Genomic DNA, 56,889 nt, shown 5'->3' with positions numbered 1-56,889 from the left:
CGATCATGTGGTGAACAAGAAGGCAGAGGTCATCCGGGTGTACCTGCCGCCGGACACCAACAGCCTGCTGGCGGTGGCCGATCAGTGCCTGCGCAGCCACGACCTCATCAACGTGATCGTGGCGGGGAAGAACTCCTCACCGAACTGGTTGAGCATCGACGATGCCGTACAGCACTGCGCGCGGGGGGCTGGAATCTGGGAGTGGGCGAGCAACGACTACGACGGCGCTGCCGACGTGGTCCTGGCATGTGCGGGTGACGCCCCAACGCACGAAGTGCTCGCCGCCGCGTCGCTGCTGCGCAAGCACCTACCGTCGCTGAATGTACGGGTCGTGAACGTCGTCGACCTGATGCGGTTGCAACCCCACACCGAGCACCCCCACGGCATGACCGACGCCGAGTTCGACGCGCTGTTCACCACCGACCGACCGGTGATCTTCGCCTACCACGGCTACCCGTGGCTGATTCACCGCCTCACCTATCGCCGGACCAACCATGTCAACCTTCACGTTCGCGGATACAAGGAGGAGGGAACCACCACGACACCGTTCGACATGCTGGTTCTCAACGACATGGACAGATTTAAGCTGGTCATCGACGTACTGGAACGGGTACCGCTGCTCGGCGCACGAGCAGCCAGGCTGCACCAACACATGGCGGACCAACGAATCAAGCACCGGCGGTGGATCCGCCAGTACGGCGAAGACCTCCCCGAGGTGCGGGAATGGACGTGGCGATGAACGTACTCGTGGTCAACTCGGGCTCATCCAGCCTCAAACTCAGCCTGCTCGACCGAGAGTACAGGCGCATAGCCACGCGCACGGTCCAGCCATGGACAACGGGTGAGGCAACCCCCGTGATCGAGTTTCTCCGTCCGCTACCACCGGTGGCGACAGTAGGTCATCGATTCGTCCATGGTGGACCATCCCTCGCCGAACCGGTGGTCATCGACGACACTATCCGCGCCGAACTCGGCTCGCTCACCGAGCTCGCGCCGTTACACCACCGCCGCGCGATCGACGCACTCGACGCTGCCCGGGCAGCGTTGCCCGGGGTGCCGCACATCGCGTGCTTCGACACCGCCTTCCATGCCGACCTCCCGCAGGCGGCCGCCACCTACGCGGTGCCGAGAGCGTGGCGCGACCGGTGGAACCTCCGTAAGTACGGTTTCCACGGCCTTTCCCACGCCTCGGTGGCCCGCCAGGTTCCTGAACTACTGCAACGGCCCCGCGATACAGTGCGGATCGTCAGCGCGCACCTCGGTGCGGGTGCCTCGCTGTGCGCCATCGACGGCGGCCGTTCGGTGGACACCACCATGGGATTCACGCCGCTGGACGGCCTGGTGATGGCAACCCGTTGCGGATCGGTCGATCCGGGCATGCTGCTGTGGCTACTGCGCGAAGACAGGCTCGACCTGGAATCGCTGTCCGATGGGCTGGAACGCCGCTCCGGACTCGCCGGGCTGTCCGAACTTCCCCATCGTGCCTCGGATATGCGCGCCGTGCGGCAGGCCGCGGAACGCGGTGACCAGCGGGCGCGGCTCGCCGTCGACGTGTACGTCCACCGACTCCGCGCCGGGATCGCGGCGATGGCGGCGGCGATGAACGGTATGGATGTGCTCGCCTTCACCGGTGGTATCGGCGAACACGACGCGGTGCTCCGTAACGACGTGACCAACGGTTTGCGATTCCTGGGAGTCGCCATCGACAAGGTCAGCAACGCCCATTGCCTGCCGGGAACGGATATCAGCGCGCCAGGCGGCTCCACGCGAGTGGTGGTCGTCGCCGCCGAGGAGGATATCGAGGTGGCGCGTCACGCGCGAGCAGCGGCGATCGAAACGTTGGTCGCCTGCCGAGACCGGCCCAGCACGATGCCCGATCGTCCCGTAACCGTGGGACCTCGTCCCCTGCCAGGGACGCCGCCACCGCTGACAGGGTCGAGCGTATGACTACACTCAGCATCATCAAGGCCGATACCGGTGGGTTCGTCGGTCACTCGGCCGTCCACCCCGATATGGAACACGCCGCTCGCGAGTGGCTCGCGGACGCCGTCAACACCGGGCTGCTCTCGGACGGTCAGGTCGCGTCCTGCGGCGACGACCTGGCGCTGATCATGGTTCACGGGCACGGGGCCGACGCCGAGGCCGTTCACTCGTTCGCCTGGGAGCTGTTCCAGCACACCACATCGATCGCGCAGCGGCTCGGCCTCTACGGCGCGGGACAGGACCTGCTTTCCGACGCCTTCAGCGGCAACCTCCGCGGTATGGGACCCGGGTACGCCGAGTTGGAGTTCACCGAGCGGCCCAGCGAGCCGATGATCTGCTTCCTCGCGGACAAGACCGAACCTGGGGCATGGAACCTACCCCTGTACCGGATGTTCGCCGATCCGTTCAACACCGCCGGACTGGTGATCGACAAGAACATGCATCCCGGCTTCCTGTTCGAGGTCTACGACCTGCACGAGGAGAAGCGGATCGTGTTCGACTGCCCGAGCGAGCTCTACGACATGCTGATGTACATCGGCGCGCCCGCTCGCTACGTCGTTCACCGCATCCACTCCAAGACCCTGGCCGCCACGGCCGCGGCGACGTCAACGCAGCGGCTGTCGCTCATCGCAGGAAAGTACGTCGGCAAGGACGACCCGGTGATGATCGTCCGCTGCCAGTCCGGCCTGCCCGCCGTGGGCGAGGTGCTCGAACCGTTCGCCTTCCCCTACACCGTCGCGGGATGCATGCGCGGCTCCCATCACGCCCCGCTGATGCCCGTGGGCCTCGATCAGGCGCACCCCACCCGCTTCGATGGCCCGCCGCGTGTCGTCGCACTCGGATTCCAGGTCACCGATGGCAAGCTGGTCGGGCCGCGCGACCTGTTCGCCGACCCCTCGTTCGACAGAGCCCGCCAGCAGGCGAACGTCACGATGGACTATCTCCGGCGGCACGGACCGTTCGAACCGCACCGGCTGCCTCTCGAGGACCTGGAGTACACCACCATGCGTCAGCTCGAGGACGATCTCACGGATCGGTGGCAGCCCATCCACGAAGCACCTGCTCCAGCCGAGCGCTGAGCGCCCGGCCTCCGCTCCCGGTCCTGGGGCGACCGCCGGGCCGGGAGCGAAGCGCGCTCGGACGACTGCCGGACGCCCCGGCTTGCCGTACGCGGATGAGATGACGGGCTCGCAGGCGAGGTCCCGATGAGATCTCAGCGCACCGACCGCTCGTCCCGTCCGGAGGCACGCAACGCCGCGATCTCGAGGCCGCTTCGCACGTCCTCGGCGCTGACGGTGCCGACGAGCTCACCACCGTCGGTGACGATCAGCAGATCACGCCCCGGAAGCAGTGCCGAGCGAGCGATCACGCCCGCCATGTCGTCGTCAGGCGCGACGATCGACCCCTCTCGAAGCGGCCTGCCGACGTCGGCCATCATCGTACTCGCCCGAGCCTCGGGCGGAACGCGAGCGAGGTCGGTCAGACTCACCACACCGACCGGCATACCGTGGGAGTCCACCACGGGCAGCACCCGCTGCCCCTGCCTCATCGCGATGGCATCGACCACCGACCGCACCGTGACATCGGCGCGCACCACCACCGGATGGCGTCGCATCACCTCGTCGACACGCACCCCGGCCAGCAGTAGTCGCTCCACGGAACTACCCAACTCGATGGTGGCCGCGCTGACGAGAAACCACCCGATCAGCATCAGCCACAACCCCAGAATCGCGCCGACGAGCACCTGGATCGCACCGAAGGCGATCAACCCGATCCCCAGACCACGTCCCACACGAGCGGCGTGCTGCGACGACCGTTCCCTGTCGCCCGTGCGGCGCCACAACACCGCGCGGAGTACCCGCCCGCCGTCCAACGGCGCCCCGGGAAGCATGTTGAACACCGCGATGACGAGGTTCGTCGCTGCCACCCAGATCACGACACCGAGCAGCAGCGGATCGGCGATGGTGGCCACGAGTGCGGCGAGCGCGAACCCGCCGATGCTGATGACGAGGCTGGCGAGCGGCCCGACCACCGCGATCCGCAGCTCCGCTCGCGCGTGCGGCGATTCCTCCGCGAACTCCGCCACCCCGCCGAGCATCCACAAGGTGATGCGGTCGACCCGCACACCGTAGCGCAGCGCCATCACGGAATGGGCGAGTTCGTGGACGAGCAGCGAGGCCAGCAGCAGCATCGCGCCGATCGCGCCTGCCGTCCAGTACGCGACAACGCCCCGTTCCGGAGCGAGCGCGGGCAACACGTGTGCCGCGAGGAGGTAGGCCACCAGCAACACGATCGCGAGCACCGACCAGTGCGCCGCGATCGGTATGCCCCGAACGCTGCCGAGGGCGAGCCTGCCTCGCAGGATCCGGCGGCCGTCGCCGGTGGCCCGGTGGGTGTGCGCGATGACGTTCACGACGGCCGCCTCATCGCAGTGTCCCCTTGGCTTCGGTGCGCCGCAGGTAGCCACGGAGATCTTTCGGGGCATCGGTCACCTCGTCGGCCGGGTACCCGATACGCACCATCACCTGCGGGAACCCCGCGATGCCGAGCCGCTCGCCCAGCCGGGTACGCACGTCGGTCAGGTGGAGCGGCTGCGTGATGACGTTGCCGACCAGGCCCGCATCGACTGCCGAGAGCCAGATCCGCTGCAACGCGGCGCCTGCACGGACATGGTCCGGCGCCGTGTCGGTACCGGTGTGTACCACAAGCAGCAGCTCCTCGGCCAACCTGCTCGCCAGTACGTGGCTGTCCGGGATCCGGGTACTGGAACGGACCAGCCCCATCCACGGCAAGGTGTTATCCGCTGGTGGCGCGAAAGGCGGCGCTTTCCCCTCGGTCGAGCTGCTCGCGTGCGTGCCCATCCACATGGCCAGCTCTCGCTGCAACCCCCGGTCGCCGCGCAGCGCCGTTGCCGCGTAGGTCAGCACCTCGGCGAGCGGAGTCAGGTCCGTGGCCATGACCCGATGGACGCCCACGTCCTCACTGTGGCCCGCTGCCGCGAGGTCGGCGGCGAGCTCGCCTGCTACGACCTGCCCGGAGAACGGGTGCCGGTAGGTGCGGCGCCGGTGCACGGCGCGGTGGAGCGCGGACTCGCGAGCGGTCGCGGACTTCTCGCCCGACGGGGTCACCCGCGCGACGAGGGCAGGCCGGTCCGCTTCCGGGAAGAGCTCGACCTCGGTGATACGTCCGAGGGAGCGCGCCGCCACCCGGAGGTTGGTCAACGCCGCGCCGCACGAGATCAACCGATCCCGTCCCGTGGGGTCGTGGTGCGCCAGCGGTCGGTCCGTCCACTCGAACAGATCAACCCGATCCGGGTGGGACTCCACCACCCATGGCATCGTGTCCTGTACCGAGGGCGCAGCGCCGAGTGCGAGCTCGAGCGCCCGAAGTTCGGAAGGCGTCCAGGCCGTCATATCGTGGCTCCTTCGTCCGGTCTCACCCCAGCCTCGCCGGTACGCGGCTGCTGTGGTTAGGGCATTCCGGTGGTCCGGTCCGGGACGTTCGTCTCCCGGTGTCAGCCCTGGCCGCCGAGACGCCGCCGTAGGTAGTCGATACAGCCCGTGAAGGTGCCCAGTTCGCCGTAATCGTCCTCCTCGATGCGCAGGCCGCTGCGCTTGCTCAGCTGGGCCACGAAGGCGAGGAAGTCGAGGGAGTCGAGTTCGGCTTCCTCCTGTAGCGGGGCATCGCCGTCGATAACGGCAGGATCGATGTCGGGGACGATCGTCCGAAGCGACACCGCTACCAACTCACCTACCTGGTCTGTAGCCTGCGGATTGTTCATGACTCACTCCTTTGCTCGGTGAAGGTGGTGCTGGAGGGCGGTGAGGAATCGTGCGCCGGTTGCCCCGTCGGTCGCGCGGTGATCAGCGGCCAGGCTCGCCTGCACCGTGGAGCGCGCGCCGAGCAGGCCATCGACGGCGTACGGCCGGTCGCGCACCGCCCCGAATCCCACGAGCGCGACCTGCGGGGGATGGATGACGCCGTACACCACATCGACGCCGAGGTCGCCGAGATTGGTCACGGTGATGGAGGCGGCCCCCAGATCACTGGAGCGCATACGACCGGCACGTGCCCGCTGAACGGCGCCACGCAACCACGACATGACCTCGGCAACCGATCGCGAGGCCGCGTCCGGAAGGACCGGAACCACCAACCCGCCACCGCGCAGCGAGACCGCCACGCCCAAGTCCACCGACCGCGCGGGCACGAATTCGCCATCCAGCCAGTGACCGTTGAGCTCGGACACCGTACTCGCCGCCGCGGCGGCGGCGGCGAGCAGCACCGCAGCCGGGACGATCCGGTCGTCAACCGGACGATCCCGATTGCACCGGCGGAGCCACTCCAGCGTCTCCGTCACGTCGACGGTCGTGGCGAGGTAGTAATGCGGGATCTCCCGCTTCGAGCGAGCCATGGCGTCCGCGATCGCCGCGCGCATGCCCGTACGAGCCGCACCGGTGCGTGGCTCACGCGGCACAGCCACCTCCGGCCGAACGTCATCCGGGACCTCCGCGGGACGTTCCTCGCCGCCCGTATCCGCTGCGACCGCGCGGACGTCGGCCGCCCGCACCACACGATCGCGCGGCAGCGCGTCGTGGTCGACGCCGAGCTCGGCGGCCAGCCGGCGCGCGTACGGGGTGATCCGGCGCCCCGACGACGTCGCGGTGGTGGACGGCCGCTCGGGCTCCCGCTGCTCGACGTGAGCGGTCCGCTCCGCCGTGCGCCCCGCTGCCTGCTCCACATCCTTCCTGGTAGGAAAACCGCGCCTGCCGGTACCGCGCACAGTGCGGAGATCCACACCGAGCTGTGCAGCGAGCTTGCGCACGTTCGGGGAAGCCTGCGGGAGTGCCCTAGCCGCCGCAGCGGACGGTTCCGGCGCCGGGGACGGTTCCGGCGCAGGGCGCTCGGCGGGCTCAAGCGATGGCGCCACCGGCTCCGCCTGCGAATCCGCCCGCGGGTGAGCCGGTTCGCGAGGTGCCGTCGCGGCGGCATCGATCACCGCGAGTGGCTCGCCCACGGCGACCGTCGTGCCTTCCTCTATCAGCAACCGGTCGATCGTGCCACTGTCGAAGCATTCGATCTCCACCGCCGACTTGCTGGTATCCACGACGGCGACGGCATCCCCCTTACGAACCGCATCACCCGGCCCGACCAGCCACTCAAGCAGCGTTCCCTCCGTCATGTCCGCTCCCAGCGAGGGCATGGTGAGCTGCGCCATCTCACGTCACCGTCTTCAGCGCCGCATCGACGACCCGCTCCGGGCTGGGCAGCGCCGCGTCCTCGAGGTGCTTCGCGTACGGCAGCGGTACCTCGGCGGTACAGACACGTTGGACCGGGGCGTCGAGCTCGTACAGCGCCCGCTCGCCGATTCGAGCGGCGATCTCGGCGGCCAGGCTGCCGCTGCGCCATCCCTCGTCCACGATCACCGCTCGATGGGTGCGGCCGACCGAGTCGAGGAATGCCCGTTCATCCAAGGGGCGCAACGTGCGCAGGTCGATGACCTCGGCAGCGATGCCCTGACCTGCGAGCACGTCGGCTGCCTGGAGCGCCGTTCGCACGGTCCCGCCGTAGGCGATCAACGTCAGGTCGGAACCGTCCCGGCGGATCGCCGCGCGGTCGATGTCCACCGCCCCCGCGTCCTCTGCCAGGTCGTCCTCGGTGCCGTACAGGCCACCGTGCTCGAACAGCAGTACCGGATCGGGATCCTCGAGTGCCGTGGGGAGCATTCCCCTGGCGTCGGCCACCGTCGCGGGCGCGACGACGCGAAGTCCCGGAATGTGCGCGTACCAGCCTTCCAGGCTGTGGGAGTGCTGTGCCGCAAGCTGCCTCCCGCCGCCCGTTGTCATCCGGATCACCAGCGGAACGCCTATCTGCCCGCCGGACATGTGGCGCAGCGTCGCGGCGTTGTTCATGATCTGGTCCAGTGCCAGCAAGCTGAAGTTCACCGTCATGATCTCCACGATGGGCCGCATTCCCGCCATAGCGGCGCCGATTCCAGCGCCGACGAAGGCCGATTCGGACAGCGGGGTGTCCCGCACGCGTTGCTCGCCGAACTCCTCGAGCAGCCCGAGGCTCACCGCGAAGCAACCGCCGTACCGGCCTACGTCCTCACCCATGAGAAACGTACGGTCGTCCGCCAGCAGCGCTTCGCGGATCGCGGCGCGCAGCGCCTCCCGGTAGCTGGTACGCATGTGATCACTTCCCGTCGGCGTACACGAATCGTTCCAGGTCGTCCACAGGCTCCTCCTCGTCCGAGTCCGCTTCGGCGACGGCACGATCGATCTCCGATTCCACGCCGAATTCCAGCTTCTCCAGATCCTCATCGGACAACTCGCCGGAGTCGCGCATGCGCCGTGTCAGCGACTCGATCGGATCGCGTTCCTTCCATCGATCGACCTCTGCCCGGTCGCGGTAGCGTTCGGGGTCGTACAGCGAGTGCGCCCGGAACCGGTACGTACGGAACTCCAGGAAGCACGGACCGGAACCGGTCCGTGCCATATCCGCCGCGCGGGCCGTGGCGCGCGCGACCGCTTGAACGTCCATCCCGTCCACCGCCCACGAACGCACCCCGTACGAGCTCGCTCGCAGCGCCAGATCCGTTTCCGCGTGACTGCGCTCGAGAGCTGTTCCCATGGCGTAGTAGTTGTTCTCGCAGCAGAACAGCACCGGCAGCTGCCACAGCGCCGCCAGGTTCATCGTTTCATGGAACTCGCCTTCCGCGGCCGCGCCGTCACCGAACAGGCACATGGTGACAGCCTGGCGACCACGCATGCTGTCCGCCAGCGCGAGGCCGACCGCGAGGGGCAATCCCCCGCCGACGATGGCATTGCCGCCGTAGAACTTCCTGCTCGCATCGAACAGATGCATCGACCCGCCTCGGCCGCGACTGCAACCGGTCACCTTGCCGAACATCTCGGCCATGAGCGCCGCCATGGGCATACCCCTAGCCAGGGCGTGGCCGTGCTCGCGGTAGGTCGACACCACCGCGTCCTCCGGCGTCAACGGCGTCAGTGCCCCGGTGGCCACTGCTTCCTCTCCGATGTAGAGGTGCATGAACCCACGGATCTTCGTCGCGCTGTACAGCTCGACACACCGCTGTTCGAACCGGCGAATGCGGACCATCTCGGTCAGCATACGCATACGTGCGCTGGAATCTGTTCCGTTCATGAGTGCCAGTCCATAGTGGAGGTATCGCCTTCGTCGAGGCCGAGCTCTCGCGCCTTGAGCAACCGACGCATGATCTTGCCGCTACGGGTGTGGGGTACCGCGTCGACGATGGCGACCTCCTTGGGAGCCACCGCACCGAGCAGGCGGCGGCCGAAACTGAGGAGCTCGTCCCGGAGCTGCTCGCTGCCGTGGTAGCCGCTTCGCAACACCACGAACGCCTTGACCAGTTCCCCCGCCACCGGGTCGGGCTTGCCGATCACACCGACCTCGGCCACCGCGGGGTGGGCCATCAACGCGCTTTCCACCTCGAACGGGCCGACCAGGTGTCCCGCTGACTTGATGACATCGTCAGCACGGCTGACGAACCAGTAGTAGCCTTCGTCGTCCCGTCTGGCCACGTCCCCCGTCAGGTACCAACCGTCGGCGAACGAGGATGCGTACCGATCGGGATCGTTCAGGTATTGCCGGAACATGGATGGCCATCCGGTACGGATCGCGAGCTCCCCTGCCACCTCTGGTTCGGAGACCTCGGACACGCGCCCGTCGTGCACCCGCGCACGACCGTCGCTGCCACGTTCCAGCAGCCCGACTTGGATTCCCGGTACCGGCCTGCCCATCGATCCTGGCTTGATGTCCTCGGCCTGGAAATTGCTCAACATGATGGCCCCGGTCTCGGTCTGCCACCAGTTGTCGTGCACCGGGATGCCGAACGCCTCCTGACTCCACATCACGATTTCCGGATTGAGCGGCTCGCCGACACTCGCCGCGAACCGCAGCGCGGATAGATCGTGGCGTGCGAGTAGTTCGGTACCGTGACGCATCAACATGCGCAGCGCGGTCGGGGCCGTGTACCACACCGTGACCCGCTGTCCCGCCAGGATCCGGTACCACCGGGGAGCGTCGAACTCACCCTGATCGGTGACCACTGTGACGCCATGGGTCAACGGAGCGATGATTCCGTAGGACATGCCGGTCACCCAGCCGGGATCAGCCGTACACCAGTAGATGTCCCCCTCACGGAGGTCGAGCGCGTACGCGGCGGTGGCATGGTGAGCGACCACCGCGTCGTGCACGTGCACAACGCCTTTCGGCCGTCCGGTCGTGCCGCTTGTGAAGTGCAGCAAGGCCGGATCCTCCGGCTTCGTCGGCACGGCGCCGAAGGCGGTGGCACTCGCCTGGAGCATCGGATCCAACGCGGTGGTATCTACCGGGGCCGAATCTCCCACGATCAACACGTGCCGCAGGCCTGGCAGGTACCGGCGAACGGGTTCGACCTTACGGCGGTAGAGCGTGGCCGTGGTCACCAGTACCCGTGCATCACCGAGCCGCATCCGTTCCAGCACCGGCTCGGGGCCGAACGCGGCGAACAGCGGCGCTACGATACAGCCTGCCTTCCAGGCCCCCAGCACCGCGTCGTAGAGCTCGGGAATGCGGTTCAGCAGCGTGAACACCGTCTCGCCTTGGCTGACGCCGAGACCTCGCAGCAGGTTGGCGAACCTGTTGCTCCGGTACCGCAGCTCGGCGTAGGTGATATCGGTGACGCCCTCGTGGCGATCGATGCACCGCAACGCGGTCGTGCGCGCACGGGGACCGTCGGCATGCCGGTCGACGGCCTCGTAAGCGATGTTCAATCCCGCCCCGCCCGGCAGACCAGCCAGCCGCTGCCGCTCGGCTTCCCACGAGAACTCGGCGCACCGCCGATCGTAGTGATCGAGGTTGGCACCGAGCTTGGTGCTGGACGGTTTGCTGATCCGGGGCCAGGTGTATTGATCGGTTTCAGTCACGAGCTCATCCATCCCCTCGTACGAGGTCACGATCCACAGCGCCGGGTGCAGGCCGCGGGCATACGCCTCACCGACCGGCAGCCCAGGTCACCGCATCCGAATCAGCCCTCGTGGAACAGGCCGACCGGATTGCCGTCCGGATCGGTGAACACCGCGAAGGTGCCCACATCGGGTATCGGAGTCGGCCCGAGCACCCGCTTTCCGCCGAGCGCGACGGCCTTACCAAGAGCGGCTTCGAGGTCATCGACGGCAACATAGACCGCGACATACGGCGTCATGTCGTTGTCGACCTGCATCAGTCCGCCGCCGATGCCGGAATCTTCGCTCGATATCAACGCGTACTTGGGATCGGCGGTGTCGAAGGTCCACCCAAACAGGTCTCGGTAGAAGCTACGCTGGCGGTCCAGGTCACGCCCGCCAATCTCGAAATGCACCACAGGATTCGGCATGCTGGTCACCATCCTCACTGTCGCGGAATCTGGAGAGTCGATTACCGGCGCAGGTGAACTGGCTCGTGGGTGATGGCTTCGATGTCGCCAGCGGTAATATCGAGCAGGCGGTTCGCCAGCTCGGCGAGCGCCCGCGCCACCGCGAGCTCGTCACCGATCTCCGGCACGTTCAGGTCGCTCGGGTTCAGCAACGCGATACCTTCACCGGATACCCCGGTCTCGTCGCGGTTCCGCAAAGTAGCGCGCGCCCTGGTGCGGTCTTCGTACTCGTCGATGTGGATGTCGACGGTCCACCTTTTCGTTTCCATGTCGTCCCTCTCCTTCGGGCTATCGATGACCGGAAGTCGACCGGGCGCTCCGGACACATTGGGGCCAGGCGACTTACTGTCCGATGTGCTCGGCGAACTCGACGAGCCTGCAGGCGTATCCCCATTCGTTGTCGTACCAACCGAACACCTTCACGAAGTTCCCGTTGACCTGCGTGAGCAACGAGTCGAAAACGCAGGAAGCCGGGTCTCCGATGATGTCCCTCGAGACGATCGGATGATCCGTGTAGCGCACGATCCCGCTCAGCTCGCCCGCTGCCGCGTTGGCGAAGGCCTCGTTCACCTCGTCCGCGGTGACCTCGCGGGTCAGCAGCACGGTCAGGTCGGTCAGCGACCCGTCGTCGACCGGGACCCGCATGGCCGCCCCGTCGATCCGACCCTCCAAGTCGGGAAGAACATGCCCGGTCGCGCGTGCCGCGCCGGTGCTGGTGGGGATGATGTTGACGCCCGCCGAGCGGGCGCGGCGCAGGTCCTTGTGGGGGGCGTCGAGCACGACTTGATCGTTGGTGTAACCGTGCACCGTGGTCATGAAGGCCTTGCTCACGCCGAACGCGTCGTCGAGCACCTTCACCATGGGCGCGACGCAGTTCGTCGTGCAAGACGCGTTCGAGATCACCTCGTGGACGTCAGCGTCGTACTGGTCACCGTTGACGCCCATCACCACGGTGAAGTCCACGTCCTTGCCCGGGGCCGAAATCAGCACCCGGCTGGCCCCGCCTTTGAGATGCCCGCCCGCTTGCTCGCGGGTGCGAAACAACCCGCTGGATTCGATGACCACGTCGGCGCCGACAGCCCGCCAGCCGATGCGTTCCGGTTCCCGGCATGCCGACACGGGGATGGTTGTCCCGTCCACCACGATCGCATCCGGGACCGAGTACACATGCCGGTCCAGTGGACCGTAGGTCGAGTCGTAGGCCAGCAGGTGCGCGAGCTCGGCCACCGGTGCCACATCGTTGATCCCCACCACTTCGACATCGGTGTCGCTGGTCAGCACCCGACGCAGCACCATCCGGCCAATCCGACCGAGCCCGTTGATACCGACACGTACCGTCATGGTCGCTCCCCGCTGTCTCGTCACCTGTCCGGACCGGTTCAGGCTCGCGCAGCCGAGCTGCGGATCTCAGCGGGCGAACGGCCCCGACAGCAGGGCCCTTAGGCCTTCACCTCGCCCGGCTGCCACTCATGCAGCCGTCTGACCGCGGTAAGCGGGGCGCAAGTAGGTGACGTAGTAGGCCAACGCCACCATCAAGCTGCCACCAACGATGTTGCCCGCGATGACGACGAGCAACGTCAGCGCACCGCCACCAACTGAGATGGCGGGAACGTCCGCGGCGATATCCGGGAACAGCCATTCGATGAGCAGCCCGCGCGGCAGGAAGTAGAGGCCGGCGGCGACATGCTCCAGGTTCGCCGCACCGAGCGCCGACAGCGGCAGAACGATCCCCACGACCCGGTCCGTCACGCTGCGGCCCGCGAGCGATACCCACACCGCGAGGCAGACGAACAGGTTGCCCAACACTCCGAGCGCGAACGCGTGCGACACCGGCAAGGTAGAGCTATGCTGCGCGACCTCGATCGCACGGCGGCCGACCTCACCCCCGCCGCTTTCCGGTAGTCCGGACATGACGAACAGCACGGCGAGCCCTATCGCGCCGACGGCATTCGCCAGGAGGATCAGGCCCCAGTTGCGGAGCAGCAGCCAGGTGGTGACCTTCCGCGACGCCCACGCCATCGCCAGCAGGTTGTTGCTGGTGAACACCTCGGCACCGGCGATAATCGCCAGGATGTACCCGGTAGCGAACACGAATCCGCCCGCGAGCTGCGCCCAGGACTGCCCACCCGCGGTGACCACTGTGTAGTAGAGGCCGCCCATGCCGATGAACCCGCCAGCCAACACTCCGAGCATGGCGGACTGCCACCAGGGGGAGCGGGCCTTGACGATGCCGAACTCCTCGACGCGGCGCGCGACCTCCGGAGGCGAATATGCGTCGAGGCTTGGTACCGGATGTGTCATGGGCCCCAGTCAACCCTTCCGACGGCGCTGGATCCAGGACTTCCGGTCCCCCGATTGTGGACGATAGTCGCTGTGCGCGGTGGCGCAGAGTCGGCAGGCTGACACCGACACTGCCAGCAGCCTGGGCAAGGAGGGCGATCATGCACGTACCCGGCAGCCCGGCCGTTGAGTTCGACTCGGTGACCAAGCGATTCGGGGCCGTAACCGCGCTCGATCAGCTGACGCTGGCGGTGCGCGAAGGCGAGATCATCGGACTGCTCGGCCCGAACGGCGCCGGTAAGACCACCGCGCTGCGTACGATGCTCGGGCTCCTCAAGCCGACCAGCGGACGCACGCGGGTTTTCGGCATCGACGCCTGGGCGCACCCGGTCGAAGGACACCGGCAGCTTGCCTACATCCCCGGGGAGTTCCCGGTGTGGCCACAATTGACCGGTGCCCAGATGCTCGATCTGCTCGGTACCACCTCCGGGGCATACGACCGGCACGACCGCGACGAGCTGGTGGAACGATTCGCCTTCGACCCTCGCAAGCGCGGGCGCAGCTACTCCAAGGGAAACCGCCAGAAGATCGGCGTGATCGCCGCGTTGATGACACGCGCTCCGCTGCTGGTGATGGACGAGCCGTCCAGCGGGTTGGACCCGTTGATGACCGCGACGTTCCAGGACTGCCTGCGCGAGGCCAAGCAGCGTGGCCAGACCATCGTGCTGTCCAGCCACATCCTCTCGGAGGTAGAGGCGGTTTGCGACCGGGTTGCGGTGCTCCGGGAGGGCAGGCTCGTCGAGCACGGCACGCTTGCCGAGCTGCGGCACCTGCACGCCACGACGGTCCAGGCAAGCTACGCGGGACCGGCACCTGTGCTGGACGGGGTGCCAGGGGTGGCGAACGCGGTCGCACGGGACGGCGTCCTCCGGTTGCAGGTCACCGGGCCGGTCGACCCGCTGCTCAAGGCCCTCGCCACGGCCACGGTGACCTCGATGCAGATGCGCGAACCCTCGTTGGAAGAGCTGTTCCAGGTCTTCTACGACACTCCCTCGCCGGTGTCGGAAACGGCAGGGGAGGGCTCATGGTGACCGGGCTCGACCACCCGTCGAACGTGCGGTCGAACACCGGCACCGTATCTGGGCGGCCGGTGGCTGCGGTGTGGTGGCGGCTCTACCAGCATCAGCTGCGTATCCTCCGTAACACGGCGATCGCCTGGATCGCGGCACTGGCCGGGTTGGGCGCCGCCGTTGTCGCGACGTTCGAGGACCGCTTCGCTACCGACGCCGAGCGCCAGGCACTCGCCGATGCAGCAGGCGTACCCGCTTTCGAGGCGCTGACCGGCAGGCTCGTGGAAACCGCCACACTGGAGGGCCTGGTGCTGTCGCGGTGGGGGATGTTCGGCATCCTCGTGGCCATCTGGGGGTTGTTGGCCGCAACACGGCTGCTGCGGGCAGCCGAGGAGTCGGGGCAGGTCGAACTGCTCCGCGCGGGTGCGATCTCACCACGCGGCATGCTGACCTCGGCGTTGGCAGCGCTCGTCACCGTGTACGCGGTGTTCGCGGTGGCAGTCGGAGCAGGCCACGCGGCGGCCGGTATGGACTCCGCCACCGCCTGGGCGACTGGTGCGGCTGTCGGGTTGCTCGGTGCGTCGTTCGGTGCGGTCGGTGCCGTGGCGAGCCAGCTGGCCCGGACGCGTCGCCGGACGCTGGAAATCGGCGGAGCCGTGCTCGCGGCCGCACTGCTCCTGCGCCTGATCGCCGCGGCAGGCGGCACCCCCGATTGGCTGTGGTGGACCACCCCGTTCGGCTGGGTCGGTTTCCTACACGAGGTCGATCAGGCGCGCGCCACGGTCCTCACCGCCTTCGCCGCGCTACTGATCGGGTTGATCGCGCTCGGCCTCCTGCTCGGCCGACGCGACCTTCACGGCGGCACGTTCGGCCGTGGCGAAGCAGCGACCCGCTGGACACGTCCCGTGAACTCGCACCTGGCGCTGGTCGTTCGCCTCACGCGGGGCGCCATGGTGACCTGGGGCACGATCATCGGCATCCTCGCGTTGGTCTTCGGGCTCCTGGCCAGTGACTTCGTGGACGCCGCCGCGCGGATGCCCACGACGGTGGCGCTGGCGGAGCAAGCCGGTTGGGGCGCGATCAACACCGCCGAAGGGCTGGTCGCCTGGATCTTCGCGGCGCTCGTCGCCGTGCTCGTGGCGTTGTTCGCCGTGGGCCAGGTCGCCGCAATCCGCGAGGAGGAAGCGAGCTGGCGTATCGAGCACCTGCTGGCCCGCCCGATCGGGCGCGGCCGGTGGCTCGGCACGCGAGTGGTCGTCACCACGATCGCCACGGTACTGCTGGCGCTCGGCGCCGGGGTGGTCGCGTGGCTGGCCACGGGCCTGTCTGGGACGCCAATCACGTTGCCCGACGCGCTGGCTGCGGGTCTGAACGTGGTTCCGGTGGCCGTGCTGTTTCTCGGCATCGGCATCTTCCTGATCGGAGTGGTGCCGCGCATCGCGGTACCACTGACCTACGGGCTGCTGGTGGCCACGTTCCTGCTGGATTTCGTCGGAGGGTTCCTCGACCTTCCCGACTTCGTAATGGACGTGAGCCCGTTCCGGCACCTCGCCGCCGTGCCTGCCGTAGAGATGGCCATCACCGCCGCGGCGGTGATGGCGTTCGAAGGGCTGGTCGCCGCGGCCGTGGGCGTTGTCATATTCCGCGTAAGGGACCTGCGTGGCGAGTGAATCTCGCGGCCATGCGCATGGCCCGGTCCCGCACGGACTGCCGTCAGTCACGCCGGGTGTGTCTGGCGCGTTCGGCCCGTTTCCCTGGTCACACCCGCGAGGTGATCACCGATGCCTCAGCACCCGTTCGTTTCCTCTGGGGACTGTCTGACGCGCCGGGTGCGGCGTCGAGCTGTGCCGTACACCAGGCGGGCGAGTGTCCGGCCCGTCAGCGCGCCCACGGTAACCCCCATCAACACGGCCGAGACGATGGCCACCGCGACGTGCCCGGCCAGCGGCCAACCGTCGGGAAGGATGGACAGCGCACCGACCGGGATCATCACACCGACCAGCCAGGCCCCGGCGGTCACCCAGACCCACCTACCGGCACCGGCGACAGCGCGGCGCAACACGAGCCACTGACCGGCACCCATCGCCAACAGGGCCGAGACACCCGCCAGAACCGCCAGCACCACGAAAATCGCGGGTGGCAGGGGGCTGTCGGGACCGTAGGTCCCGATCACCATGCCGACCAGCCAGGCATATCCCGCCGCTGCCGTGGTGACAACAATCCACCGTCGGCGGTTCACCGCCGGGGCGTGTGCCCGCAGCACCCACGCCTGGGCTATACCGAGGACGGTCCCTTCTACTGCGCCGGCGACGGTAAGCCCCGCGACCAGGCCGATTGGTGCGGCGGCGATTGCGACCAGCGCGGCACCTGCGACGGCGGGCGGAACGAAACCGATCAGCTCACCGACGAGGAACGCCAGGATCCAGTGGCGCCGCAGCAGGCGACCACGCCGGGGCAACACCGTGCGAGGCATGCTGCTATTACGGCGCTGCCGCGGTTGAGGGCGGGCGCGGCAACGGCCGGACGGTCAGCCCGAGCTCCCTGGCCCCGGTCACGCGCGCACCGCCCGGCTCGTCCTCGATATCGAGTTGGCCGCCCGCGGGCCGTTCCCGGCAGCACAGTGAGCAACTCCTCCCGTACGCCGGTGCGCAGCTGCGTGGTCGCCAACACCTTGAGCGTCCACACTGGCTCGGGAAGCTCGTCCGGCCGCCGCACGGCGGGGCGCCAATTCCACCGCTTCCATGGGGCGAGCACCTTTCCGTGAGGGAGCGGTGGTACAGGTGAAGCACGCGCCGCGTGCTTCACCTGTACCACCGCACGTTACGAGCGCCCTTCACCGTCACGAAGGAGCCAAAGTCCCTATCGTTGCACGCGTTGGACTTCGAGCTGCTGATCCACCTCACGCCGAGACACGCGCGACGATCGGCACCCGAACCTCGACGATCCCCGCCGCATAGCGCGCGGTGACACCGCTGGTATCAGCGCTCGGCGGCAACGGGATGGCGCGGTCGAGTACACCCCGAACCGCATGTCGGTCCCGCACCGCTACGTACAGTCGACCCGAGACGATCGAGAGGTTCACGTCGCGCGGATCACCGCTGTCCGGGACCGCCACATGGATCAGGTAGACGCCGTCGGCGAGGTACTCCTCGACGCGTAACGAATGATCTACCACCACCGAGGACTGGGGCGCCCAGCACGCGGTCGTACTCGCAACGTCAGGCACCCTTTCGCCTGCCACCGTCATGAGCTCACTCCCGTTCGACCCACCCCTCTGACTGCCGGTTCCAGGCAACCCGATACGCGGCGGTAGCGGGCAGGGGAAGCATTCCCCTGCCCGAGGGACTTAAGTCCCTCGCTTGCTGTGCGTAACGGGCGACCACCTTTTCAGGTGTGCCGGATGTCCCGGGGCCTGTTCCGGTGCGATCCGTGACGTAAGCCCCTAGGCTCGCCGAGCTCCGGCCGCGCACGGTGATGGCAACGACGCGGAAACAGGTGAAGGAGCTGGCGTGGACGCGCTGAACCGAGATGATCTGATTGCACTGCTGCGGCGACGGGCGTCATGCTGCGTTTCGCTGCACCTGCCGACTCATCGATCCGGAGCGGCGACCTCCCAGGGGCCGATCCGTCTCACCAACCTGCTCCGGCGAGTCGAACGGGACCTGCGCGATCGGGGTGACCGACCGTCCGATGTCAGGGCACTTCTCGGCCCGGGCACCGAGCTCGTCGCTGATCAGGCATTCTGGCAGCACCAGGGCGATGGCCTCGCCGTGTACCTCGCGCCGGGCTGGTCGACGACCATCCGCCTACCGATGGTCGTCGAGGAACTCGTCGTGGTCTCCGACCGCCCCGTGGTCTCCCCACTGCTGCGGATGCTGGACGGTGATCACCCGTACTACGTGCTGGCGCTGAGCGAGCAGCACGCCCGCCTGCTGGAAGCGACACGCTGGCGGATCAGCGAGGTGCCGGTACCCGGCATGCCGAGCGGGGTGGCCGACGCGCTGCGCTACGACCTCCCGCAGCGGGAGAAGCAGTATCACGTCGCGGATCGAGGCGGTACCGCAGCGCGAACCATCCGACACGCCCATGGCGTCGGCGCCGAGGTGCAGAAAGAGCGCCTGGTGCGCTACCTACGCAGCGTGGCTGACGCGCTGTGGCCCACGCTGCGCGACGAGCACGCCCCGCTCGTACTAGCCGGAGTCGATCACATCAGGGCGGCGTTCCGCACCGTGTGCCCCTACGATCACATCGTCGATTCCGGTGTCGCCGGGAATCCCGACCGGTCCAGTGCCGCGGAGCTACACCGTCTCAGCTGGGAACTCGTCGCACCGCTGCTCCAGCGGGAGCGGGACGCGGCTCTGGAAGCCTACGGGGACGCGCTCGGCAGCGGGTTGGCCGATACCGATCCGGATAGCGTCACCGAGGCAGCCGGAACGGGTCGGGTCGCTTCCCTGTTCGTGCGGGACGACACTGCCCGTTTCGAGCCAGCCGTGGCTGGCACGCTGTGCCACGACGGGTCGGTCTTCGCGATGCCGCCCGCCGAGGTGCCGGGGCACGCGGATATCGCAGCGCTGTACCGGTACTAGTGCCGCCACCGGCAGCGACCGGGAGACGCCGGGCACTGCCGGGAACTCCGGGCACTGGTGTGCCGCGGGCACGATCGCACACGCGACACGGGGCGCCGACCCACGCAAGTGGGTCGGCGCCCCGGCGCAGATGATCACACCAGCCAGCGCCAACGCCGGACGAGTGTGGTCGCCGACCACCAGCGGCCCAGGCCCCAGGTGTGACCCGCATAGACGACGGCGAGCACGATGATCACCAGCGCGTACACCAGGTTGGACTGGATCAGCGGGTTGGTCGACATCGTGGGATCGCCCGCCTCGGTGAAGCGCGCCAGCGGCCAGTCCGCGGCCCACATCAGCAGCATCATGACCGCACCCGCTCCCGCGGCTAACCGCATGCCGACGCCGAGCAGCAGCGCGACCCCGATACCGGCCAGACCGATCATGAACAGCCAGTCGGCCCACGCGGCGCCTGCCATCGCGTTGAACGCACCGGCGAACGGGCCGGTGTCAGCACCGCTCAAGTAGCCGGTCGTCGGTGATCCACCGTTGATCCAGGCGTTCTCCCCTGCGGTGTTGTACCCGAATCCGAACGCCTTGTCGGCGAAGGCCCACAGGAACACGAATCCCATCACGATGCGCAATGCTGCCAGCAGCCGCCCGGCGACTCCGGACAGCACGGCCCCCTGCTGCTGACCGGTAGCGGTGCTCGTCTGCTCGCGACCACGCGCCGCGTGACCGGATGGCGTCGACTTGATTGCCATGACACACCTCCTCACTCGTTGGTGCGTCCATAATCGGCAACACAGTGGGAGTTCACTGGAGGCGATAGTCCCCGGTCGCACGGCAGAATGTCCCACGTCCGGATGACCGCGCCTCGCCCGAAGGTGCGGGCGTTCAGGGACGTGGTCCGGCAGCCACAGCGTGCGCTGCCAGGAACACGATCACGCTCCCGCCAGCCACCGTGAGCCAGAACATCAGACCAGTCCCGGTCGCGCGGGCACGCGCCTGTTCCACGGTCAGCGGCGGATCCGCCTGCTGCCCCGCAGGATCCACCCAGATCCGTACCTCGTCGCCCGCGATCGAGCCGGCCCGCACCGTGATGGCGCCCTCTCGCGAACCCGGACCGCGCGGGTACGGCCAGATCGCGTGTGCCTCCGCGAACCCACCGGAACCGCGGGGCGGCGACGTGCCACTTGTCCCCGGGCGGGCGTCCTCCAGGAGTACCGCCGCCACCTGCGAACGATCCTCGTGTTGAGCTCGGGACTCCGCCAACTGACGATCGTGCGCCGCTGAGGCCACCATCATGGCGACGGGAATCGCGAGGAGAACAGCCGCGAGCAGGACGGGAAGTACCCGTTCCGGGAGCCGATCAGTTCCCCAGCGATACTGGATGTAACCGGCAAATGCTCGCCACAACCGGCTACATTGCTCAGCGATATCGCGCATAACCCACCTCGCCTCCCTGACGGCGACCGCGCATGATTCGGTGCGGGGTGCCTCGCTCGCACCGCCTCGCACCGGCCGGTCCCGGATGCCACCGGGTTATTCGAGGAGACAGCGGCCTGCCGGATGCCTGCTAGGGTCGAGCGACTTCCGTTGGGAGGGCCATTCGTCCCGCGACGCCCCGTCACCGTGGGCGAGCCGTCATCACTAGCGGGCCAACGGTCCAACACAGCCGGGACCTTTGCCCCTGCCCCACGGCAAGCGACATGGCAGAGACTCAAAGGTGCCGGCCAAGCGCCGGCGCCCGCCCGGGGATGCGGTTGGTTGCGACAGGCCGCTCGTGTACGGCCTGGATTGACCCAACGTCACACGACGGGGATGCCGGCCTCGGGCGGGTACTTCATGACCCGTCCGAGGCAGGGCTCGGCCGACCGGCAGGAGGCGAGTATGCGGGCCGGCTACCGGGCAGAGCTCGACGCGTACTTCGACAACGTCGTCACACTAGCCTGCCGTGCGACCTCGACGATGTCGGAGGCGACCCGGGCGCTGCTGGACGTCGATCCCGCACTGGCCAGCAGCGTGCTCGCCGAGGAACCCCGGGTCAGGCAGGCACACGACAACATCGATTACCGCGCACTGGTGATACTCGCACGCCAGCAGCCGGTGGCGACGGACCTGCGGACCATCATCGCCGGGATCCGCATGAGCGCGCACCTGCAACGCATGGCCGCGCTCGCGCGACATATCGCCGAGATCGTACGGGAGCGCGACGGTACCCGCGTGGTGCCGGAGCGTTTCCGGGAGACCGTAGTCGCGATGGGTGTGGCGGCCGAGCACATCGGCGAGCAGGTATGCGTCGCCCTGCCCGACAGGGACAGCGAGCTGGCCGTGCGGATCATCCGGCACGACGACCGCATGGACGAGTTGCTCGCCAGGCTGCACCGCCTGCTGCTCGACAAGGGCAAGCATGAGGACACCGTCGACACGGTCAACCTCACTCTGATCGGCCGGTACTACGAGCGATTCGCCGATCACGCGGCGGCCATCGCCCGGCGCGTCATCTTCCTGGCGGGCGGTCCGGCGACGCTACCGCGAGGAACCGGCGTCACGGCCGCGTTCCCGGACCACTGACCGGAGCGAGCGCGGAGCCGTGTGCTGGAGGGCAGACGTGACGCGGCAGGCTACGCGACCACACCGCCGTTCGGGGCGTTACCGCCCGGCTCGCGCGGGCCGCGTTCCAGCGCCTCCCAGCCCGCCATCGACAGCCGCGCGGGCACCCGCTGTCCCGACGTGGCCTCGCCTTCCGGACGGATGAATCCTTCCAGCGCCAGCGCGTGCGCGGTGAACTGGTCGCAGCACGCCAGCCCGTCGATGAACAGGTCGGGAACCATGCTCGACGTCAACTCGCCGTGCCCGCAAGCCACCGCACGGAGTATCGCGCGCGCCCTGGGACTGTCGAGGTCGACGCCTGCCGGAGCTGACGAGACATTATGCATGGTGACCTCCCAGGCCGCGGAGCAAACACCCGGAAGGGCGATAGCTCTGTCCGATGTATATCGACTGTAAGCGTTCGAACCCAGCACGGAGCAGTGACCAACGTCGACGATAGTCAGGACGAACGTCGCCGGTAGCATGACCAACCGGCATGCGCCGCTGTCTAGAGCTTCCGCGCCCGACCCGCCAAGTCGACCCGCAGCCGGTGGAGCCGCTGGTTACGTCGCTCGTTCTGCTCCTCGAGCTCGGCCTCGGTCATCACGTGCGCGTCCGGGCCGGGAAAGACCAGTGATGTCCGCCCGTCGTCGATCCAATGCACTAGGTAGGGCGGGGAACCATCCGGGGACCGGACTCCTGTGATCAAGCCCTTGAGCGACTCGTGTTCGAGGTTCGCACGCTCGACGACGAGCCAGTCTCCGACCTGCGCGTACATCGCGCTCCCTCCACTCTCACCCGACGTGACAGACGGTACGGTTCCGACCCGACGGCCGGAGGGGCAGAAAGTCCCCGGAATGGGCACCCTGCGACCTCCACTCCGCAAGCTCGGGACCTGCGGCCGGGCCTCGAGGGACTTTCGACCGCGTCGCTGGAGGGGCGGACACCCGCACCATGAGACGCATGTTCACCGAGCAGAACCCGCACGCCGTCACGCTGCCCGACGCGCCGAGCGACGACCAACGTTCGAAGGCGGTACGCGTCACGGCATCGCACGCCCGAGACACCGCCGAGTTCGAAACCATGCTCGACATGCTGGGGCTGTCCGCCTGTGAAGGCCGCGAGCCGGGCAGCGCCCCCGACAGCTCGTCGACCGGCGGGATCGCAGCCCAGCATGGCCAGCGAGGCAACCGCAGACTGCTCGTCTCCGAGCTGAGGGCCTTGCTGGCAGAGGCGCCCGACCGCGCGAGCTAGCACGGTGCAGGGCACTCCACAGCGTCGTCCCTCGACAGCCGGCCTCGCCGCCGAGGTGAGTACCGGTAGGAGCGAGACGGTCAGCGCGCTGGCCACAGACCTGTACGAGATCCGGATGGCCGCCAGTTACCTGCGGCGAGGGATGACCCAGCCCGCCACGTTCAGCCTGTTCGCCAGGAACCTGCCCGAGCAGCGTGGCTTCCTGGTGGCAGCCGGGCTCGCACGCTGTCTGGACCTGGTGAGCGGGTTCGGCTTCCAGCCGGATGATCTGCGGTACCTCCGCGAACACACCGACTTATCGAGGGGCGATCTCGATGCGCTGGCCCGGCTGCGGTTCGACGGGGACGTCTGGGCTGTCCCGGAGGGCCGGATCGTTTTCGCGGGTGAGCCGATCCTGGAGGTAACCGCGTCGCTGCCGGTGGCGCAGCTACTGGAGACCGCGCTGCTGAACCAGGCCACGTTCGCCACCACGATCGCGAGCAAGGCGGCGCGATGCGTACTCGCCGCGCGGGAGGCCACCGTGGTGGATTTCGGGGCTCGGCGCACGCACGGGCTGGAAGCTGCCCTCACCGTCGCCCGCTGCTGCGCGATGGTGGGCTTCGCGGGCACGAGCTACGTGGCCGCCGCCCGCCGGTTCGGATTGCCTGCGATCGGCACCGTGGCGCATTCCTACATTCAGGCCTTCCCTACCGAGTTCGACGCGTTCGCGGCATTCGGCAAGGACTTCCCGCGAGCCGCCACGTTCCTCGTGGACACCTACGAGACGAGGACCGGCGTCGCCCGCGCCATCCAGGTCGCCGCCGAACTCGGAATCCCCGAGTCGCGCGTCGGTATCCGGCTCGATTCCGGTGATCTCGAGTCGCTGGCCAGGCAGGCGCGCGCCATGCTCGACGCGGCTGCCATGCCGCACGCCACGATCGTCGCCAGCGGCGGCCTGGACGAGTGGCGTGTCGACACGCTCGTCAGGCGGGGCGCACCGATCGATGCCTACGGTGTCGGCACCAGGATCGGCGTATCGTGGGACGCTCCGTCGCTGGACAGCGCCTACAAGCTGGTGGAGTACGCTGGGCGGCCCGTCATGAAGGTCTCCGCAGGCAAGTGGACCGACCCTGGCTGCAAACAGGTGTACCGGGGCGGCACCGCGGAACCCGACGTGCTCGCGCTGCGTACCGAACCCGCCCCCGCAGGCACGCGTGCCTTGTTGAGTCCCGCCATGATCGGTGGTGCCCAGGTGGCTCCGCCGGAATCGCTCGCGGACATCCGCGAACGGGTCGCGCGCGATCTGGCGTGGTTACCGGATCCCGCACGCCGGATCGTCGATCCGGAGCCGATCCCGGTGCGGCGGAGCGCCGCGCTGCGCGCGCTGACCGGCAACATCGTCACCGAGCTCACCGGCGTCGCCGGACCGATGGGAGGAACGTGACCATCGTGAGCACAGCATCCGAGGCCACCTCGTGGGCGTCAGTGCGCGAGACACACGCAGGCATCGTCTTCCTGGTCGGCGACCGCGCGTACAAGGTCAAGAAGCCGGTGGACCTCGGTTTCCTCGATTTCACCGACCCCGCTGAACGCGACCGCGCCTGCCGCAGCGAGGTCGAGCTCAACCGGCGGCTGGCACCGGATGTCTACCTGGGGACCGCTGAGGTGGTCGGACCCGGCACGGAACGCGAGACGATCGTCGTCATGCGACGCATGCCGGACGACCGGAGACTGGCCACCCTGATCGAACAGGGTGCTGACGTCACCGCGACGGTGCGGCAGCTGGCGGAGCTGATGGCGACGTTCCACGCGCGGGCCGAGCGGGGACCACTGATCGACGCGGAGGGCACCGGCGACGCCCTGCGGCGGCGTTGGTACAGCAGCATCGACCAGGTACGACCGTTCCAGGGGGCGGTGCTGGATCACCGGATTTTCGCCGCCATCGAGGGACACGTCACCACCTTTCTCGCGGGGCGTACCGCGCTGTTCGACCACCGGGTGGCCGAGGGCAAGATCGTGGACGGTCACGGCGACTTACTGGCTGCCGACATCTTCGCTCTCGACGACGGACCCCGCGTGCTGGACTGCCTTGACTTCGATGATCGCCTTCGGTGGCTGGACGTGCTCGACGACTTGGCGTTCCTGGCCATGGATCTGGAGCGGCTCGGCGCGCCACAGCTTGCGGCGGAGCTGCTGCGCGGCTACCGGCGAGCGACAGACGATGAGTCATGCGCGGCGCTGCGCCACCACTACATCGCATACCGCGCCTTCGTGCGCTGCAAGGTCGCCTGCCTGCGCCACGCGCAGGGAGACGCGACCGCGGCCGATCGCGCACGGGCGGACGCCGAACTCACGCTCCGGAACCTGGAACGGGCCGAAGTACGGTTGATCCTCGTCGGCGGGCTACCCGGGACGGGCAAGTCCACCTTGGCAGGCGCACTCGCCGAGAGTCTCGGCGCCAGGGTCATCAGCAGCGATCACACCCGCAAGGAACTCGCGGGGATCACCGGCGAGCACGGCGCGCCAGCAGCGTTCGAGGAGGGCATCTACACGCCGTCGCGGACCGACGCGACCTACCGGGAGATGCTCCGCCGCGCGGGCACGCTGCTCAGCGTCGGCGAGTCGGTGATCCTGGATGCGTCGTGGCACGCGCACGCGCATCGTGAGCTGGCGCGCGAACTCGCATCCCGTGCGCACGCCCGGCTGATCCAGCTACGGTGCGAGGCCCCAGCCGAGGTGATGGCCGAGCGGCTACGAATCCGGAGGTCATCGATCTCCGATGCCACGCCCGCCATCGCCGCGCGCATGACAGAACACACCGATCCCTGGCCCGACGCGTACATCATCGACACGGTCGCGGACCCGCTTCGCGCGGCCGCGGCAGCCCTCGACCGCTGCGGCCCCGGTCCGCGGGCGCTGTGATCCGCTGCGTCGCGGGCTCACCCTGATCCGCCAGTGCCACGGCGGGGTGTGCGAGGAGTCTCGCGATCGAAGGCGGACGCCGAGAGCGAGAAGTAGGCTTCTTCTTCCTGCGCGAAATGCAGGGTGAGGATCGCGTCCAAGCCGTAGAGGGTCGCACGCAGGTCGCCAATCTGATCCTCGGCGATCCCGCCCTCGGCCTCCTCGACGTGGCGGCGCAACCGGCGGGCCAGCCGCTCGATCTCGGCGTGGGCACGGCTCATCGTCACCGTTCCCGCCGCTCCACCCAGCACCTCGGCAAGCGCGGGGTACAGCACGGTCTCCTCGGCGTGCTCGTGCGGCAGCAGCTCGGTCGCCACGAGCTCATCGGCGCGCCGCACCGCGGCATCCACCCGCGGACCCGTGCCGTGCGCCAGCGCGTCTGCGGCCTGGCGTACCGCGGCGCGCGCCGTGTGCAACCCGTCATGTTCCGAGGCGAATCGACGGAGCAGGGCATCGACGTGCGCGGGGGTGCGCCGTGACCGGCCGCGCACCGCGCGCAGCGCATTGAGGATGACGGCCACGTCGATGCCTTCCTGCACCAAGGCACCGGCCACCGGAGCCAGCCACCCCACCGCTGCCGCGGCCATCGCCAGCAGTGATAGGGCCGTCCCGCTCAACGCGCTCTGTAACGCGATCCGCCGCGTACGGCGCGCGACGTCCACCGCGTCCGCGATCCGGTCGATCCGGTCGTCGGTGATCACCGCATCGGCCGCCTGCACCGCGGCGGTCGATCCCCGTGACCCCAGTGCGACGCCGATGTCGGCCGCGGCCAGAGCGGGCGCGTCGTTCACACCGTCGCCGATCATCACCGTCGTACCGGCCGACTGCGCGGCGCGGACCCGCGTGATCTTGTCGGCCGGGCTCGCATCGGCATGTACCTCGTCGAGGCCGAGCATGCTGGCGACCTCGGTCGCATTGGCGACCCGGTCACCGGTTAACAGCGCCACCTGCTCGATCCCTGCCTCGCGCAACCTGCGCATGGTCCGCGCGGCGTCCGGCCGGATGCTGTCGCGGACGAGGAGCGCGGCGACCGGAGTCCCGTCAACCGTCACCCACAGCACCGACGCGAGGTCGAGGTTGCTGCGGCGGGCGGCCGCGCGCGCCCATTCCGGCAGGATGGTGGAATCGGGGATCCTGCCCACGCTCACCCGACGCCCGGCGACGGTGCCGGTCACCGCCCACCCGGGTTCCTCGGTCACCGCGCTCGCGGCCGCCGGTGTCACTCCTGCGCGCTGCGCCGCGCGCACTACGGTGGCCGCCAGCACGTGCGCCGAGTACCTCTCCACTCCTGCCGCTGCCGCGAGTAACTCGGTCATGGATGTGCCAGGAGCGCACACCACGTCGACAATCTCGGGATTGCCGGTGGTCACGGTGCCGGTCTTGTCCATCAGGATGGTCCGCGCGTGTCCCAGCTGCTCCAGTGATGCGCCGCCCTTGACGACGACCCCGGCGCGGGACATGCGGGACAGCCCGCCGGACACCGCGATCGGTACCGCCAGCAGCAATGGGCACGGGGTCGCGGTGACGAGCACGGCCACCGCCCGCACCGGATCTCCGGACAGCAGCCAGGCCACACCGGCGATAACCAGCGTCAGCGGCAGGAACCACACCGCTACCCGGTCGGCGATCCGTGCGACCGGGGCGCTCTCCGCCTGCGCCTGCTCGGCCAGCCGCAGCACCCCCGCGTAGGTGCTGGCATCGGCGGATGCCGTCGCGATGGTGTCCACGGCGGCTCCGGCGTTGGCCACGCCGCTACGCACCGGGTCTCCCCCGGCGCGCGGTACCGGCTCCGGCTCGCCGGTCAGTGCCGACTCGTCGAACAACCCGTCGCTGTCGAGCACGGCGTCCACCGGGACGACCTCGCCGGGCAACACCACGACCCGGTCCCCGGGCACCACTTGATCCACGGGCACCGTCACCAGGTCACCGGCCCGGCGCAGGTGCACCGTGGTGGGCGCGCGAGCCAGCAGCGCGGACAGGTCCCTGCTCGCGCGGCTGCTCGCCGCTGCTTCCAAGGCCCGGCCGGTGGCCACCATCAACGCGATGACAGCCCCCGCCAGGTACTCACCCACGGCCAACGTGCTCGCCAGAGCCATCACCGCGAGCAGGTCGGCCCCGTAACGCCCGCGCCGCAGCTCAGCACTCACCCAGACCAGCGCGGGTGCCAGCGCGACCACGGTCGTGGCCGCCCACACCGCGCGGCCCACCCCGGGATCGACGAACCAGAGCCCGCTCCCGGTGACCAGCAGCACGCCGACGACGATCAGCAGCAGGAATTCCCGTACGCGCCGCATCCACCCACCCCCTCCCGCGGTGTGAGCCGAACGTGACATCCGGCTCCCGCTACGGAATGAAAGGCACATCCGTTCCCACCGTTAGCCGCGTACCGGCCCGACGGGGTCACGCCGGGCTGCTCGCCGGGCTCTCCCAACGCATGCGCCGCACCAGCACCGCGGCGGCAAGGACGGTGACGGCCAGCAGGCCGAGACCGAGCGCGTAGCTCTGCAGCCACCCGTAGAAGACACCCATCAGCAGCGGTGGCACGAACCCGCCAAGGCCGCCTGCCGCGCCGACCACCCCGGTGACAGAGCCCACCCGGTCGCCGGGGGTCAACAGGGCGACCAGCGCGAACGTCGCGCCCGCCCCGGCGCCCAGCGCGGCCGCCATGGTCAGAAACGTCATGGTGCCGATCGGCAGCAACGCGGGCTCGACGACCTGCACCGCGGCGGCGATCCCCACGATGCCGAGCACGGCGACCAGTACCGGTACCGGGTGGAACCGGTCCGACAGCCAGCCGCCGACGGGGCGGGCGGCCACGGCGACCAGCACGAAGCCGGCCATCCGGTTGGCGGCATCGGCATCGGCGAGCCCGTACGCGGTGGTCAGGTACGCCGGCAGGTACACCGAGAACGCCACGAAACCACCGAACGTCAGCGCGTAGACCCCGGAGGCCTGCCAGGTAATGGGCAGCCGCATGGTGGTGGCCAGCCTGCGCAGCATCGGTTCGCGGCTGACCTGCCTGCCAGGGGCATCGCGCACGACCAGAACCGTCACGATCGCGTAGGCCACCAGCACCGCGGCGGTCAGCAGGAACGGGAACCGCAGGTTCACCGCCTCCACCAGCGGCACCGTCGTCAGCGCCGCGATCGCCGAGCCACCCATACCCACGCCGTAGATGCCGAGCGCGAGCCCGCGCCGTCCCGCCGGGAACCACGCGTTCACCAGGGGGATCCCGATCGCGAAGGCGGTGCCGCCGATACCGAGCAGGAACCCGCACAGCAGCAGGGTTCCCAGCCAGGTGTACCCGCCCGCCGCGAGCAGCACCAGCGTCAGCACCGTGGCCAGCGATACCGCGGGGAACATCACCCGCCCGCCGAAGCGGTCGGTGAGCGCACCCACCGGGATGCGGCCAAGCGATCCGACGATCACCGGCACGGCCACCACAAGGGCCTGCTGGAACGCCGACAGTTCCAGCTTCTGTTGGAACAGCGGGCCTAGCGGGCTGAGCAGCGTCCACGCCCAGAAGTTCAGCGCGAAACCGAGCGTGGCCATGGCCAGTACCCACCACGCCGTACGGCTCACGCGCGCTCGCTGGGCGTCACCGGATCCGGGGGCAGAAGTCGCGTGTGTCGTCACGGGATCCACCGTGCAAGGGTGCACCGCCGGACAACTAGAGCGCTAGTACCCTGTGGCTGTTGCCGAAAGGCTGTGCCGGTCAGGGTCTTTCGTCTCTGCTGACCGGTGCCCGTGGTGCAGCAACCTGAAGGCCATGACGGAGCCATCGCTACCAGCGCGCTTCTTCCGCCGCGCGCTGCCTATGCACGACCATTCCCGGCACGTGACCGACACCTCGACCTGGGATCGCTTCTACCGGGACCGGTGGGCGCACGACAAGGTCGTGCGCTCCACGCACGGGGTGAACTGCACCGGTTCGTGTTCCTGGCATGTCTTCGTCAAGGACGGACTGATCACCTGGGAGCACCAGGCCACCGACTACCCGTCAGTAGGACCGGATTCACCGGAGTACGAGCCTCGCGGCTGCCCGCGTGGCGCCTCGTTCTCCTGGTACACCTACTCCCCGTCCCGGATTCGCTACCCCTACGTGCGGGGCGTGCTGCTCGAGATGTGGCGGGAGGCACGGGCCCGGCTCGCGGACCCGGTTGCCGCGTGGGCGGAGATCACCGGCGATCCCGAACGGGCACGGACGTACAAGCGCGCCAGGGGAAAGGGCGGTCTGGTGCGATCCACCTGGGACGAGGTGAACGAGCTCGTCGCCGCCGCGCACGTCCATACCGCCAAGACCTACGGCCCCGACCGGGTGGTCGGCTTTTCCCCCATCCCTGCGATGTCGATGGCGTCGTTCGCAGCCGGGACGCGCTACCACTCGCTGATCGGCGGCACCCTGCTGTCCTTCTACGACTGGTACGCCGACCTGCCGATCGCCTCACCCCAGGTGTGGGGCGACCAGACCGACGTTCCCGAGTCCGCTGACTGGTGGAACTCCAGCTACCTGGTGATGTGGGGATCGAACATCCCGGTCACCCGCACCCCGGACGCGCATTTCCTCACCGAGGCCCGCTACAAGGGCACCAAGGTGGTCGCTGTCAGCCCGGACTACGCGGAGAACGTCAAGTTCGCCGACGACTGGCTGGCGCCGCAGCCGGGTACCGACGGTGCGCTGGCCATGGCCATGGGGCACGTGGTGCTGACCGAGTTCTTCCGGGACAGGCAGGTCGACTACTTCACAGACTACGTGCGCCGCTATACCGACCTGCCGTTTCTGGTCACGCTCGAACCGCACGACGGGGACCGTCGCGCGGGCAAGTTCCTCACCGCCGCCGATCTCGGCGATGACGAGGAGGGCGCCGGGTTCAAGACCGTCATGTTGGACGATGCGAGCGGCGCGCCGATGGTGCCGAACGGCTCGCTGGGATTCCGCTGGGCCACCTCCGAGGCTGGCAGGTGGAACCTGGATCTCGGTCAGGCGCGCCCGGCACTGTCGCTGTACTCATGGGCTGACGAGCATGTGACCGTGCAACTGCCGCGCTTCGACGAGGGCACCACCGAGGGTGGCAGCACGCTGCGGCGCGGCGTTCCCGCGCTGCGCGTGGGCGACCGGCTGGTGACCACCGTCTTCGATCTGCTCATGGCGCAGTACGGGGTGCACCGCGACGAGCTCCCCGGCGACTGGCCGGAGTCCTATCAGGACACTACCCAGCCCTACACCCCGGCGTGGGCGGAGGAGATCACCTCGGTACCCGCCTCGACGACGGCCCGTATCGCCCGCGAGTTCGCGCGCAACGCCGAGCGCTCGCAGGGGCGTTCCATGATCGCCATGGGGGCCGGGACCAACCACTGGTTCCACTCCGACACCATCTACCGGTCGTTCCTGTCACTGGTGCTGCTCACCGGCTGCCAAGGTCGCAACGGTGGTGGCTGGGCCCACTACGTGGGCCAGGAGAAGGCGCGCCCGCTCACCGGGATGCAGCACCTGGCGTTCGCGCTGGACTGGCAACGGCCAACCCGCCACATGGCGGGCACCGCGTTCTGGTATCTGGCCACCGACCAGTGGCGCTACGAATCCTTCGGCGCCGGAGAGCTCGCCAGCCCGCTCGGTTCGGGTTCCCTGGCAGGGGCGTCGTTCGCCGACTGCAACGCCACGGCCGCGCGACTGGGCTGGCTGCCCTCCCACCCGACGTTCAACCGCAACCCCCTCGATCTGGCTGATGAAGCCCGCGTTGCAGGCAGGAGCGTCGCCGAACACATTGTGGACCAGTTGCGGCAGGGTTCGCTTTCGTTCGCCGCCGAGGACCCCGACGATCCGGCGAACTTCCCCCGCGCGTTGACCGTCTGGCGGGCCAACCTGCTCGGCTCCTCCGGCAAGGGCAACGAGTACTTCCTCCGTCACCTGCTCGGCACCGACGCGGCGGTGCGCAGCGAGGAAACCGGTGAGGACTCCCGCCCTGCCGATGTGGCGTGGCACGACGACGCGCCGGAAGGCAAGCTCGACTTGCTGACCGCCATCGACTTCCGGATGACATCCACCGGCCTGTACGCGGATGTCGTGCTTCCCACAGCAACTTGGTACGAGAAGCACGATCTATCCACAACCGACCTCCATCCGTTCGTGCACGCCTTCAACCCGGCGATCGCGCCGCCCTGGCAGGCGCGCTCGGACTACGACACGTTCCTCGGCATCGCCGACACGTTCAGCGAGCTCGCCGCCGAGCACCTCGGCACCCGCACCGACGTGCTCGCCGCCCCGCTGACCCACGACACACCCGATGAGCTCGCGCAACCCGGTGGCCGGGTGCGGGACTGGAAGCGCGGCGAGTGCGATCCGATCCCCGGCCGGACCATGCCCAAGCTGGTGGAGATCGAGCGGGACTACGCCGCGATCGGCGAGAAGATGCGCGCTATCGGCCCGTTGCTGGACAAGCTGGGCACCACCAGCAAGGGGATCACCTACGACGTGGCCCCGGAGCTGGCCTACCTGCGCAGCCAGAACGGGACACGGTCAGGGCCCGTCACCGAGGGCAGGCCGTCGCTGGCCACCGCGGCACACATGTGCGAGGCGATCCTCGCGCTGTCGGCCACCACCAACGGCAGGCTCGCCAGCCAGGGGTTCCGCACGTTGGAGGAACGCACCGGGACGCGGCTGGCCGATCTCGCCGAGGAGCACGAGGGCAAGCGCATCACCTTCGATGACACCAAGAAGGGGCCGGTGCCGGTGGTCACCTCGCCGGAATGGTCAGGAAGCGAGAGCGGCGGTCGCCGCTACTCCCCGTTCGTCATCAACGTGGAGCGGGACAAGCCGTGGCACACCCTGACAGGACGGCAGCAGTTCTTCGTCGATCACGACTGGATCACCGAGCTGGGTGAGCAGCTTCCCGTCTATCGTCCGCCACTGAACATGCATCGGCATTTCGGCTCCCCAGGAGCGAACGGCCGGGCCGAGGTGACGGTCCGTTACCTCACCCCGCATTCCAAGTGGTCGATCCATTCGGAGTACCAGGACAACGCGTTCATGCTGGCGCTGTCCCGTGGTGGACCGACCATCTGGATGTCCACTGAGGATGCCGACAAGATCGGTGTGCGGGACAACGAGTGGATCGAGTCCTACAACCGCAACGGCGTGGTCACCGCCCGCGCGGTGGTGTCCCACCGGATGCCGGAGGGCACCATCTACATGTACCACGCCAAAGACAAGACGGTGAACGTGCCGCGCACGGAGCTGACAGGCGATCGCGGTGGCGTGCACAACTCGCTCACCCGGCTGCTGCTCAAACCGACGCACCTCATCGGCGGGTACGGGCAGTTCACCTACGCCTTCAACTACTACGGCCCCACCGGGAACCAGCGAGACGAGCTCACGGTGATCCGCCGCCGTGGCCAGGAGGTGGAGTACTGATGCGACCGATGACACAGGTAGCCATGGTGATGAACCTCGATAAGTGTATCGGCTGCCACACCTGCTCGGTCACCTGCAAGCAGACCTGGACCAATCGCGACGGTGCCGAGTACGTCTGGTTCAACAACGTGGAGACCAAGCCGGGCATCGGCTACCCCAAGGGCTACGAGGACCAGCGACGCTGGCGTGGCGGCTGGGTGTTGGACCGACGTGGCCGGTTGAAACTGCGTTCCGGCGGCCGGGTCAAGCGGCTGCTGAGCCTGTTCGCCAACCCGCATCTACCCGGCATCGACGACTACTACGAGCCGATCACCTACGACTACGACACGCTGCTGCACGCCCCGGCAGGCCCGCGCAGTCCTACGATCCGGCCCAAGTCGGCGTTGACCGGCGAGGACACCGCGATCACCTGGGGAGCCAATTGGGAGGACGACCTGGGCGGGGCCGCCGAGCACGCCGGGGGCGACCCCAACATCGCGGCGATGCCCCGCGAGGCGGCCGAGCGGGTGCGCTTCTCCTTCGAGCAGACCTTCATGTTCCACCTGCCCAGGATCTGCGAGCACTGCCTGAACCCGGCGTGTGTCTCGGCCTGCCCCTCCGGGGCGCTCTACAAGCGATCCGAGGACGGCATCGTGCTGGTCGACCAGGACCGCTGCCGCGGCTGGCGGATGTGCGTCTCGGCCTGCCCGTACAAGAAGGTCTACCTCAACCACCACACCGGTAAGGCGGAGAAGTGCACCTTCTGCTTCCCCCGCATCGAGGCCGGGCAACCGACGGTGTGCGCCGAGACCTGCGTCGGCAGGCTACGCTACATCGGGTTGGTGCTCTACGACGCCGACGCGGTGGAAGCGGCCGCGAGCACCCCCGAACCCGACCAGCTGCTGGACGCGCAGCGCAGCGTCTTCCTCGATCCGCACGATCCCGAGGTGATCCGCGCCGCCCGCGCGGAAAGCATCCCGGAGGACTGGATCGACGCGGCGCAGCGCTCGCCGGTGTACCAGCTGGCGATCCGCGACCGCGTGGCGCTGCCGCTGCATCCGGAATACCGCACGCTGCCGATGGTCTGGTACATCCCCCCGTTGTCGCCGGTCCTGGATGCGGTCAGCGACAGCGGCGGGGACAACGCCGACCCCGACCAGGTGTTCCACGCCATTGGCGACCTGCGGATCCCGATCGAGTACCTGGCGAGCCTGTTCACCGCCGGTGACGCGGACACCGTGGCCGGGGTGCTGATGAAGCTCTCCGCGATGCGCGGCTACATGCGGGCGCGCACGCTCGACGGCACGATCTCGCACGACCTGCTGGACGCGACCGGGATGACCGCAGGCGAGATGGAGGCCCTCTACCGGTTGCTGGCCATCGCCCCATATGACGAGCGGTACGTGATCCCGACCGCTCACCGGGAGGACGCCGCGCGACTGGAAGGACTGGACAGCGGCTGCAGCCTCGACCGGCCCGGTGGGCCCGGCATGGGTGGCGCCCCGAACGGCACGGGGTACGGCCCGGTGGACCTGCCGATGCCCTCACCGCCACCGACCAGGTCAGGGGGCGGCCGATGACCGCGACGGAGCACAGCGACCGGGCCCGGACATGGCAGCTCGTCTCCGCGCTGTTACAGTACCCGGACGCCGAGCTGCTGGCGCAGCGCAGCGCGCTGGCCGACGCGGCACGTGCCGTCGCGACACGCGAGGCGCGGGATCCGCTGGTGCGGTTCACCGGCTGGTACAGCGCCGCCGAGCCCATGGCGCTGGCGCAGCACTACGTCGCCACGTTCGATCTGCGCAGACGCAGCAGCCTGTACCTGACCTACTACCTGCACGGCGACACCCGGCGGCGAGGTACTGCGCTGCTTGCCCTGAAGCAGAGCTACCGGGCAGCGGGCCTGGCGCCACCGGACGATGAGCTGCCCGACTTCCTTCCCGTGGTGTGCGAGTTCGCCGCGCTGGCAGGCCCGAAGCCCGGAGAATCGCCGCTTCGACAGCACCGCGCTGGCATCGAGCTGATCCGCACGTCGTTGCATGAGGCAGGCTCGCCCTACGCCGAAGTGCTCGACGCGCTGTGCACCCTGTTGCCGGAGCTCTCGCCAACCGGCTGGCAGCGCTTGCGCCAGATCGCGTCGGATGGACCCCCCGCTGAGGAGGTCGGGCTGGCCCCTTACGGCCCACCAGAACTCGTTCACGGAACGGAGGTCAGATCGTGACCGCCTTCGATATCGCCCTCTGGGGGATCCTGCCGTACATCGCGCTGACCGTCTTCGTGGTCGGTCACATCTGGCGCTGGCGGGTGGACCAGTTCGGCTGGAACACCCATACCACGCAGTTGTTGGAGAGCCGCTGGCTGCGCATCGGATCCCCATTGTTCCACTTCGGACTGCTCGCAGTGCTGCTCGGTCACGTGATCGGGCTGCTGATCCCGAAGTCGTGGACGGCTGCTGTCGGCATCTCCGAGGGCGCCTACCACGCGCTGGCGGGCGGGGTGGGCACACTGGCCGGTATCGCGATGACGGTCGGCCTCGCGCTGCTGATCGCCAGGCGTATCGTCAACGGCCGGGTGCGGCGCACCACCACCCGCATGGATGCCGTCATGTACATCGTGCTGGTCACAGTGATCCTCACCGGCATGGCGCAGACCGTAGGGGTGAACCTGCTCGGGGAGGGCCACGACTACCGGGAGACGGTGTCGGTGTGGTTCCGTGGCATCTTCGCCCTCCAGCCGGACACCTCGCTCATGACCGGGATCCCGCTGTCCTACCAGCTGCATGCGCTGTCCGCCTGGCTGTTGATCGGCATCTGGCCGTTCACCCGGCTGGTGCACGCCTGGTCCATCCCGATCGGTTACCTGTGGCGGCCGTACGTGATCTACCGCAGCAGGCAGGTGGGGAGCCGAACGTGACATACAGCGCCCTCTACGGAATGAACGGCACGTTCGTTCCGGCGGGCAGCTCACTCAGCCGGGCAGGTCGAAGACGCCGAGCCTGTGCCCTTCGACGTGGGAGGCCCACTCGGCGAAGGTGAAGGACAGCGTGCCTGCCTCGGGCCGGCGGGAGTTGCGGACCAGCACCTCGGTGTCGGTCAGCATGACCTCCACGCAACTGCTGCCGTTGTGCGAATGCTTGATCCACTGGTGGCGTTGCAGGGACATCGCGGTGCTCGTTTCGGGTGCGGCTACAGGGAGTCGGCTAGCTCCCCCATCATATCCACGCTCGTGAGCGGATCGAGCGCCTTGGTGCGCACGTCGTCGAAGTTCGCCACGGCATCGGATACGGCCGAGTCCCGCTCGAAGAACTGGTCACCGAGGGTCGTGTCCACGCTGGCGATCCGCGGCAGGCCCTCGTCCAACCGGTAGATCGACACCGTTGCTCCGATCAGGTAGTGCTCCCTGGCACCCAACGGGAGGACCTGCACGGTGACGTTCGGCAGCTCGCGGCACAGCCGCACCACGTGCCGCAGCTGGGCGCGCATCACCTCCGCGCCGCCGATGTTCTTCCGCAGCGCGGCCTCGCCCACCACCGCCCACAGTTGCAGCGGATCCGGTTCGCGGGTAAGCACCTCGGCCTGGTCCAGCCGGAACCGCAGCCGGTTCTCCAGCACCCCGGTGACGTGCCCGCTCGGGGCCATCACGGCGCGCGCGTAGGGCTCGCATTGCAGCAGGCCGTGGAAGAGCTCCGGGCTGTAGAAGCTGATCGCCTGTGCACCCCGGATGAGATCGGCAGCCCGCCGCTGGTGCGGCTGGATGTCGCCGCCACCCCGCACGCGCGTGAGACCCCGGTGTGCCTCCCGGTTGACCTGGATCAGGTCGTCCACCTGGTCGTCGGGAGCGCCGTACAGCTTGAGCAACGCGGTGAGATCACCGTGGCTGATCTTCGTTCGCCCCTGCTCGATATTGCCGATGGTGGTCACCGTGCACCCGAGTGTCTCGGCCGCGTCCTCGCGGCTGACCTGGCCGTCGAGCCGCATGCGCTTGAGCGTGGCACCGACCTGGATGCGCTCGGCTGTGCGGCGCTGCCCGACCGCCATCTGGATTCACCCTTTCAGATGCGTGCAAAGTTCTGCCTCGCATCCTACACTGCTTGTGTGCGGTTGACCACACTGCGCACGAACCCTAGCAGGCAGCGGTGACACGCAGCGCGCGGCACCGTGGACGAGCGGGAGGAGAAGCGGGATGTACCACCCTGGAGCGTCAGTAGGGGCCTGGGCAGCGATCGACGGGACCTGCCCGATCGAGTACCTGGTCTGCCGGGACGAGGTGGAGTTCCGGTTCGGCGGCAGGGGCGGCTTCGAACTGTTCGTGACCGAGCAGGGGCTGAGCAGGCTGGCGGATATCAGCACGGAAGCGCTGACCGCGATGCGCGCCAAAACCTGGCCTGACGAGAAGTAGTCGCACCGAGCCCGCTGGTCGTCCGCACCAGCGGCAGGTGGTGCTACGGCTCGAGCAGGTGCGCGCGCAGCCGCTCGACCTCGCCGTCACTCACCCCGTGCTGCCGCAGCCAGCCACGGGCGCCGCCGTAGGCACGGTCGAGCTCGTCGAGGAAGGCGTGCATCGTCCCCGCGCGAGGGGTGTGTGCGGAAACCGGGATGCGGTCGATGTCCGTGGCGTAGGTCGGCGAGGCCCGCAGCCGGTCAAGCACCGCATCGATGCGCTCCCCTGTGGCGATGTAGTCGGCCACGATGGCGTCGCGACGCACCCCGGCGGCCGCGAGCGCCAGCGCCACCACCACACCGGTGCGGTCCTTGCCAGCCGCGCAGTGCACCAGGGTCGCCCCACCGTCGGCCAGCAACGCTCGGAAGGCCCCCACCACGCTGTCCGGCCGGTCGGACAGGTACGCCAGGTACATCGCGCACACGATGTCGTCCGGGTAGCGTTTCAGGAGCCGCTCGCGCCTGGTGAGCAGGGCATCCGCCGAGGCGTCCGTGGCATGCCCGACCTCGGGAAGCATCGAGTGGTGCACCCGCCGTACCCGAGGCAGGTCGACCAGCGCGCCAGGGCCCTCCGCGTCGACCTCGCCAGGGGTGCGCAGGTCCACCACGGTCCGCACTTGCCAACCGTCCACCAGCGTCGCCACGTCCTCGCGCGCGAGATCGCCCAGGTTGTCGGCTCGCACCAACCTACGCTCGGCGACGCTGCGCCCGCACGCCGCGGGCAGCCCGCCGACATCCCGGACATTGGCGGCCCCGTGCAGGTCGATCCAGCGCATGGCCCCATTGTCGCCGAACGCCCACGGGAGTGATCCTGACGGTTGCCTGCGGTCCGCCCCGTGCGGTGCCACGCTCAGTCGCCGGTGCCTGGGCGGACGATAGCGACCGGGACGCGCGAGTGATGCAGCACAGCCTGGCTCACCGACCCCAACCCCAGCCCGGTCAACGGGCCGCGGCCGCGCGAGCCCACCACGATCAGCTGGGCGTTGCCACGCTCCGCCGAGGCCTCGGCGAGCAGGACATCCGCCGGGCGGCCCCGGAGCACCCGGGGCTCCACCGCCACATCGGGATACTTCTCCCGCCATCCCGCCAGCCGCTCGGCGAACACCATACGTTCGCGCGAGGCTTCCTCCTCGTGGGACGCGCCGATGGACAACTCTGGCCAGTCGGCATCGACGGTGTCGCGGTTCCACACGTGCACCGCCACCAGCGGCACCCCACGCTCCGAGGCCGCCTCGAAGGCGAATCCGATCGCGGGGTCGCTGACCGGTGAGCCGTCGATGCCGACGAGGACGGGGCCGCCCGACGGGATCTCGTGCTCGGGCTCGCCGTGCGGCACGATCACCACGGGGCAGGCGCCGTGCGCCGCGAACGCGATGCCCACCGAGCCGATGAGCAGGCCAGCGAAGCCGCCGAGACCACGACTACCGAGAACCATCAACCGCGCGCCGCGCGAGTGCTCGATGAGAGTCCCGGCCACCGGCCCCATGTGGATGCTGGTGTCGACCTCGACGCCCGGGGCTTCCTCGCGGACCTCGGCCGCTGCCAGGTCAAGCCAGGCCTGCCCGGACTCCACGAGCGCCTCGTCGTAGCGCTCGGACAGCGGCGCCGGGTACCGGCCGAGCACGGGTGGGACGTAACAGACGTGGACCAGCTCCAGCGGTACGTGGTGCCGTTCGGCCTCGCGGGCGGCCCACCGTGCCGCGCACCACGCCGAGTCCGAACCGTCCACACCCACCACGATCGCTTGTCGCGTCGTCGTGTCGTTCATAGTTTCTCCCTCAGGTTGCGGCCCCCACGCGAGGAGGCCAGCGGGCATCCTGGATCCAGCGTCGTCGATACCGAGCTCAGCGCGCAGGGGATTCCGCCACGGTTCGGGGTGGCTTTGGTCCCGAGACGGGCCACCGTCATCCCGGCACGATGACGTCCGAGACCGGGCGGCGCGGTGTCGCGGTCACCGGGTAGCCGTAACCGATCCGCAGCAGGGTGTGGATCACGCCCTCCTGCTCGAACAGCGCCCCCAACTCGGTCCGGGTCTCCGGCACCTCGAAGGGTTGCGACAGGAACGACGCCGACAGGCCGAGCTGCGAGGCGGTCAGCAACGCGCGTTGCATGCCTGCTCCTGCCCTGATGGTGGAGCGACGGCCGGGCACCGTGGTCAGCACCGCGGCCACCAACGGTTGTTGCTCGTAGGTACGGGACGGGAACTCGGCGGAGCGGTGGTAGTCGCGCAGCGCGAGCAGCCGCTCCCGATCCGGGGGTGGGCCAACCGCGCTGTCCGGAACCCCGTCATCCCGCCGCGCTCCACCCGCGGTCCACCGCGCGATTTCCTCGGCGTACTCGGGGGTCGACTGCTGCACCTGGTCGGCGCGGCGCACCAGGCGTGCGATCGTGCTGTAACGCGCCGAGGCGTCGATGTAGCTCAGCGTCGCGCCCTCGGTGCGGGCGGCCGTGGCGAGCGCGTGCCTCGCCGGGGTAGGTACGGCGCGATCCAGGAACGGGCGCCGGTTGGTGTGCCGCTTGGCGATGGCCTCGGCGAGCTTGTACTCGGTGGAGGTGGCCGCGCGGTTGCCGCCCACGCGAACGGCGGCCAGCAGGTCGGGGCGCTGCGGATCCGGTTGGAGGTCCACCAGCGACACCCGGTCCTGCGCGCGCAGCGAGATGCGCAGGTTGCACAACGCCGCACCGCAGGCCAGCAGTGCCTCGTCGGCGTCCGGATCGGCCACCGGTAGCACCCTGCTCCTGTCCAGCGACAGCTCGATGCGGTGGCCGTGCACCTGGAACAACCATGGCTGAGTGTTGCAGGGCGACGGCGCCCGCACCGCTGCGCGCAACGCGCGGTCGATGACCTGCGCCGTAGCGCCGTTCATGCGCGTCTCCTCGATACGTGATGTGTCGGATTCCATCGTCGGTGCCAGCATCCGGCAGATAACACAGCGCATAGTCCTCACCCGCAAGGGACTTTCGACCATGCTCTGCCCGGGTAGCGACGCCTATCCTGGGAAAGGATCCCGAGGAGAAGGTGACCGAATGATCAACATATTCCTGGTCGACGACCACGAGGTCGTCCGGCGGGGCCTTGCCGAGCTGCTCGAATCCGATCCGGAGCTCACAGTCGTGGGTGAGGCCGCCACGGTGTCCGAGGCCATGGCCCGTATCCCGCCGTTGCGCCCGGACATCGCGGTGCTCGACGTCCGGCTGCCCGATGGCAACGGCGTCGAGCTCTGTCGCGACCTGCGCTCAGCGCTGCCCGAGCTGAACTGCTTGATGCTGACCTCGTTCACCGACGACCACGCGATGCTCGACGCGATCCTGGCAGGCGCGGGCGGGTACGTCATCAAGGACATCAAGGGAACCGATCTGATCGAGGCGGTCCGCGAGGTCGCCAGCGGTCGCTCGCTGCTGGACAACCGCGCCGCGGCGGCGCTGATGAACAAAGTGCGCGACGACGCCTCCGATAATGGCCCGCTGGACGCGCTCACCGAGCGTGAGCGGGACCTACTCACGTTGATCGGTGAGGGACTGACCAACCGGCAGATCGCCCAGCGCATGTACCTGGCCGAGAAGACCGTGAAGAACTACGTTTCCCGCCTGCTCACCAAGCTTGGGATGGAGCGGCGCACCCAGGTGGCGGTACTCGCGACGAAACTGCACGGTGGCAATCGCTCCCAGCGGTGACCATCGTACCTCGGCTACGCCGCGTTCCGCCGGATGGAGTATGGCCGCTTCACATCAGTAGTGCGAGGCTGGCGTCATGACCGGTCACGATCCTCGGGACAGGGAAGGGACGGATCCTCCGATCCGCGACACGCTGTCACAACTCAAACTCCGCGAGCTACTCGGCGGCGTCCAGGAGCGTATCGAGCTCATGATGGACACCCGCGACCAGGTCGACGGCCTGATCGAGGCGCTGCTGGCGGTCGCGTCCGGCCTCGAACTGGACGCCACGCTGCGACGCATCGTCAACGCAGCCATCGACCTGGTGGACGCGCGCTACGGCGCCCTCGGGGTGCGCGGGCACGACGGCCAGCTCACCGAGTTCATCTACGAGGGCATCGACGACGAGAGCGCCGCCCGTATCGGCACGTTACCCGAGGGACTCGGCCTGCTCGGGGAGCTGTTCAACCATCCGCAACCGCTACGGCTCGATGACCTGAGCACCCACCCGTCCTCGGTGGGATTCCCGTCGAACCATCCCCCGATGCGTACCTTCCTCGGGGTGCCGATCCGGGTACGGGAGAAGATCTTCGGCAACCTCTACCTCACCGAGAAAGGCAACGGGAAGCCGTTCACCGAAGACGACGAGGTGGTGGTGCGCGCGCTGGCGGCCGCAGCCGGGATCGCCATCGAGAACGCCCACCTCTACGAGGAGGCGCGGCTCCAGCAGCGCAGGCTCGAGGCCACCGGGGAGATCAGCACCGAGCTGCTCAGGGGCACCGACCCCGAACCGGTGCTCGACCTGATCACCGAGCGGGCCCGCGAGCTCACCCGGTCCGATCACGCCTTCCTGGTGCTACCCGACGACCCGGAGATCCCCCCGGAGGACGTCGCCGAGCTGGTGATCAGCGTGACGGTGGGGCCGGGGGCCGGTGAGCTCGGCGGGCGGGCCATCCCGGTGGCGGGCTCCACCACCGGCGAAGCCTTCCGCAGCAGGACCCCCTCCCGGGTCGACCGCCTCTCCTTCGACCCGGGCCAAGGCACATCGGCACGGCTCGGCCCCGCGCTGGTCCTGCCGCTGCGGGAGTCGGACTCGGTCTCGGGAGTGCTGCTCACCACTCGGACTCCCGGTTCCGAACCGTTCACCGAGGAGCAGCTCCCGCTGGCGGCTTCGTTCGCCGATCAGGCGGCGCTCGCGCTGCAGCTCGCGCGCACACACCGCCAGATGCGCGAGCTCGACGTACTGGCCGACCGCGATCGGATCGCCAGGGACCTGCACGATCGCGTCATCCAGCGGTTGTTCGCCATCGGGCTGTCGTTGCAAGGGGTCGTTCCCCGGATCCGGGCAGGCTACGTGCAGCAACGGCTGCACGGCATCGTCGACGACCTCCAGGGAGTGGTCGCCGACATCCGCACCACCATCTTCGACCTGCACACCGGGCACGAGAACGCTGCCAACCTGCGGGACCGGCTGCACAGCGCGGCCAACGAGATGGCAGGAGACAGCGCGCTGCACACCGCCATCCGCATGTCAGGGCCACTCAGCGTGGTCGACGGAGAGCTGGCCGATACCGCCGAGGCTGTGGTGCGCGAGGCGGTCAGCAACGTCGTCCGGCACGCACGAGCGCAGCAGCTGTCGCTGACGGTGTCGGTAGCCGACGACCTCACCATCGACGTCGCCGACGACGGCGTCGGCATGCCGGAGAAGGTGGCACGCAGCGGGCTCCGCAACCTGGCCCAGCGCGCAGAGGACGCAGGAGGCATGTTCCGGATCGAACCCGCCGAACCAACGGGAACCCGCCTGGTGTGGTCGGTGCCGCTACCTTCCTAGTGTCTCGTTGCACGCAGCGTGTCGAGCTGGCGCCGGTATTCGTCGTCGCCGATCTCGCCGCGGGCGTAGCGCTCCGCGAGCAGCTGCTCCGGCGCGGGATACTGCGGCTGTGCGGGCGCGTCCTGCCTGCTCGCGCGGGCGGCGAAGCGGACCAGTGCCACGATCGCCACGATCACCAGCCCCCAGAACAGCACCATGGTCGTGATCATCATGGCGTACTCCCAGCCACCCGCACCGGTGTGCCAGAACATGCTCACCAACTCCCTGATCGGATCGCGGCCCGTTCCGAGTGAAGCCGGGCCGACATGGCTCGTTCAGCGCTGTGCCTGCGGGCTCGACCGCTGCCGCGACACGTCGACCGGGTCGAGTTCGACCCGCACCACCCCTGGCTCGGTCCGCACCAGCGCTTCGACAATGCGTCGTTCGGCGGCGTCCCGGAACTCGCCGGTCACGGTGACCACACCGCCGGTCACGCGCACGTTCCAGTGGCTGCGGGTGCCCGTGTAGCCGTCCAGCAGGCCACGCAGGTGCGCGGCGATCACGTCGTCGCGGCGCACCAGCGATCGGAGCAGGTCGCGCCTGCTGATCACCCCGACGAGCCGGCCGTCCTCCACGACAGGAATGCACCTCACCCGATCGGCCAGCATGCGCCTGGCCACGTCAGAGGCCTCGATGTCTGGGGCGACCACCCACGCCGGTGTGCTCATCACCTCGCCCGCGGTGCGCTCGTCGCCCGCCGAGGGGGACCCCGATTCGAGCAGCGCGTCGTGCTCGGTGATGACGCCGACCACGCTCCCGTCCTCACCGGTGACCGGCAACGAGGCGAACCCGTACTCGGTCAGCAGGGCCGCCGCTTCCCGCACTGGGGTAGCCACCCCAACCGATACGGCCGGGCTGCTCATGAGCTCACGAGCCTTCATGGGTGCCTCCTGTCGCTGTCCTGCGGTAACCACGACGCTAGGTGCGCAGGCGGCGCCACCGGACCCGTCGGAGGTCACCGACCCGAGGGCCTTCCGTCCCGAGCTCCTCGCCTGCTGTCACGCCGCCGCTGTCACGGCGTGACCGAAACGCAGGACGAGCTGCGGCACCCCGCCTTCGGCAGGCCGCATTCGGCGTGCCTTCGCCGCCTGGAACGGCCGGTACAGTACGCTCGTGCCGTAGCCGTGGCTGCCAGCGGCGAGCCGGAGCTGCTGCGCGAGCGCGCCAACGGCCAGGTGGTCGCGGGCAGTGTCACGCCTCGACGACAGCAACAGTCCTGAGTGCACGCCCGCGCGCTGCGCCGCTTGTGAGCGCGGGGTCAGCGGCATCGCTGTCACCCTCGGCTGCTGCTGGCAGCCGGGCAGCTCCTCGTGGAGCGCGACGGGTAGCCCCGCTGGCTCAGCGGCTTCGCCCCAGTCACCAGTGTGGAAGATCGCGGCGTACCTGGCGACGTCCTGCTGCTCGACGGCCCGCCGCCACCGGGCGGTGACGTGCGCGGCGACCTCCGGTGCGGCGGGCCTGGGCAACCAGGCACACCGAGCGGCCCAGCCGAGCATCCGGACCGTGGCCGCCACGTTCACCGTCGCGGCCCCGCAGGCCAGCAGCTGCTCCCGGTGGCTCATCGACGAGTGCCCGCTGCCCGTCATGATCTGTATCCGGGTGCCGTGAAACTCCACGGCCCACGGTGGTTCGAACCCGGCGAACAGCGACTGCCTGGCAGCCCGAACCAGCACGCCCTTCTCCGCGAGCGACCACGCGTGCTCCCCGGCGACGTGCGGCTGGTGCCGTTCCAGCGACGGCGAGCCCACGGCCATGGTCGTCCTCCTCCCACTCGGTGTCGATCTCGCCGCCGATTCCACCCCGCGCCTCCCATGGCACGGCAGGGTCGCCGGGCATCGAGCAGCGGGTCTTTGGTCACACGGGCACAACGGCGGCACCGACCTGTGCCAGCCCGAACCCAGCCGCACGGTCACCTCGGTGCGATGACCCGCCAAGGTCACACAGAGCCGGGACTTCCGCCCCTGCCGCCGGTCGGCGTGCCGGTGACACGGTGAGCCGACGACACTCGCTCGCAGCGTGGAAGGCATCGAAGCAATGACCAGCGAGCCCTGCAAGGATCGCACGCTCATGACGGCGTTGAAGCTGGCGGGACGTGCACCATCGATCCACAACACCCAACCCTGGATGTGGCGGATCGGCCACCGTACCGTGCACCTGTATGCCGATCCCGCCGTGCAGCTCGCCCAGGCCGACCCCGACAGGAGAAACCTGGTCATCAGCTGCGGCATCGTGCTACATCACCTACGGGTGGCGCTGGCGGCGCTTGGCTGGCAGGCGGTGGTTCACCGGCTGCCGAACCCCGCCGACCCCGACCACCTCGCTTCGGTGGAACTGCGGTCCCACAGCCCCTCGGAGGAGGAGATCGCGCTCGCCGCGGCGATCACGCACCGGCGCACCGATCGCCGGTACTACAGCTCGTGGCCGGTCCCACCCAGCCACAGCTCCCTGCTGGCCAGTCGCGCCGCCGACGAGGGTGTCGCCGTGCGCACGATCCGCGAGCACTACCTCCGCAGGCACGTGATCGACGCCATCGCCGAGGCGGCCCGTAGCCACTCGCAGGACCTGTCCTACCAGCTGGAGCTGGCACGGTGGAGCGGTCGGCGCGGCTCGCCGAGCGGGGTTCCGGCGCGCAACACCCCATCGCCGGACCAGCAGGCGGGTGCGCTACCGGCGCGTGCCTTCGCCGACCCTCAGCTCGAGCAGCAGCCGGAGTACACCGCCGCCGAGGACGCGGGCATCCTGCTGATACTGGCCACCCTGGACGACGAGCCCATCTCGCTGCTCCGTGCAGGCGAGGCGACCAGCGCCGTGATGCTGACGGCGACCAGTCTCGGCCTGGCGAACTGCCCGCTGACCGAGGCACTGGAAGTCAACGACACACGGCAACGCCTTCGAGAGGACACTCTCGGCGACAGCGGCTGCCCACAGATGATCCTGCGGGTGGGTTGGGCGCCGATCAACGCCGATCCGCTCCCACCGACACCCCGACACCCGATCGCTGACCTACTCATCGACGCCGATGCCGCAGTGAGCACCCGGGCGAGTAGCGATTAGGCGTTCCACCCCGCGGGCCGTTCCGGGGACCGTTCGTCATTGGGCCGCGCCTGCCGCGCGCGTGCCAGCAGCATCCGCCGCTCGGCCGCTGCCAGCGCCGTGCGTACCGGGAGGATCGCGTCCGGATTGACCGAAACCGAGCTGATGCCCCACCGCACCAGGTGATCCACCAGCTCAGGCCGTGCCGATGGCGCCTGCCCGCACAGCGAGGTGTGCGCGCCAAGCCGCCGTGCCGTCGACACGATCGTGCCGATCGCGTCGAGTACCGCTGGATCGGCCTCGTCGAACAGCTCGGCGCACGCAGCCGAGTCTCGGTCGACCCCGAGGATGAGCTGGGTCAGGTCGTTGCTGCCGATCGATACTCCGTCGATACCGAGACCGAGGTACTCCGGTAGCCAGTACAGCACCGAGGGCACTTCGGCCATGATCCAGCGTTGCATGCCGCGTTGGCGCCCCAGCTTGCTGCGGTCGATCTGTTCGAGACAGGACTGGAGCTCCCACTTGGTCCGTACGAACGGCACCATCAGGTGCAGGTTGGGGTACTGCTCACGGACCAGCGCCAGAACCCGCAACTCGAGGTCGAAGACCTCGGGCTCGCGGATGTACCGGTAGCACCCCCGGTAACCGATCATGGGGTTGCTCTCCACCGGCTCGTGGTCCTGCCCGCCTTCCAACCCACGAAACTCGTTCGACCGCAGGTCCGTCGCCCGGTAGATCACCGGCCGCGGCGCGAACGCCCGTGTGATCCGCGACAGAGACTCGGCCATTTTATCCACAAAGGACTGATGTTGCCCGCGTTCGAGCAACGCCTTGGGATGGTGCCCGCCCAATGCCTCGGTCAGCATGAACTCGGCGCGCAGCAGTCCCACCCCATCCACAGGGGCCTCGGCTACCCGCTCGGCCTGATCCGGCATCGCCAGGTTGACGTACAGCCTGGTACCGGTGGTCACCACGGCAGCGGTGGGCGTGTCGGGCAAGCGTTCCCGCATCTCCGTCGTGGCTCCGGCACGGACGATCCCTGCCTTGCCATCCACGGTGATCATGGTGCCGGTGGCGAGCACCCGGGTCGCGTTCCCGGTGCCGACCACGCAGGGGACGCCGAGCTCGCGCGCGACGATGGCGGCGTGGCAGGTCATCCCGCCGCTATCGGTGACCACCGCCGACGCCTTCCGGAGCGTGGGCAGCCAATCCGGGTTGGTCATCGGTGCGACGAGGACCTCACCCTCACGGAGCTGTTTCCCGCTTTCCGGGCTCGTCAGGGCCCGCGCCCGGCCGGTGGCCACCCCCGGAGCGGCCGCGAGCCCAGTGACCAGCACGTTTCCCTCGCGCTGCCCGTCACCGTCGATTGCCTGACCGAGGGTGGTGACCGGCCTCGCCTGCACGATCCACAGCTGGTCACCCGCCATGGCCCACTCGATGTCCTGCGGGTACCCGTAGTGCTGCTCGATCGCACACGACAGCCGCACCAGCTCCACCAGTTCGTCGTCGGCGAGCACCCGGCTGGCTCGTTGCTCGACGGATAGCCCCACCCGTTGGTCGGCACCGTCATCACCACGCACGATCGCCGCGGCCTTGCTGCCAATGCGCGAGTCGAGCACTCGGTGATTCTCCTTGGCCACCTCGTAGGTGTCCGGCTCGACCGCACCGCTGACCACCGATTCACCCAGACCGAACGAGGCCTCCACCACGACCCGTGCCCGATCTCCCGTCCGGGGATCGGCGGTGAACACCACCCCGGACCGTTCGGCACCGATCATCCGCTGCACCACCACCGCGATCTCCGGTTCATCCGTGAACCCGCGACCGGCGCGGTAGCTCACCGCACGGGGCGAGAAGACCGAGGCCCAGCAATCGACGATCCGGGCCGGTAGCGCCTGGTCGCCGGTGATATTAGTGAAGCTGGCGTTCATCCCGGCGAACGATGCTCCGCTGCTGTCTTCACCGGTCGCCGAGGAACGCACCGCGACAGGGATGTCCTCACCCATCCGGTGGTACTCGCGCAGGACAGGTTCCCGCAGCGACGACGGCATGCCGGTCTTGCGCACCAACTGCTGCAACTCCTCGCACACCATCGCGAGCTCAGCGGGATCGTCCACCACGTCGAGCGAGCGCTGGTGCAGCTCAGCAAGCCGGTCGGTCACGTGGCCACGCGCAAGCGCGTCACGGAAGGCGGTACGCAGCACCACGAACCCGTCAGGTACCCCGAACCCGGCTGCTGCCAGCTCACCGAGATTGGCACCCTTACCGCCCGCGTCGAGCTCGTCGGCCAGCGTCACCTCGGCCAGGTTCCGCACGTGATTCATGGTGATCCCTCCAGGCGCGATCGGGAGCGGGCGCACCGCCAGCGTGCGCCAGTCGATTCACCCGCGCGAGGGCAGGAAGTCCCGTTCGCGAGTGCCCCCAGCCCCTGATGAGGGCACTCGGCACCGCCCGACACCGCGGGCATCGCGGCCTCCCCTGGAGCCGATCACCATCGCGATCACCCGGCGCGCGGTAGCGGCGATGGCGGCGATTCGGCACTACACGCGCTCCAGCCATGGTGTTATGGTGAGTCAGTGGCTCACCCACTGACTGACAAGACGGTAACGCGCGAGACGCTGGTCGACGTCGTCGAACGGAGCCTGCGCTCCGAGATCCTCGGGGGCAGCTACGCCCCCGGCGAGTACCTGCCGCCCGCGCGGGAGCTCGCCGAGCAGTACGGGGTCACGCGAACGTCGCTCAAACACGCGTTGGTACGGCTGGCGCAGGCGGGCCTGTTGGAGACCAAGCACGGGGTCGGCACCCGGGTGCGCGACTACGAGCGGCACGGCGGTATCGGGCTGCTTCCCATGCTGGTCGCGGCAGGAGCACCCGGCTGGATCCAGTCCATCTTCGAGGTCCGCACCGAGATCGGTGCGGTGATCGCGGTGCGGGCCGCACGGCACGCCACCGCGGGGCAGCGAGCACGGCTCGACACCCTGACCGGCGATCTCCGTGACGCCGGTAGCGCGGACGAGGCCCAGCTCGTCGAGTGCGAGTGGCACCGCGAGCTGGCGGTGGCCACGGGCAACCGGGTGTACCCGCTGCTGATCAACGTCGTGCTGGACACTTACCTACGGCAACGGCAGGTGCTACGCGGCCCCTTCACCGATCCGGTCGCCGCGGCCGAACGCCTAGAACCGCTGACCCGGGCGGTGGTCGAGGGCGCACCGAGCTCGGAGGTGCACGAGGCCGCCGTGGCCTATCTCGACCAGACCGGCCGCTTGATGATCGAGAGCATGAGCTCGGCAGGAGGCGATGAATGAGTACCGACCACCGGTGGCACACCCGCTTCAGCGAGGTCATGGCGGGCGAGGGCACCCTCGCGGACAGCCCCGTCCGGCTACCGTGCCATGTGGACCTCGACGTCGAGGTTCCCGGGCTACTGCACCCAGGAAGCGATGTGCACGCGGCGCTGTCCGGGCAAGTGACACTCCCCGGTATCGCGCAAGGGGCCGAAGCCGAAGGAACCATCCACATCGCACCTTTGGTCCGGCGCCGCATCCGCTACCAGCTCGACTTCACCGCCGACGACGGGAGCCCGTTACACCTGGACGGCTGGAAGTCGGTGAGCTACGCACGGCCGCTGCGGTCGATGACGACGCTACCCGCCACAGTGACCGACAGCTCGGGGACGGTGGTCGCCGAGGTGTTGCTGCGCTTCTCGCTCACCCGTCACCTGCTGCCCATGCTGCGCAGCGTGCGTATCAGGCGCGCGCAGCAGGGAACGGACGGCGCGACGACCGGCACCGGCGAGACCGACCTACGACCACGATGGAACGGCGAGCGCGGCAGACTCGAGGTCTGGTACACCACGCTCACCGACCAGGAGACCGGGACGGGTTTCTGGCTCCACCACGAGCTCGTCGCGCCGGATGACGGCGCACCCGCACGGCTGCACGGCTGGGCCGCCGCGTTCCCGCCAGACAGCACACCCCAGCTCGGCCGGTTCGGCCCCGAAGGCTGGCGAGACCCCAGCAACGGAACCATTGTGGACAGCGATGGCGCCACCGCGACACCCGACCGGCTGACCGGCGCCGCAGGGCAGCTCGGCTGGGATCTGCGGGTCGAGTCCGCGGGCCCCACGCTCTTCACTTTCCCCCGGTGGGCGTGGCGCACCAAGCTGCTACCAGGGGCGCAGGTGGTGCCGCAGCCAGCGGCGCGGCTGTCGGGCACGCTCCGCTACGCCGACCGCACGCTGCACCTCGACGGCGCGCCGGGTGCCACCGCGCACATCTACGGGCACGGCAACGCGCAGCGGTGGGCATGGCTTCACGCCGACCTCGGCGACGGCGACGTCGCCGAGGTCGTGGCCGCCGTGTCCACCCGACCCGGCCTGCGCCACCTCCCGCCGCTTCCGTTCGTGCGGCTGCGCGTCGGCGGCATCGACTGGCCCTGCCGGGACCCGCTGCTGGCCGCGCTGCGACTGCACGCCCGGATCGGGTTGCCCAGCTGGCGGGTGTGGGGACGCGTCGGCGACTATTGGCTCCACATCGAGGTCACCCAGCCCCCCGAGGCCACGGTGGACGTCGACTACTGCGATCCCGACGACAGCCCCGCGGTGTGCCGCAACTCCGAGCGGGCCGACGCCCGGATCGTGCTACAGCGCCGGAACGGCCGCTGGTGGAAGGTCGTGCGGGAATGGGAGCTGAACGGCACTGCCCACGCCGAGGTCGGTACCCGTGACTGACACCGTCCCGCGCTCCCCGTCCCGCGCGCTCACCGGAGCCGTGTCCGCGCTGCTCGGGGTGGACAGCGCGGACGACGCGGCAGCCACCGCGGCCAGGGTGGACGCACTGTGCGCGGGAGTCCCCCCGCTGGCAAGGGCAGGCCTGCGGGCCGGTGCGGGGCTGCTGGACAGCGCCGCGCTACTGCTGACCCGGCGCAGGCTCGCGGACCTCGACGCCCCCGCACGCGACGCCCTTTGCGACCGGCTCACCGCCCACCCCTTGCCTGCCACCCTGGTGGAGGCGCTCAAGATGCCGCTGCTGCTCGCCTCGGGGAGCGCGGCGGCGCCGGGCGAGACCGGCCTTGCCCGACCCGATCCCGAGCTCGACTGCGTCCCCGCGACCGACTGGCCCGCACGCGCCACCGCGGACGCCGTGGTGATCGGTTCCGGCGCGGCCGGAGCGATGGCCGCCCGCCAGCTCGCGCTGGCAGGCATGACCGTGGTGATCGTCGAGGAAGGCCGCCGCTACGGGGTGGCGGATTTCCGGGCACGACCGCCCGCCGAGCGGTTCAGCCGACTCTACCGGGACGGCGGCGCCACGGTGGCGGCGGGCGTGCCCCCGGTGATGCTCCCGATCGGCAAGGGTGTCGGCGGCACCACGCTGGTGAACTCGGGAACCTGCTACCGACCACCCGCCGAGGTGCTTGACCGCTGGCGCCGCCGGGACGGTGTGCCGCTGGTGGACCGCTTCGACGAGCTCGTACCCGAGGTGGAGCGCACCCTCGGCGTAGCGCGGCAGCCGGTAGACGTGCTCGGCCGCAACGGCATGCTGGCGTTACGCGGTGCGGAACGGCTCGGCTGGCAGGCCGCACCGCTGCGGCGCAACGCGCCGGGATGCGGTGGCTGCTGCCAGTGCGCCGTTGGCTGCCCCCGCAACGCGAAGAACGGGGTGCACCTGAACGCGCTGCCGCAGGCCTGCGCCTCGGGAGCGCGCATCGTCTCCGAACTACGGGTGGACCGGCTGCTCGTCGAGCGGGACCGCGCGGCGGGAATCGCGGCACACCGGGCGGACGGGAGTCGCGTGGAGATCCTGAGCCCCCTGGTGATCGTCGCCGCGGGGGCTACTGAGACACCACCGCTGCTGCGCCGGTCCGGACTCGGCGGCCACCCGATGCTGGGCCGCAACCTGACGCTACATCCGGCCACCAGCCTGGCTGGCCGGTTCACCGAGCCGGTCGAGTCTTGGCAGGGGGTGCTGCAGAGCGTCGGTATCGAGCAGTGGCACGCCGACGGTGTGCTGCTCGAGGCCACGGCCGCACCCCCGGGCATGGGCACGTTCGTGCTGCCCGGCACCGGCAGCGAGCTGCGAGCGGAGATCGAGGCCTCGGCGCACCTGGCGACGCTCGGCGCGATGATCGCCGACGAATCCGATGGGGGCGTGCTCGGCCGGAAGCGCGCGCTGCCCTGGTACCGGCTCGGCGAGGCCGACCACGGCAAGCTCCGTACCGCGCTACGCGCCATGGGCGAGGTGCTGTTCGCGGCCGGGGCCACCGAGGTACTCACCGGCCTACCGCGTTACCCACGAGCGCGGACGCAACGGCAGCTCGACGCGATCGTCGACTGCACGCCGAAACGCGAGTTGCACCTGGCCGCGTTCCACCCGACCGGCACGGTGCGCATGGGGGCCGACCCGGAGACCAGTCCGGTGGACGAGCGCGGACGGTTGCGCGGCGTATCGGGCGCCTACGTCGCCGACGCCTCGGTGCTACCGAGCTGCCCCACGGTGAACCCGCAGATCACCATCATGGCGATGGCGCTGGCCATCGCCGAGAACGCGGCCGAGGCGGGGTGAGCGCCTACACGTGCGGCGCGCGGTCCCGGTCGTAACGCGCCACGGACGCCGGGCTCTGCTCGGTGGCCTCATGGAGAACCTCCCTGGCCGCGGCGAGCAACCGGTCACCGAGCTCGGCCAGCGGGCCCGCACGGTGCCAGACGAGCACGTTCTTCTCCCAGAAAGGGTCGCCGGCCAGCGGGCGCGCCGCGATGCCGGTACTGGCACGGAAGGTGGACTGCCCGAGCCCGATCGCGATGCCTCCCCTGATGAGGTCCCGCGCGTCGGTGGGATCGGCCTCGTAGCGCACCGTAGGAGCGAAGCCGTGTTCCCGGCAGGCCACCGTGAGGTACTCGCGGAACCGGTTGTCGTCCCTGGATACGATCACCCAGTCCTCACCCGCGAGGTCCACTAAGTTGATCTCGGATCGTGCCGCCAGCGGATGGTCCTCGGTCAGCAGCACGCACATCGGTGCCGTGCCAGCGACCGCGCGGTGCAGCTCCGGCTTGTTCGGCACCTCGTAGCCAGGGAACTCCAGCAGCGCGGCGAGTTCGAGGAAGCCGCCCGCGACGAGGTCGCAGAGCAGCGCGTTCGAGTACTCGGTGAGCAGCGTGATCTCGACCGAGGGCAGCAACGTGCGCAGCGGTGGCAGCATGCGCGAGCCGAGCGGACCGTGGCTGGCACCGTAGCGGACCCGGTCCGGCCGCGCGCTGCCGCCGGAGTGGTACATCGCCGCCATGGCCAGCTCGTCGAGCACCGGAAGCACGGCACGGGCGCGCGCCAGCACGTACGAGCCGAACTCGGTGGGGGTGGTACCGCGTTCGTGCCGGACGAACAGCTCGCCGCCGAGGGCCCGTTCGAGCCGCTGTAGCTGCCGGGTGAGGTTGGGCTGTGACATCCCCAATGCGGCCGCTGCTCTCGTCAGACTGCTGTGCTCGGCGACGGCACACACCACGCGCAGGTGACGGGTCTCCAGCTCCATTCACCAGAGCGTAGCCACGGATCGGTTCCCGGCACAGCCAACGGAAGTCGGTCGCCGACATGTGTCCAGCACACACAGCACGACACTCACCCGTAAGAGGGACAAGGGTCGCATCCTCGGCGACCACATGTGATCGTCTTCGCGGCCATGCCTCAATGGCATGCCCTGTTGGCATGATTTTTGTCCGTCCTCATCACGCATAGTGCCTCCATCGGGATTCCGCACCCGAACCGATGAATCAGGAGGCACCGACAGGATGGGAACGCGTATCTTCGCCCGCGCGGCGACGAGCGTCATCGCGCTTGCCGCGCTCGCGCTCGCCGGTCCCGCTACCGCGGCGGCCGGCTCCAGCGCTGGCACTGACTCCGACGCCGCCGGGGAACCCCGGCCGTACATCGTCGGCGGTGAACCGGCCGACCAGACCTACTCGTTCATGGTCTCGCTGCAGCGCAGCAACGGCCAGCACATCTGCGGCGGTTCGTTGATCGACGAACGGTGGGTCACCACAGCGGCGCACTGCGTGGACGGCATTAACGTCACCCAGGTACGGGTCGGGACCACCGACCGCACCTCCGGCGGATCCGTCGCCCAAGTGGCCGATGAGCACCTCCACCCGGAGTGGAACCCGAACACGCTGTCCAACGACTTCGCGCTGCTCGAGCTCGCCGAGCCGGTGTCCCACGAACCGATCGAGATCGCCTCCGGGGGCGATGAGCAAGGCACCCCGACCCGGCTGCTCGGCTGGGGCAGCACCACCGGCGAGCGCGACGGCGGGGTCGACGAGCTCCAGCAGCTCGACGTCGAGGTCACCGACGTCTGCACCAACAACTTCGACCCGGCCACCGAGCTCTGCCTCGGCGACCACAGCCCGAACACGAGCGCCTGCTACGGCGACTCCGGCGGTCCGTCGATCGTGCGCGAGAGCGGCGAGTGGAAGCTGACCGGCGCCACCAGCCGAGCGGGCCAGGGCCTCCATCCCTGCCAGGACAACGACGCGGCGATCTACGCGCACGTCGGTGCCTACGAACCATGGATCGACGAGGTCACCGGTGGCGGCGAGCACGACAACGGCCCCGGCACCTGCGACGGCATCGACGAGTGGTCGGCATCGACCTTCTACGCCCCCGGTGACGAGGTGCAGCACGACGGCACGCACTGGGAATCGACCTGGTGGCAATGGGACCAGGAGCCGGGCAACAGCCAGTACTGGCGCTCACTCGGCAGCTGCTGACGCGTTTCCCCGCTCACCCGATCATCGCGGTGGGGGCGGACTCCTGGGGGAGTCGGCCCCCACCGCGATGACGTCGAGCGGGTGACTCACCGTGCGCAGGATGCTACCGGGTCCGCCTGACCAGGCCGGAGCAGCTGCACCTCGGCGAGCAGCTTGTCGACGAGCTCGTCGAGAGCGACCCTACCTTCGATCTTGCTGAGCTGCTCGGGTGTGGTGTGTGTCGCCACGGTCGGGGGAAGGATGAGGGTGCAGCAATCCTCGTCGGGCAGTTTCGAGATCTCGCCGGTCCCGATACGACCGGCCTCGGTCATGATCTCTTCCTTGTCCCAACCGACGAGCGGTCGCAGGATCGGCAGCGAGCACGCGTTATCGATCGTGCCCATATTCGACAGCGTCTGGCTGGAGACCTGCCCGAGGCTGTCCCCGGTGACCAGGGCCTCCGCGCCGAGCCGCTTCGCCAGCGTCTCCGCAGCGCGCACGAACAACCTGCGCTGCGCCACGATCTGCGCCTCACCCGCACCGCTCACCGCGAGCGCGCGCTGGGCATTACCGACCGGCACGGTGTGCAGGCTGACCTCGGGCTGGAACCGGGACAGCTCACGCACCAGCGCGTAGGCCTTGTAGGTCGACGACGGTCCGGTGTACGGGGCGCCGGTGAAGTGAACGAACTCGCAGCGCAGCCCCCGACGCATCGCGCGGTAAGCGGCCACGGGGGAGTCGTATCCCCCGGAGAGCAACACGACGACGTGCCCGCTGGACCCTACCGGAAGCCCGCCTTGGCCACGCTGCTTGTCGGCCGAGACGAACACTTCGTGCCGGTCGACCTCAACCTCGACCTCGACGTTCGGGTGGTTGAGGTTCACCGGCAGGTCGAGATCGGCGCAGACCTGTGCCCCCACGAAGGAGGCCAGCTTGTCGGAGTTCATCGGGAAGCGCTTGTGCCGCCGCCGCGCGCGGATCGCGAAGCTGGGCCGTTGCAGGCCGAGCCGTTCGCATCGCTCCCGGAGCAAGCTGACGGCCGCCGAGGCAGCGGCCTCTGGGGTCTTGTTCACCCGCAGCCCGGGCTGCACGACCCGAATGCCGATCACCGTGCGCGCGCGCTCGGCCAGTTCCTCCGGGGACAGCGCGGGGCAGGAGACCGCGAGGACGCCTTGCCGCCACCGGATACGCACCTCGTCGCCGCTACCGGAGAACGCGTGTTCGACGCTGCGCAGCAGGTGGCTCTCGAACCAGCCTCGATTGCGCCCCTTGAGCGCGATCTCACCGTACTTGAGCAGCACACACGGCTGCGGATCCATTGCCCTCACCTCCCGGCAGCCGGAGCCGGAGCAGTCTTACCGGCTCGTGCGACACACGATTCCGCGCGTACCCTACGGTAGCCGATCGAACTGGCCGTGTGCCGCCACGGCAACTAACCAGGGGGTACTTACTGGCACCATGACAAAAGCTGCAAGCGAGAGCGGATCACTTGAGAACTCCACAGCGGACGTCGCGTCGTTTGGTGTGGGCAAGCCCTCGGCCTGTTAGTACCGGTCCGCTCGAGCACGCATTGCTGCGCTTCCACGTCCGGCCTATCAACCCACTGGTCTGGTGGGGGCCTTAACCCCTCGGTGGGGGTGGGAGACCTC

52 protein-coding genes and 1 rRNA gene (1 of these 53 only partly in view) are annotated in these 56,889 nt (G+C 69.0%); 22 read left to right on the top strand and 31 right to left on the bottom strand.

Annotated features, from left to right (window positions below; all coding sequences use genetic code 11):
- From F8178_RS17525 to fbp, 3 genes are all read left to right on the top strand, one after another.
- Positions 1 to 739, top strand: the final stretch of a protein-coding gene (locus F8178_RS17525; RefSeq protein WP_317495920.1) for a phosphoketolase family protein. The gene continues 1,631 nt to the left of window position 1, outside the view; the window shows 739 of its 2,370 coding nt (coding positions 1,632-2,370); the start codon falls outside the window, past its left edge; its stop codon occupies positions 737 to 739.
- Positions 740 to 885: 146 nt separating this feature from the next.
- Positions 886 to 1,947 (top strand): acetate/propionate family kinase, encoded by a 1,062-nt coding sequence (locus F8178_RS17520; RefSeq protein WP_317495919.1) that lies wholly within the window; start codon positions 886 to 888, stop codon positions 1,945 to 1,947.
- Positions 1,944 to 3,062 (top strand): fructose-1,6-bisphosphate aldolase/phosphatase, encoded by a 1,119-nt coding sequence (fbp, locus tag F8178_RS17515; RefSeq protein ID WP_317495918.1) that lies wholly within the window; start codon positions 1,944 to 1,946, stop codon positions 3,060 to 3,062. Before F8178_RS17520 ends, fbp begins: the two co-directional genes overlap by 4 nt.
- Positions 3,063 to 3,196: 134 nt before the next feature.
- Here fbp and F8178_RS17510 read toward each other — a convergent pair whose 3' ends face one another.
- The 11 genes from F8178_RS17510 to F8178_RS17460 form a co-directional block, all read right to left on the bottom strand.
- Complete coding sequence (locus F8178_RS17510; RefSeq protein ID WP_317495917.1) at positions 3,197 to 4,396, bottom strand: site-2 protease family protein; 1,200 nt, start codon at positions 4,394 to 4,396, stop codon at positions 3,197 to 3,199.
- Between the two features lie 10 nt (positions 4,397 to 4,406).
- Positions 4,407 to 5,396, bottom strand: coding sequence for an Acg family FMN-binding oxidoreductase (locus F8178_RS17505; protein ID WP_317495916.1), 990 nt, complete (start codon positions 5,394 to 5,396; stop codon positions 4,407 to 4,409).
- A 101-nt stretch (positions 5,397 to 5,497) separates the two neighbouring features.
- Positions 5,498 to 5,764 (bottom strand): phosphopantetheine-binding protein, encoded by a 267-nt coding sequence (locus F8178_RS17500; protein WP_317495915.1) that lies wholly within the window; start codon positions 5,762 to 5,764, stop codon positions 5,498 to 5,500.
- Positions 5,765 to 5,767: 3 nt separating this feature from the next.
- Positions 5,768 to 7,198 (bottom strand): dihydrolipoamide acetyltransferase family protein, encoded by a 1,431-nt coding sequence (locus F8178_RS17495; RefSeq protein WP_317495914.1) that lies wholly within the window; start codon positions 7,196 to 7,198, stop codon positions 5,768 to 5,770.
- A 1-nt stretch (position 7,199) separates the two neighbouring features.
- Positions 7,200 to 8,171: an alpha-ketoacid dehydrogenase subunit beta gene (locus tag F8178_RS17490; protein ID WP_317495913.1), complete on the bottom strand. Its 972-nt coding sequence runs from the start codon at positions 8,169 to 8,171 to the stop codon at positions 7,200 to 7,202.
- Between the two features lie 4 nt (positions 8,172 to 8,175).
- Positions 8,176 to 9,114 carry a pyruvate dehydrogenase (acetyl-transferring) E1 component subunit alpha gene (gene pdhA, locus F8178_RS17485; protein ID WP_317495988.1) on the bottom strand — a complete coding sequence of 313 codons (939 nt, stop codon included), beginning with the start codon at positions 9,112 to 9,114 and terminating at the stop codon, positions 8,176 to 8,178.
- Between the two features lie 29 nt (positions 9,115 to 9,143).
- Complete coding sequence (gene acsA, locus F8178_RS17480) at positions 9,144 to 10,931, bottom strand: acetate--CoA ligase (RefSeq protein WP_317495912.1); 1,788 nt, start codon at positions 10,929 to 10,931, stop codon at positions 9,144 to 9,146.
- Between the two features lie 101 nt (positions 10,932 to 11,032).
- The gene (locus tag F8178_RS17475) at positions 11,033 to 11,380 is read right to left on the bottom strand and encodes a VOC family protein (RefSeq protein WP_317495911.1); all 348 of its coding nucleotides are present in this window, start codon (positions 11,378 to 11,380) and stop codon (positions 11,033 to 11,035) included.
- Between the two features lie 41 nt (positions 11,381 to 11,421).
- Positions 11,422 to 11,688, bottom strand: a complete 267-nt coding sequence (locus F8178_RS17470; protein ID WP_317495910.1) for a DUF1876 domain-containing protein — start codon at positions 11,686 to 11,688, stop codon at positions 11,422 to 11,424.
- Between the two features lie 73 nt (positions 11,689 to 11,761).
- On the bottom strand, positions 11,762 to 12,760 hold the full coding sequence (gene gap / locus F8178_RS17465) for a type I glyceraldehyde-3-phosphate dehydrogenase (protein WP_317495909.1): 999 nt from the start codon (positions 12,758 to 12,760) through the stop codon (positions 11,762 to 11,764).
- Between the two features lie 126 nt (positions 12,761 to 12,886).
- Positions 12,887 to 13,720, bottom strand: a complete 834-nt coding sequence (locus F8178_RS17460) for a formate/nitrite transporter family protein (protein WP_317495908.1) — start codon at positions 13,718 to 13,720, stop codon at positions 12,887 to 12,889.
- 140 nt (positions 13,721 to 13,860) lie between these two features.
- On the opposite strand from F8178_RS17460, the gene F8178_RS17455 reads away from it, so the two are divergent.
- Positions 13,861 to 14,790 carry an ABC transporter ATP-binding protein gene (locus F8178_RS17455; protein WP_317495907.1) on the top strand — a complete coding sequence of 310 codons (930 nt, stop codon included), beginning with the start codon at positions 13,861 to 13,863 and terminating at the stop codon, positions 14,788 to 14,790.
- Positions 14,784 to 16,439 carry a hypothetical protein gene (locus tag F8178_RS17450; RefSeq protein ID WP_317495906.1) on the top strand — a complete coding sequence of 552 codons (1,656 nt, stop codon included), beginning with the start codon at positions 14,784 to 14,786 and terminating at the stop codon, positions 16,437 to 16,439. Before F8178_RS17455 ends, F8178_RS17450 begins: the two co-directional genes overlap by 7 nt.
- A gap of 116 nt (positions 16,440 to 16,555) precedes the next feature.
- On the opposite strand, the gene F8178_RS17445 is transcribed toward F8178_RS17450, so the two are convergent.
- Positions 16,556 to 17,242, bottom strand: coding sequence for a hypothetical protein (locus F8178_RS17445; RefSeq protein ID WP_317495905.1), 687 nt, complete (start codon positions 17,240 to 17,242; stop codon positions 16,556 to 16,558).
- A 426-nt stretch (positions 17,243 to 17,668) separates the two neighbouring features.
- Positions 17,669 to 17,944 (bottom strand): Hsp20/alpha crystallin family protein, encoded by a 276-nt coding sequence (locus F8178_RS17440; RefSeq protein ID WP_317495904.1) that lies wholly within the window; start codon positions 17,942 to 17,944, stop codon positions 17,669 to 17,671.
- Between the two features lie 334 nt (positions 17,945 to 18,278).
- Between F8178_RS17440 and F8178_RS17435 the strand changes: the two genes are divergently transcribed.
- A complete protein-coding gene (locus tag F8178_RS17435; RefSeq protein WP_317495903.1) occupies positions 18,279 to 19,355 on the top strand; it encodes a hypothetical protein in 1,077 nt (358 codons plus the stop codon).
- Positions 19,356 to 19,489: 134 nt separating this feature from the next.
- On the opposite strand, the gene F8178_RS17430 is transcribed toward F8178_RS17435, so the two are convergent.
- Together F8178_RS17430 and F8178_RS17425 are read right to left on the bottom strand one after the other, a co-directional pair.
- Positions 19,490 to 20,098 (bottom strand): DoxX family membrane protein, encoded by a 609-nt coding sequence (locus F8178_RS17430; protein ID WP_317495902.1) that lies wholly within the window; start codon positions 20,096 to 20,098, stop codon positions 19,490 to 19,492.
- Positions 20,099 to 20,231: 133 nt separating this feature from the next.
- The gene (locus F8178_RS17425; protein WP_317495901.1) at positions 20,232 to 20,783 is read right to left on the bottom strand and encodes a hypothetical protein; all 552 of its coding nucleotides are present in this window, start codon (positions 20,781 to 20,783) and stop codon (positions 20,232 to 20,234) included.
- 399 nt (positions 20,784 to 21,182) lie between these two features.
- On the opposite strand from F8178_RS17425, the gene phoU reads away from it, so the two are divergent.
- Positions 21,183 to 21,911: a phosphate signaling complex protein PhoU gene (gene phoU, locus F8178_RS17420; RefSeq protein ID WP_317495900.1), complete on the top strand. Its 729-nt coding sequence runs from the start codon at positions 21,183 to 21,185 to the stop codon at positions 21,909 to 21,911.
- Between the two features lie 50 nt (positions 21,912 to 21,961).
- Here the strand turns inward: phoU and F8178_RS17415 are convergent, their stop codons facing one another.
- Positions 21,962 to 22,276 carry a hypothetical protein gene (locus F8178_RS17415; protein WP_317495899.1) on the bottom strand — a complete coding sequence of 105 codons (315 nt, stop codon included), beginning with the start codon at positions 22,274 to 22,276 and terminating at the stop codon, positions 21,962 to 21,964.
- A 161-nt stretch (positions 22,277 to 22,437) separates the two neighbouring features.
- Complete coding sequence (locus F8178_RS17410) at positions 22,438 to 22,707, bottom strand: DUF1918 domain-containing protein (protein WP_317495898.1); 270 nt, start codon at positions 22,705 to 22,707, stop codon at positions 22,438 to 22,440.
- Positions 22,708 to 22,892: 185 nt separating this feature from the next.
- Between F8178_RS17410 and F8178_RS17405 the strand changes: the two genes are divergently transcribed.
- Genes F8178_RS17405 through F8178_RS17395 form a run of 3 tightly spaced genes read left to right on the top strand, consistent with a single transcriptional unit; the run spans position 22,893 to position 26,084 of the window.
- Positions 22,893 to 23,183 carry a hypothetical protein gene (locus tag F8178_RS17405; RefSeq protein WP_317495897.1) on the top strand — a complete coding sequence of 97 codons (291 nt, stop codon included), beginning with the start codon at positions 22,893 to 22,895 and terminating at the stop codon, positions 23,181 to 23,183.
- 55 nt (positions 23,184 to 23,238) lie between these two features.
- A complete protein-coding gene (locus F8178_RS17400) occupies positions 23,239 to 24,606 on the top strand; it encodes a nicotinate phosphoribosyltransferase (protein WP_317495896.1) in 1,368 nt (455 codons plus the stop codon).
- A 5-nt stretch (positions 24,607 to 24,611) separates the two neighbouring features.
- Complete coding sequence (locus tag F8178_RS17395; RefSeq protein WP_317495895.1) at positions 24,612 to 26,084, top strand: AAA family ATPase; 1,473 nt, start codon at positions 24,612 to 24,614, stop codon at positions 26,082 to 26,084.
- Positions 26,085 to 26,101: 17 nt separating this feature from the next.
- Here the strand turns inward: F8178_RS17395 and F8178_RS17390 are convergent, their stop codons facing one another.
- Both F8178_RS17390 and F8178_RS17385 read right to left on the bottom strand, forming a co-directional pair.
- On the bottom strand, positions 26,102 to 28,417 hold the full coding sequence (locus F8178_RS17390) for a heavy metal translocating P-type ATPase (RefSeq protein ID WP_317495894.1): 2,316 nt from the start codon (positions 28,415 to 28,417) through the stop codon (positions 26,102 to 26,104).
- A 106-nt stretch (positions 28,418 to 28,523) separates the two neighbouring features.
- Positions 28,524 to 29,675, bottom strand: coding sequence for an MFS transporter (locus tag F8178_RS17385; RefSeq protein WP_317495987.1), 1,152 nt, complete (start codon positions 29,673 to 29,675; stop codon positions 28,524 to 28,526).
- Between the two features lie 217 nt (positions 29,676 to 29,892).
- Here F8178_RS17385 and F8178_RS17380 point away from each other — a divergent pair, with 217 nt between their 5' ends.
- From F8178_RS17380 to narI, 4 genes are read left to right on the top strand one after another with little or no spacing between them, the layout of a single operon-like run.
- Positions 29,893 to 33,534 (top strand): nitrate reductase subunit alpha, encoded by a 3,642-nt coding sequence (locus F8178_RS17380; protein ID WP_396345724.1) that lies wholly within the window; start codon positions 29,893 to 29,895, stop codon positions 33,532 to 33,534.
- Positions 33,534 to 35,093, top strand: coding sequence for a nitrate reductase subunit beta (narH, locus tag F8178_RS17375; protein WP_317495893.1), 1,560 nt, complete (start codon positions 33,534 to 33,536; stop codon positions 35,091 to 35,093). Before F8178_RS17380 ends, narH begins: the two co-directional genes overlap by 1 nt.
- Positions 35,090 to 35,734 carry a nitrate reductase molybdenum cofactor assembly chaperone gene (gene narJ / locus F8178_RS17370; protein WP_317495892.1) on the top strand — a complete coding sequence of 215 codons (645 nt, stop codon included), beginning with the start codon at positions 35,090 to 35,092 and terminating at the stop codon, positions 35,732 to 35,734. The genes narH and narJ overlap by 4 nt, the downstream gene beginning before the upstream one ends.
- The gene (gene narI, locus F8178_RS17365; RefSeq protein ID WP_317495891.1) at positions 35,731 to 36,426 is read left to right on the top strand and encodes a respiratory nitrate reductase subunit gamma; all 696 of its coding nucleotides are present in this window, start codon (positions 35,731 to 35,733) and stop codon (positions 36,424 to 36,426) included. The genes narJ and narI overlap by 4 nt, the downstream gene beginning before the upstream one ends.
- A gap of 54 nt (positions 36,427 to 36,480) precedes the next feature.
- Here narI and F8178_RS17360 read toward each other — a convergent pair whose 3' ends face one another.
- Together F8178_RS17360 and F8178_RS17355 are read right to left on the bottom strand one after the other, a co-directional pair.
- Positions 36,481 to 36,675, bottom strand: a complete 195-nt coding sequence (locus F8178_RS17360; protein ID WP_317495890.1) for a DUF397 domain-containing protein — start codon at positions 36,673 to 36,675, stop codon at positions 36,481 to 36,483.
- Positions 36,676 to 36,698: 23 nt separating this feature from the next.
- Positions 36,699 to 37,550 (bottom strand): helix-turn-helix transcriptional regulator, encoded by an 852-nt coding sequence (locus F8178_RS17355; RefSeq protein ID WP_317495889.1) that lies wholly within the window; start codon positions 37,548 to 37,550, stop codon positions 36,699 to 36,701.
- Positions 37,551 to 37,695: 145 nt separating this feature from the next.
- Between F8178_RS17355 and F8178_RS17350 the strand changes: the two genes are divergently transcribed.
- Positions 37,696 to 37,911 (top strand): hypothetical protein, encoded by a 216-nt coding sequence (locus tag F8178_RS17350; RefSeq protein ID WP_317495888.1) that lies wholly within the window; start codon positions 37,696 to 37,698, stop codon positions 37,909 to 37,911.
- Between the two features lie 43 nt (positions 37,912 to 37,954).
- Here F8178_RS17350 and F8178_RS17345 read toward each other — a convergent pair whose 3' ends face one another.
- From F8178_RS17345 to F8178_RS17335, 3 genes are all read right to left on the bottom strand, one after another.
- Complete coding sequence (locus F8178_RS17345; RefSeq protein ID WP_317495887.1) at positions 37,955 to 38,728, bottom strand: tyrosine-protein phosphatase; 774 nt, start codon at positions 38,726 to 38,728, stop codon at positions 37,955 to 37,957.
- A 74-nt stretch (positions 38,729 to 38,802) separates the two neighbouring features.
- Positions 38,803 to 39,720, bottom strand: a complete 918-nt coding sequence (locus F8178_RS17340; RefSeq protein ID WP_317495886.1) for a universal stress protein — start codon at positions 39,718 to 39,720, stop codon at positions 38,803 to 38,805.
- 136 nt (positions 39,721 to 39,856) lie between these two features.
- Positions 39,857 to 40,819: an Acg family FMN-binding oxidoreductase gene (locus F8178_RS17335; RefSeq protein ID WP_317495885.1), complete on the bottom strand. Its 963-nt coding sequence runs from the start codon at positions 40,817 to 40,819 to the stop codon at positions 39,857 to 39,859.
- 160 nt (positions 40,820 to 40,979) lie between these two features.
- Between F8178_RS17335 and F8178_RS17330 the strand changes: the two genes are divergently transcribed.
- On the top strand, positions 40,980 to 41,627 hold the full coding sequence (locus F8178_RS17330; RefSeq protein ID WP_317495884.1) for a response regulator transcription factor: 648 nt from the start codon (positions 40,980 to 40,982) through the stop codon (positions 41,625 to 41,627).
- 76 nt (positions 41,628 to 41,703) lie between these two features.
- Positions 41,704 to 43,437 (top strand): GAF domain-containing protein, encoded by a 1,734-nt coding sequence (locus tag F8178_RS17325; RefSeq protein ID WP_317495883.1) that lies wholly within the window; start codon positions 41,704 to 41,706, stop codon positions 43,435 to 43,437.
- Here F8178_RS17325 and F8178_RS17320 read toward each other — a convergent pair.
- From F8178_RS17320 to F8178_RS17310, 3 genes are all read right to left on the bottom strand, one after another.
- On the bottom strand, positions 43,434 to 43,688 hold the full coding sequence (locus F8178_RS17320; protein ID WP_317495882.1) for an SHOCT domain-containing protein: 255 nt from the start codon (positions 43,686 to 43,688) through the stop codon (positions 43,434 to 43,436). The two genes, F8178_RS17325 and F8178_RS17320, sit on opposite strands and share 4 nt — an antisense overlap.
- A 63-nt stretch (positions 43,689 to 43,751) precedes the next feature.
- Positions 43,752 to 44,357 (bottom strand): CBS domain-containing protein, encoded by a 606-nt coding sequence (locus F8178_RS17315; RefSeq protein WP_317495881.1) that lies wholly within the window; start codon positions 44,355 to 44,357, stop codon positions 43,752 to 43,754.
- A 117-nt stretch (positions 44,358 to 44,474) separates the two neighbouring features.
- Positions 44,475 to 45,230, bottom strand: a complete 756-nt coding sequence (locus tag F8178_RS17310) for a hypothetical protein (protein WP_317495880.1) — start codon at positions 45,228 to 45,230, stop codon at positions 44,475 to 44,477.
- Positions 45,231 to 45,543: 313 nt separating this feature from the next.
- Here F8178_RS17310 and F8178_RS17305 point away from each other — a divergent pair, with 313 nt between their 5' ends.
- Complete coding sequence (locus tag F8178_RS17305) at positions 45,544 to 46,530, top strand: Acg family FMN-binding oxidoreductase (RefSeq protein ID WP_317495879.1); 987 nt, start codon at positions 45,544 to 45,546, stop codon at positions 46,528 to 46,530.
- On the opposite strand, the gene ppsA is transcribed toward F8178_RS17305, so the two are convergent.
- The gene (ppsA, locus tag F8178_RS17300; RefSeq protein ID WP_317495878.1) at positions 46,527 to 48,833 is read right to left on the bottom strand and encodes a phosphoenolpyruvate synthase; all 2,307 of its coding nucleotides are present in this window, start codon (positions 48,831 to 48,833) and stop codon (positions 46,527 to 46,529) included. The two genes, F8178_RS17305 and ppsA, sit on opposite strands and share 4 nt — an antisense overlap.
- A gap of 252 nt (positions 48,834 to 49,085) precedes the next feature.
- Between ppsA and F8178_RS17295 the strand changes: the two genes are divergently transcribed.
- The 3 genes from F8178_RS17295 to F8178_RS17285 are packed head-to-tail and all read left to right on the top strand — an operon-like array spanning position 49,086 to position 53,069.
- Positions 49,086 to 49,814 (top strand): GntR family transcriptional regulator, encoded by a 729-nt coding sequence (locus F8178_RS17295; RefSeq protein ID WP_317495877.1) that lies wholly within the window; start codon positions 49,086 to 49,088, stop codon positions 49,812 to 49,814.
- Positions 49,811 to 51,238: a hypothetical protein gene (locus F8178_RS17290; protein WP_317495876.1), complete on the top strand. Its 1,428-nt coding sequence runs from the start codon at positions 49,811 to 49,813 to the stop codon at positions 51,236 to 51,238. The genes F8178_RS17295 and F8178_RS17290 overlap by 4 nt, the downstream gene beginning before the upstream one ends.
- The gene (locus F8178_RS17285) at positions 51,231 to 53,069 is read left to right on the top strand and encodes a GMC family oxidoreductase (RefSeq protein WP_317495875.1); all 1,839 of its coding nucleotides are present in this window, start codon (positions 51,231 to 51,233) and stop codon (positions 53,067 to 53,069) included. Before F8178_RS17290 ends, F8178_RS17285 begins: the two co-directional genes overlap by 8 nt.
- A 4-nt stretch (positions 53,070 to 53,073) precedes the next feature.
- On the opposite strand, the gene F8178_RS17280 is transcribed toward F8178_RS17285, so the two are convergent.
- On the bottom strand, positions 53,074 to 54,030 hold the full coding sequence (locus tag F8178_RS17280; protein ID WP_317495874.1) for a LysR family transcriptional regulator: 957 nt from the start codon (positions 54,028 to 54,030) through the stop codon (positions 53,074 to 53,076).
- Positions 54,031 to 54,286: 256 nt separating this feature from the next.
- Between F8178_RS17280 and F8178_RS17275 the strand changes: the two genes are divergently transcribed.
- Positions 54,287 to 55,261: a trypsin-like serine protease gene (locus F8178_RS17275; RefSeq protein WP_317495873.1), complete on the top strand. Its 975-nt coding sequence runs from the start codon at positions 54,287 to 54,289 to the stop codon at positions 55,259 to 55,261.
- Between the two features lie 86 nt (positions 55,262 to 55,347).
- On the opposite strand, the gene thiI is transcribed toward F8178_RS17275, so the two are convergent.
- Positions 55,348 to 56,559, bottom strand: a complete 1,212-nt coding sequence (gene thiI, locus F8178_RS17270; protein WP_317495872.1) for a tRNA uracil 4-sulfurtransferase ThiI — start codon at positions 56,557 to 56,559, stop codon at positions 55,348 to 55,350.
- A 205-nt stretch (positions 56,560 to 56,764) separates the two neighbouring features.
- A 23S ribosomal RNA gene (locus F8178_RS17265) occupies positions 56,765 to 56,889 on the bottom strand; the annotation flags it as partial.

Origin of the sequence: Haloechinothrix sp. LS1_15, from assembly GCF_033042135.1 — a bacterium.
GTDB lineage: Bacteria > Actinomycetota > Actinomycetes > Mycobacteriales > Pseudonocardiaceae > Haloechinothrix.
Note: the sequence above shows the minus strand (reverse complement) of the source record. Positions and strands in the feature narration are given on the sequence as shown.

Excerpts from the sequence above, each read along its gene's own strand:
- F8178_RS17410 (WP_317495898.1), bottom strand. The coding sequence starts at position 22,707 with ATGTACGCGCAGGTCGGAGACTGGCTCGTCGTCGAGCGTGCGAACCTC.
- F8178_RS17310 (WP_317495880.1), bottom strand. The coding sequence starts at position 45,230 with ATGGCCGTGGGCTCGCCGTCGCTGGAACGGCACCAGCCGCACGTCGCC.
- phoU (WP_317495900.1), top strand. The coding sequence starts at position 21,183 with ATGACCCGTCCGAGGCAGGGCTCGGCCGACCGGCAGGAGGCGAGTATG.
- F8178_RS17275 (WP_317495873.1), top strand. The coding sequence starts at position 54,287 with ATGGGAACGCGTATCTTCGCCCGCGCGGCGACGAGCGTCATCGCGCTT.
- F8178_RS17470 (WP_317495910.1), bottom strand. The coding sequence starts at position 11,688 with ATGGAAACGAAAAGGTGGACCGTCGACATCCACATCGACGAGTACGAA.
- gap (WP_317495909.1), bottom strand. The coding sequence starts at position 12,760 with ATGACGGTACGTGTCGGTATCAACGGGCTCGGTCGGATTGGCCGGATG.
- F8178_RS17455 (WP_317495907.1), top strand. The coding sequence starts at position 13,861 with ATGCACGTACCCGGCAGCCCGGCCGTTGAGTTCGACTCGGTGACCAAG.
- narH (WP_317495893.1), top strand. The coding sequence starts at position 33,534 with ATGCGACCGATGACACAGGTAGCCATGGTGATGAACCTCGATAAGTGT.
- F8178_RS17350 (WP_317495888.1), top strand. The coding sequence starts at position 37,696 with ATGTACCACCCTGGAGCGTCAGTAGGGGCCTGGGCAGCGATCGACGGG.
- F8178_RS17445 (WP_317495905.1), bottom strand. The coding sequence starts at position 17,242 with ATGCCTCGCACGGTGTTGCCCCGGCGTGGTCGCCTGCTGCGGCGCCAC.
- F8178_RS17315 (WP_317495881.1), bottom strand. The coding sequence starts at position 44,357 with ATGAAGGCTCGTGAGCTCATGAGCAGCCCGGCCGTATCGGTTGGGGTG.
- F8178_RS17495 (WP_317495914.1), bottom strand. The coding sequence starts at position 7,198 with ATGGCGCAGCTCACCATGCCCTCGCTGGGAGCGGACATGACGGAGGGA.
- F8178_RS17290 (WP_317495876.1), top strand. The coding sequence starts at position 49,811 with ATGAGTACCGACCACCGGTGGCACACCCGCTTCAGCGAGGTCATGGCG.
- fbp (WP_317495918.1), top strand. The coding sequence starts at position 1,944 with ATGACTACACTCAGCATCATCAAGGCCGATACCGGTGGGTTCGTCGGT.
- F8178_RS17500 (WP_317495915.1), bottom strand. The coding sequence starts at position 5,764 with ATGAACAATCCGCAGGCTACAGACCAGGTAGGTGAGTTGGTAGCGGTG.
- F8178_RS17340 (WP_317495886.1), bottom strand. The coding sequence starts at position 39,720 with ATGAACGACACGACGACGCGACAAGCGATCGTGGTGGGTGTGGACGGT.
- F8178_RS17380 (WP_396345724.1), top strand. The coding sequence starts at position 29,893 with ATGACGGAGCCATCGCTACCAGCGCGCTTCTTCCGCCGCGCGCTGCCT.
- F8178_RS17330 (WP_317495884.1), top strand. The coding sequence starts at position 40,980 with ATGATCAACATATTCCTGGTCGACGACCACGAGGTCGTCCGGCGGGGC.
- F8178_RS17425 (WP_317495901.1), bottom strand. The coding sequence starts at position 20,783 with ATGCGCGATATCGCTGAGCAATGTAGCCGGTTGTGGCGAGCATTTGCC.
- ppsA (WP_317495878.1), bottom strand. The coding sequence starts at position 48,833 with ATGAATCACGTGCGGAACCTGGCCGAGGTGACGCTGGCCGACGAGCTC.
- F8178_RS17475 (WP_317495911.1), bottom strand. The coding sequence starts at position 11,380 with ATGCCGAATCCTGTGGTGCATTTCGAGATTGGCGGGCGTGACCTGGAC.
- F8178_RS17360 (WP_317495890.1), bottom strand. The coding sequence starts at position 36,675 with ATGTCCCTGCAACGCCACCAGTGGATCAAGCATTCGCACAACGGCAGC.
- F8178_RS17490 (WP_317495913.1), bottom strand. The coding sequence starts at position 8,171 with ATGCGTACCAGCTACCGGGAGGCGCTGCGCGCCGCGATCCGCGAAGCG.
- F8178_RS17385 (WP_317495987.1), bottom strand. The coding sequence starts at position 29,675 with ATGGCCACGCTCGGTTTCGCGCTGAACTTCTGGGCGTGGACGCTGCTC.
- pdhA (WP_317495988.1), bottom strand. The coding sequence starts at position 9,114 with ATGCTGACCGAGATGGTCCGCATTCGCCGGTTCGAACAGCGGTGTGTC.
- F8178_RS17460 (WP_317495908.1), bottom strand. The coding sequence starts at position 13,720 with ATGACACATCCGGTACCAAGCCTCGACGCATATTCGCCTCCGGAGGTC.
- F8178_RS17320 (WP_317495882.1), bottom strand. The coding sequence starts at position 43,688 with ATGTTCTGGCACACCGGTGCGGGTGGCTGGGAGTACGCCATGATGATC.
- F8178_RS17335 (WP_317495885.1), bottom strand. The coding sequence starts at position 40,819 with ATGAACGGCGCTACGGCGCAGGTCATCGACCGCGCGTTGCGCGCAGCG.
- thiI (WP_317495872.1), bottom strand. The coding sequence starts at position 56,559 with ATGGATCCGCAGCCGTGTGTGCTGCTCAAGTACGGTGAGATCGCGCTC.
- F8178_RS17355 (WP_317495889.1), bottom strand. The coding sequence starts at position 37,550 with ATGGCGGTCGGGCAGCGCCGCACAGCCGAGCGCATCCAGGTCGGTGCC.
- F8178_RS17305 (WP_317495879.1), top strand. The coding sequence starts at position 45,544 with ATGACGGCGTTGAAGCTGGCGGGACGTGCACCATCGATCCACAACACC.
- F8178_RS17405 (WP_317495897.1), top strand. The coding sequence starts at position 22,893 with ATGTTCACCGAGCAGAACCCGCACGCCGTCACGCTGCCCGACGCGCCG.
- F8178_RS17325 (WP_317495883.1), top strand. The coding sequence starts at position 41,704 with ATGACCGGTCACGATCCTCGGGACAGGGAAGGGACGGATCCTCCGATC.
- F8178_RS17505 (WP_317495916.1), bottom strand. The coding sequence starts at position 5,396 with ATGACGGCCTGGACGCCTTCCGAACTTCGGGCGCTCGAGCTCGCACTC.
- narJ (WP_317495892.1), top strand. The coding sequence starts at position 35,090 with ATGACCGCGACGGAGCACAGCGACCGGGCCCGGACATGGCAGCTCGTC.
- F8178_RS17345 (WP_317495887.1), bottom strand. The coding sequence starts at position 38,728 with ATGCGCTGGATCGACCTGCACGGGGCCGCCAATGTCCGGGATGTCGGC.
- F8178_RS17415 (WP_317495899.1), bottom strand. The coding sequence starts at position 22,276 with ATGCATAATGTCTCGTCAGCTCCGGCAGGCGTCGACCTCGACAGTCCC.
- F8178_RS17450 (WP_317495906.1), top strand. The coding sequence starts at position 14,784 with ATGGTGACCGGGCTCGACCACCCGTCGAACGTGCGGTCGAACACCGGC.
- F8178_RS17430 (WP_317495902.1), bottom strand. The coding sequence starts at position 20,098 with ATGGCAATCAAGTCGACGCCATCCGGTCACGCGGCGCGTGGTCGCGAG.
- F8178_RS17390 (WP_317495894.1), bottom strand. The coding sequence starts at position 28,417 with ATGCGGCGCGTACGGGAATTCCTGCTGCTGATCGTCGTCGGCGTGCTG.
- F8178_RS17280 (WP_317495874.1), bottom strand. The coding sequence starts at position 54,030 with ATGGAGCTGGAGACCCGTCACCTGCGCGTGGTGTGTGCCGTCGCCGAG.